Source organism: Steroidobacter sp. (assembly GCF_036402275.1).
Classification (GTDB): domain Bacteria; phylum Pseudomonadota; class Gammaproteobacteria; order Steroidobacterales; family Steroidobacteraceae; genus Steroidobacter.
On sequence record NZ_DASWTF010000017.1, the window covers coordinates 114,099 to 171,769 of the forward strand.

51 protein-coding genes (1 of these 51 only partly in view) are annotated in these 57,671 nt (G+C 62.9%); 33 read left to right on the forward strand and 18 right to left on the reverse strand.

From position 1 onward, the window contains the following. Window positions 1–47 precede the first annotated feature (47 nt). Genes VGD45_RS09300 through VGD45_RS09315 form a run of 4 tightly spaced genes read left to right on the forward strand, consistent with a single transcriptional unit; the run spans window position 48 to window position 2,960 of the window. Complete coding sequence (locus VGD45_RS09300) at window positions 48–542, forward strand: TlpA disulfide reductase family protein (protein WP_331155013.1); 495 nt, start codon at window positions 48–50, stop codon at window positions 540–542. A 12-nt stretch (window positions 543–554) separates the two neighbouring features. Continuing rightward, window positions 555–791, forward strand: coding sequence for a DUF4266 domain-containing protein (locus tag VGD45_RS09305; RefSeq protein WP_331155014.1), 237 nt, complete (start codon window positions 555–557; stop codon window positions 789–791). An 8-nt stretch (window positions 792–799) separates the two neighbouring features. After that, on the forward strand, window positions 800–1,981 hold the full coding sequence (locus VGD45_RS09310) for a DUF3570 domain-containing protein (RefSeq protein ID WP_331155015.1): 1,182 nt from the start codon (window positions 800–802) through the stop codon (window positions 1,979–1,981). A gap of 7 nt (window positions 1,982–1,988) precedes the next feature. Beyond that, on the forward strand, window positions 1,989–2,960 hold the full coding sequence (locus VGD45_RS09315; protein WP_331155016.1) for a DUF3187 family protein: 972 nt from the start codon (window positions 1,989–1,991) through the stop codon (window positions 2,958–2,960). 13 nt (window positions 2,961–2,973) lie between these two features. On the opposite strand, the gene pap is transcribed toward VGD45_RS09315, so the two are convergent. From pap to glnE, 4 genes are read right to left on the reverse strand one after another with little or no spacing between them, the layout of a single operon-like run. Next, the gene (gene pap / locus VGD45_RS09320; protein WP_331155017.1) at window positions 2,974–4,422 is read right to left on the reverse strand and encodes a polyphosphate:AMP phosphotransferase; all 1,449 of its coding nucleotides are present in this window, start codon (window positions 4,420–4,422) and stop codon (window positions 2,974–2,976) included. A gap of 2 nt (window positions 4,423–4,424) precedes the next feature. After that, window positions 4,425–5,558: an agmatine deiminase gene (gene aguA / locus VGD45_RS09325; RefSeq protein ID WP_331155018.1), complete on the reverse strand. Its 1,134-nt coding sequence runs from the start codon at window positions 5,556–5,558 to the stop codon at window positions 4,425–4,427. A gap of 42 nt (window positions 5,559–5,600) precedes the next feature. Continuing rightward, window positions 5,601–5,801, reverse strand: a complete 201-nt coding sequence (locus VGD45_RS09330) for a zinc-finger domain-containing protein (RefSeq protein ID WP_116809467.1) — start codon at window positions 5,799–5,801, stop codon at window positions 5,601–5,603. Window positions 5,802–5,833: 32 nt separating this feature from the next. Continuing rightward, window positions 5,834–8,737, reverse strand: coding sequence for a bifunctional [glutamate--ammonia ligase]-adenylyl-L-tyrosine phosphorylase/[glutamate--ammonia-ligase] adenylyltransferase (glnE, locus tag VGD45_RS09335; RefSeq protein ID WP_331155019.1), 2,904 nt, complete (start codon window positions 8,735–8,737; stop codon window positions 5,834–5,836). A gap of 171 nt (window positions 8,738–8,908) precedes the next feature. Between glnE and VGD45_RS09340 the strand changes: the two genes are divergently transcribed. The 4 genes from VGD45_RS09340 to VGD45_RS09355 all read left to right on the forward strand — a co-directional run bounded on the left by VGD45_RS09340 (window position 8,909) and on the right by VGD45_RS09355 (window position 12,282). Next, window positions 8,909–9,496 carry an energy transducer TonB gene (locus VGD45_RS09340; RefSeq protein ID WP_331155020.1) on the forward strand — a complete coding sequence of 196 codons (588 nt, stop codon included), beginning with the start codon at window positions 8,909–8,911 and terminating at the stop codon, window positions 9,494–9,496. 286 nt (window positions 9,497–9,782) lie between these two features. Then, window positions 9,783–10,715, forward strand: a complete 933-nt coding sequence (locus VGD45_RS09345; RefSeq protein ID WP_331155021.1) for a hypothetical protein — start codon at window positions 9,783–9,785, stop codon at window positions 10,713–10,715. 177 nt (window positions 10,716–10,892) lie between these two features. Beyond that, window positions 10,893–11,426: a glycine zipper 2TM domain-containing protein gene (locus VGD45_RS09350; protein WP_331155022.1), complete on the forward strand. Its 534-nt coding sequence runs from the start codon at window positions 10,893–10,895 to the stop codon at window positions 11,424–11,426. 115 nt (window positions 11,427–11,541) lie between these two features. Continuing rightward, window positions 11,542–12,282 (forward strand): Sir2 family NAD-dependent protein deacetylase, encoded by a 741-nt coding sequence (locus tag VGD45_RS09355; protein ID WP_331155023.1) that lies wholly within the window; start codon window positions 11,542–11,544, stop codon window positions 12,280–12,282. Between the two features lie 3 nt (window positions 12,283–12,285). Here VGD45_RS09355 and VGD45_RS09360 read toward each other — a convergent pair whose 3' ends face one another. Beyond that, on the reverse strand, window positions 12,286–13,584 hold the full coding sequence (locus VGD45_RS09360; RefSeq protein ID WP_414717569.1) for an amidohydrolase: 1,299 nt from the start codon (window positions 13,582–13,584) through the stop codon (window positions 12,286–12,288). 49 nt (window positions 13,585–13,633) lie between these two features. Continuing rightward, entirely contained in the window at window positions 13,634–14,653 is a 1,020-nt protein-coding gene (locus tag VGD45_RS09365; RefSeq protein ID WP_331155025.1) for an FAD:protein FMN transferase, read from the reverse strand. A 773-nt stretch (window positions 14,654–15,426) separates the two neighbouring features. On the opposite strand from VGD45_RS09365, the gene VGD45_RS09370 reads away from it, so the two are divergent. Continuing rightward, window positions 15,427–16,317 (forward strand): DUF4382 domain-containing protein, encoded by an 891-nt coding sequence (locus VGD45_RS09370; protein WP_331155026.1) that lies wholly within the window; start codon window positions 15,427–15,429, stop codon window positions 16,315–16,317. Here VGD45_RS09370 and VGD45_RS09375 read toward each other — a convergent pair. The 6 genes from VGD45_RS09375 to VGD45_RS09400 form a co-directional block, all read right to left on the reverse strand. Beyond that, the gene (locus tag VGD45_RS09375; protein WP_331155027.1) at window positions 16,298–17,164 is read right to left on the reverse strand and encodes a YihY/virulence factor BrkB family protein; all 867 of its coding nucleotides are present in this window, start codon (window positions 17,162–17,164) and stop codon (window positions 16,298–16,300) included. The two genes, VGD45_RS09370 and VGD45_RS09375, sit on opposite strands and share 20 nt — an antisense overlap. Window positions 17,165–17,238: 74 nt before the next feature. Next, on the reverse strand, window positions 17,239–17,718 hold the full coding sequence (locus tag VGD45_RS09380; protein WP_331155028.1) for a pyridoxamine 5'-phosphate oxidase family protein: 480 nt from the start codon (window positions 17,716–17,718) through the stop codon (window positions 17,239–17,241). Between the two features lie 143 nt (window positions 17,719–17,861). Then, window positions 17,862–18,230, reverse strand: coding sequence for a hypothetical protein (locus tag VGD45_RS09385; protein ID WP_331155029.1), 369 nt, complete (start codon window positions 18,228–18,230; stop codon window positions 17,862–17,864). Between the two features lie 131 nt (window positions 18,231–18,361). Then, the gene (treY, locus tag VGD45_RS09390; protein WP_331155030.1) at window positions 18,362–21,235 is read right to left on the reverse strand and encodes a malto-oligosyltrehalose synthase; all 2,874 of its coding nucleotides are present in this window, start codon (window positions 21,233–21,235) and stop codon (window positions 18,362–18,364) included. Then, on the reverse strand, window positions 21,232–23,025 hold the full coding sequence (treZ, locus tag VGD45_RS09395; RefSeq protein WP_331155031.1) for a malto-oligosyltrehalose trehalohydrolase: 1,794 nt from the start codon (window positions 23,023–23,025) through the stop codon (window positions 21,232–21,234). Before treZ ends, treY begins: the two co-directional genes overlap by 4 nt. A gap of 54 nt (window positions 23,026–23,079) precedes the next feature. Then, complete coding sequence (locus tag VGD45_RS09400) at window positions 23,080–24,087, reverse strand: sugar phosphate nucleotidyltransferase (RefSeq protein ID WP_331155032.1); 1,008 nt, start codon at window positions 24,085–24,087, stop codon at window positions 23,080–23,082. 366 nt (window positions 24,088–24,453) lie between these two features. On the opposite strand from VGD45_RS09400, the gene VGD45_RS09405 reads away from it, so the two are divergent. From VGD45_RS09405 to VGD45_RS09485, 17 genes are all read left to right on the forward strand, one after another. Beyond that, window positions 24,454–25,974 (forward strand): glucan biosynthesis protein G, encoded by a 1,521-nt coding sequence (locus VGD45_RS09405; RefSeq protein WP_331155033.1) that lies wholly within the window; start codon window positions 24,454–24,456, stop codon window positions 25,972–25,974. Continuing rightward, the gene (gene mdoH / locus VGD45_RS09410) at window positions 25,959–28,094 is read left to right on the forward strand and encodes a glucans biosynthesis glucosyltransferase MdoH (protein ID WP_331155034.1); all 2,136 of its coding nucleotides are present in this window, start codon (window positions 25,959–25,961) and stop codon (window positions 28,092–28,094) included. The genes VGD45_RS09405 and mdoH overlap by 16 nt, the downstream gene beginning before the upstream one ends. 83 nt (window positions 28,095–28,177) lie before the next feature. Then, window positions 28,178–28,801, forward strand: coding sequence for a hemerythrin domain-containing protein (locus VGD45_RS09415; protein WP_331155035.1), 624 nt, complete (start codon window positions 28,178–28,180; stop codon window positions 28,799–28,801). 177 nt (window positions 28,802–28,978) lie between these two features. After that, the gene (locus VGD45_RS09420; protein ID WP_331155036.1) at window positions 28,979–29,335 is read left to right on the forward strand and encodes a DUF2934 domain-containing protein; all 357 of its coding nucleotides are present in this window, start codon (window positions 28,979–28,981) and stop codon (window positions 29,333–29,335) included. A gap of 55 nt (window positions 29,336–29,390) precedes the next feature. Then, a complete protein-coding gene (locus tag VGD45_RS09425; protein ID WP_331155037.1) occupies window positions 29,391–29,861 on the forward strand; it encodes a GNAT family N-acetyltransferase in 471 nt (156 codons plus the stop codon). 96 nt (window positions 29,862–29,957) lie between these two features. Continuing rightward, window positions 29,958–32,189 (forward strand): ATP-binding protein, encoded by a 2,232-nt coding sequence (locus VGD45_RS09430; RefSeq protein WP_331155038.1) that lies wholly within the window; start codon window positions 29,958–29,960, stop codon window positions 32,187–32,189. Then, window positions 32,182–32,649, forward strand: coding sequence for a response regulator (locus VGD45_RS09435; RefSeq protein ID WP_331155039.1), 468 nt, complete (start codon window positions 32,182–32,184; stop codon window positions 32,647–32,649). The genes VGD45_RS09430 and VGD45_RS09435 overlap by 8 nt, the downstream gene beginning before the upstream one ends. Before the next feature lie 2 nt (window positions 32,650–32,651). Next, window positions 32,652–35,054 carry a response regulator gene (locus tag VGD45_RS09440; protein ID WP_331155040.1) on the forward strand — a complete coding sequence of 801 codons (2,403 nt, stop codon included), beginning with the start codon at window positions 32,652–32,654 and terminating at the stop codon, window positions 35,052–35,054. Further along, on the forward strand, window positions 35,044–35,685 hold the full coding sequence (locus tag VGD45_RS09445) for a biliverdin-producing heme oxygenase (protein ID WP_331155041.1): 642 nt from the start codon (window positions 35,044–35,046) through the stop codon (window positions 35,683–35,685). Before VGD45_RS09440 ends, VGD45_RS09445 begins: the two co-directional genes overlap by 11 nt. 136 nt (window positions 35,686–35,821) lie before the next feature. Then, window positions 35,822–37,366: a putative bifunctional diguanylate cyclase/phosphodiesterase gene (locus VGD45_RS09450; protein ID WP_331155042.1), complete on the forward strand. Its 1,545-nt coding sequence runs from the start codon at window positions 35,822–35,824 to the stop codon at window positions 37,364–37,366. Between the two features lie 188 nt (window positions 37,367–37,554). Further along, a complete protein-coding gene (locus tag VGD45_RS09455) occupies window positions 37,555–38,427 on the forward strand; it encodes an STAS domain-containing protein (protein ID WP_331155043.1) in 873 nt (290 codons plus the stop codon). 5 nt (window positions 38,428–38,432) lie between these two features. After that, complete coding sequence (locus VGD45_RS09460) at window positions 38,433–38,816, forward strand: STAS domain-containing protein (RefSeq protein WP_331155044.1); 384 nt, start codon at window positions 38,433–38,435, stop codon at window positions 38,814–38,816. Further along, complete coding sequence (locus VGD45_RS09465; protein ID WP_331155045.1) at window positions 38,806–39,210, forward strand: ATP-binding protein; 405 nt, start codon at window positions 38,806–38,808, stop codon at window positions 39,208–39,210. Before VGD45_RS09460 ends, VGD45_RS09465 begins: the two co-directional genes overlap by 11 nt. Further along, window positions 39,211–40,203 carry an ATP-binding SpoIIE family protein phosphatase gene (locus VGD45_RS09470; RefSeq protein ID WP_331155046.1) on the forward strand — a complete coding sequence of 331 codons (993 nt, stop codon included), beginning with the start codon at window positions 39,211–39,213 and terminating at the stop codon, window positions 40,201–40,203. Next, window positions 40,200–41,981, forward strand: a complete 1,782-nt coding sequence (locus tag VGD45_RS09475) for an ATP-binding protein (RefSeq protein WP_331155047.1) — start codon at window positions 40,200–40,202, stop codon at window positions 41,979–41,981. The genes VGD45_RS09470 and VGD45_RS09475 overlap by 4 nt, the downstream gene beginning before the upstream one ends. Continuing rightward, entirely contained in the window at window positions 41,968–43,020 is a 1,053-nt protein-coding gene (locus tag VGD45_RS09480) for a histidine kinase dimerization/phosphoacceptor domain -containing protein (protein WP_331155048.1), read from the forward strand. Before VGD45_RS09475 ends, VGD45_RS09480 begins: the two co-directional genes overlap by 14 nt. Next, window positions 43,002–43,385 carry a response regulator gene (locus VGD45_RS09485; RefSeq protein ID WP_331155049.1) on the forward strand — a complete coding sequence of 128 codons (384 nt, stop codon included), beginning with the start codon at window positions 43,002–43,004 and terminating at the stop codon, window positions 43,383–43,385. Before VGD45_RS09480 ends, VGD45_RS09485 begins: the two co-directional genes overlap by 19 nt. On the opposite strand, the gene hutG is transcribed toward VGD45_RS09485, so the two are convergent. Continuing rightward, complete coding sequence (hutG, locus tag VGD45_RS09490; RefSeq protein ID WP_331155050.1) at window positions 43,382–44,170, reverse strand: N-formylglutamate deformylase; 789 nt, start codon at window positions 44,168–44,170, stop codon at window positions 43,382–43,384. The genes VGD45_RS09485 and hutG overlap by 4 nt on opposite strands. Window positions 44,171–44,177: 7 nt before the next feature. After that, complete coding sequence (locus tag VGD45_RS09495) at window positions 44,178–45,557, reverse strand: formimidoylglutamate deiminase (RefSeq protein WP_331155051.1); 1,380 nt, start codon at window positions 45,555–45,557, stop codon at window positions 44,178–44,180. Window positions 45,558–45,583: 26 nt separating this feature from the next. Here VGD45_RS09495 and hutI point away from each other — a divergent pair, with 26 nt between their 5' ends. Continuing rightward, complete coding sequence (hutI, locus tag VGD45_RS09500; protein ID WP_331155052.1) at window positions 45,584–46,840, forward strand: imidazolonepropionase; 1,257 nt, start codon at window positions 45,584–45,586, stop codon at window positions 46,838–46,840. On the opposite strand, the gene VGD45_RS09505 is transcribed toward hutI, so the two are convergent. Both VGD45_RS09505 and VGD45_RS09510 read right to left on the reverse strand, forming a co-directional pair. Then, on the reverse strand, window positions 46,837–47,529 hold the full coding sequence (locus VGD45_RS09505) for an outer membrane beta-barrel protein (protein ID WP_331155053.1): 693 nt from the start codon (window positions 47,527–47,529) through the stop codon (window positions 46,837–46,839). The two genes, hutI and VGD45_RS09505, sit on opposite strands and share 4 nt — an antisense overlap. Window positions 47,530–47,764: 235 nt before the next feature. Further along, entirely contained in the window at window positions 47,765–48,214 is a 450-nt protein-coding gene (locus VGD45_RS09510; RefSeq protein WP_331155054.1) for a hypothetical protein, read from the reverse strand. Between the two features lie 76 nt (window positions 48,215–48,290). Between VGD45_RS09510 and VGD45_RS09515 the strand changes: the two genes are divergently transcribed. Continuing rightward, entirely contained in the window at window positions 48,291–49,088 is a 798-nt protein-coding gene (locus tag VGD45_RS09515) for a helix-turn-helix transcriptional regulator (protein WP_331155055.1), read from the forward strand. Continuing rightward, window positions 49,085–49,867 carry a thioesterase family protein gene (locus VGD45_RS09520; RefSeq protein WP_331155056.1) on the forward strand — a complete coding sequence of 261 codons (783 nt, stop codon included), beginning with the start codon at window positions 49,085–49,087 and terminating at the stop codon, window positions 49,865–49,867. The genes VGD45_RS09515 and VGD45_RS09520 overlap by 4 nt, the downstream gene beginning before the upstream one ends. Before the next feature lie 4 nt (window positions 49,868–49,871). On the opposite strand, the gene VGD45_RS09525 is transcribed toward VGD45_RS09520, so the two are convergent. After that, window positions 49,872–50,099 carry a hypothetical protein gene (locus tag VGD45_RS09525; RefSeq protein ID WP_331155057.1) on the reverse strand — a complete coding sequence of 76 codons (228 nt, stop codon included), beginning with the start codon at window positions 50,097–50,099 and terminating at the stop codon, window positions 49,872–49,874. 91 nt (window positions 50,100–50,190) lie between these two features. Here VGD45_RS09525 and VGD45_RS09530 point away from each other — a divergent pair, with 91 nt between their 5' ends. From VGD45_RS09530 to VGD45_RS09540, 3 genes are all read left to right on the forward strand, one after another. Further along, window positions 50,191–51,999, forward strand: coding sequence for an ATP-binding cassette domain-containing protein (locus tag VGD45_RS09530; RefSeq protein ID WP_331155058.1), 1,809 nt, complete (start codon window positions 50,191–50,193; stop codon window positions 51,997–51,999). 84 nt (window positions 52,000–52,083) lie between these two features. After that, window positions 52,084–52,638 (forward strand): ECF-type sigma factor, encoded by a 555-nt coding sequence (locus VGD45_RS09535; protein ID WP_331155059.1) that lies wholly within the window; start codon window positions 52,084–52,086, stop codon window positions 52,636–52,638. Between the two features lie 6 nt (window positions 52,639–52,644). Then, window positions 52,645–55,359 (forward strand): serine/threonine-protein kinase, encoded by a 2,715-nt coding sequence (locus tag VGD45_RS09540; RefSeq protein ID WP_331155060.1) that lies wholly within the window; start codon window positions 52,645–52,647, stop codon window positions 55,357–55,359. Between the two features lie 423 nt (window positions 55,360–55,782). Here VGD45_RS09540 and VGD45_RS09545 read toward each other — a convergent pair whose 3' ends face one another. Beyond that, window positions 55,783–57,039 carry an MFS transporter gene (locus tag VGD45_RS09545; RefSeq protein WP_331155061.1) on the reverse strand — a complete coding sequence of 419 codons (1,257 nt, stop codon included), beginning with the start codon at window positions 57,037–57,039 and terminating at the stop codon, window positions 55,783–55,785. Window positions 57,040–57,241: 202 nt separating this feature from the next. Here VGD45_RS09545 and VGD45_RS09550 point away from each other — a divergent pair, with 202 nt between their 5' ends. Next, a protein-coding gene (locus tag VGD45_RS09550) for an MFS transporter (RefSeq protein WP_331155062.1) crosses the window boundary here: on the forward strand, window positions 57,242–57,671 show its 5' portion. 953 nt of this gene lie beyond the right edge of the window; the window shows 430 of its 1,383 coding nt (coding positions 1–430); its start codon is at window positions 57,242–57,244; its stop codon lies beyond the right edge, outside the window.

The window sequence follows — 57,671 nt, forward strand, 5'->3', positions numbered from 1 at the left end:
TTTCGACCAGAGAAACAGGACACTTGTGTCATAGAGGATCGTCACTCATGTCGATGGGCAAATGGATGCGCGCGGCGGCGCTGTGCGGCGCGTTGGTTGTTTCTTCCCTGGTGAGCGCGAGCTCCACGGTCGCGCCGTCGTTCACGCTGCCGTCGCGAGCTGGCGACAATGTGTCGCTGGAGCAGCTCAAGGGCAAAGTGGTGATGCTGAACTTCTGGGCCAGCTGGTGCGGCCCGTGCCGCACCGAGATGCCGCTTCTCGAACAGATGCACAAGCGCTACAGTGCGCTCGGCTTCACCCTGGTGGGCGTGAACGTGGAAGCGAACACCGCGGATGCCGAACGCTGGTTGAAAGACACGCCGGTGTCGTTCCCGGTGCTGTTCGATCGCGACAGCAAGGTCAGCAAGCTGTACGACGTGAACGCCATGCCGAGCACGGTGTTCATCGATCGCAAGGGCAACATCCGTTACCTGCACAAGGGCTACAAGGCAGGCGACGAAGGCGAGTATCTGAACCAGATCCGCGCGCTGCTAAAAGAGTAGTAGAGGTCGAACGTGACTAATGGAATCGCGGTCAAGGTAGTACTGGCTCTCGGGCTGGTCTCGGGCCTCTCCGCCTGCGGCAACATCGAGCCGTGGGTGAAGCCCTACGAGCGCCAGCAGCTGGCCGATCCCATCATGGCCGCGAATCCTCATCCCATTTCGGCTTCTTATATGGACCACGTGTTCGAGGCTCGTGAGGGCGCGCGAGGCGCGCTCGGCGGCGGCGGTGGCGGTTGCGGTTGTAACTGAGACGACGCATGACCTCGCTGTTCGCAAAGTCCTGGATGCGGCCCCTCGCCGCGGCAACGGTGCTCGCGCTGCCGCTGTGCGCTTCGGCTGGCGTATTGCCTGACGATCGCGCCGACGCGCTGTATCACCGCTACGAAGGCGGCGGCGTGACCATTCAGGGTCCGTCCGTGCTGGTGCGCAAGAAGATGGCGGAGAAGTACGCCGTCAGCGCCAACTACTATCAGGACATGATCACCAGCGCGTCCATCGACGTCGAGGTGAGCGGCGCGAGCGAATACAAAGAAGAGCGCGACCAATACAGCCTGGGGTTCGAATATCTGCGTGGCAAGACCACGTACAACCTCGGCTACACCAACAGCGAAGAAAACGATTACGAAGCCAACACCGCGAGCTTCGGCCTCAGCCAGGATCTGTTCGGCGACCTGACCACCATCACGATGGGCTTCTCGCGTGGCTCGGACAAGGTGCGCAACTCCACCGATCCGAGCTTCGAGGAAGAAATCGATCGCATGAGCTATCGCGTCGGCGTGTCGCAGATCCTCACCAAGTCGCTGATCAGCTCGGTGAACTTCGAAGTGATCACCGACGAAGGCTTCCTGAACAACCCGTACCGCTCGTATCGCTACGTCAATCCCAGCGACGCCCGTCAGTTCGTGCTCGAGCAGGAAATCTATCCCCGCACGCGCACCAGTAACGCGGTGGCGCTCAACGCCCGTTACTTCCTGCCCTATCGGGCGGCGGTGTATGGCGGCTACCGTTTCTTCACGGATACGTGGGGCATCCGGGCGGATACGTTCGAGCTCGGCTACGTTCATCCGATCAAGCCGCAGTGGACGTTCGAAACCCGCGTGCGCTACTACCAGCAAGGCAACGCCGACTTTTATTCCGATCTGTTCGATCGGGTGAACCAGCAAAACTTCCTGGCGCGCGACAAGGAGCTGTCCACGTTCAACAGCATGGCGTTCCGGATCGGCGCGAGTTATGAGTTTGCTCAGAGCGGCTGGCGCTTCGTCAAGAAAGGCTCGCTGAATCTGTTCTACGACCGCATCGAGTTCAAGTACGACGATTTCCGCGACGCGCGTTTCTCGCGCCTGCCTTCGGACAATCCCAACTTCCGCCCCGCTGGCAGCGAGCCGCTCTACGAGTTCGGCGCCAACGTGATTCAGGCGTTCGTGTCGATCTGGTTCTAGGCCCGAAGTGAGGTTCGTCGCCCTCACGTTGCTGCTTGGATCGGGCAGCGTCCTTGCCGATCCCCATCCCGGCGCCGGGGGCGCGCCCTTCACGGTACGCGATGAGAATCCTCTGCTCGCCGGTTTCGGCTTGCCGACAGCCATGCCGTCGCATGTTGCCGAGGGCTGGGCGGCTGGCATGGACATTTTTTGGGGCAGCACGGCGCTGCTGCAGGATCGTGACGGCGAGGTGCTGCTCGTCGATGCCGAAACGCGCGAGGCGCGAGTCACCCTGCAACGCCCGATCTCGGATCGCTTCGCCTGGCAAGTGCAGCTTCCTTATCGCTACACAGGCGGCGGCAACCTCGATAGTTTCATCGACAGCTGGCACGATTTCTTCGGCCTCGCCGAAGGCGTGCGCCCGTTATTACCAGACGACCAGCTGAACATCATCTACGTACGCGATGGCGCGCGACGTCTGGATATCAGATCCTCGGCGAATGGCCTGGCGGACATCCAGGCGGCGCTCGGCTATCGAATGCACGCGTCAGCCGAATCGGCGTTGATGGCGTGGCTGAGCGTCAAACTTCCCACCGGCGATGCGGACAAGCTCACCGGCAGCGGCGCTACGGATGTTTCCTTGCTGCTCTCCGGCCTGCATCGACTGAACGAACGGTGGTCCGTATTCGGCCAGGGCGCGGCAACCTGGTTGGGCGACGGCGACCTGCTCGCGGATCAGCAACGCAGCGTCGTTTGGAGCGGCATGGCGGGCGTGAGCGTGCAGACGTGGCGCGGCCTGTCTTTGAAGGCGCAGATCGACGCGCACACCGCAGCCTACGACAGCGATCTGGACTTCTTGAACGAAGCCGTGGTGCTCACAGTGGGCGGCGACTACCGCTTCGCTTCCGGCTGGCGGCTGGACCTCGGCGTCAGCGAGGACCTCGCGGTGGAGCATTCACCCGACGTCGTCTTCCTGCTGAGCCTGAAACAAAGCTGGTAAAGCGAATTACTTTTCAACGTTCGAGCGTTTCGCACACCGCCTTCAGAACTGTCAGCCGCGCTTGTTTCTTATCGTCGGCGGCCACCAGGGTCCATTTGGCGTGTTCTGTGTCCGTGCGGCGGATCATCTCGGCAGCGGCGGCCTGATACGCGTCGTAATAGCGCCGGTTGGCCCAATCTTCCCTGTCCACCTTGAAGCGCTTCAACGGATCTTCGTCGCGCGCCTTGAAGCGTTTCAACTGCTCGTCCTTGCTCACCGCCAGCCAGAACTTCGCAACGAACAAGCCGTGCTCGGTGAGCTGACGCTCGAACTCGACGATCTCCGCATAGGCGCGTTTCCAGTCCGCGTCGGGCGTGAGATCGCGAACCCGCTCCACCAGCACCCGGCCGTACCAGGAGCGGTCGAAGATCGCAATCGAGCCCTTGGCGGGGATATGTCGCCAGAAGCGCCACAGATAGGGATACAACATTTCTTCGGGCGTCGGCGCCGACACCGGCACGACCTGATACATCCTCGCATCCAACGCATGCGTGACGCGCCTGATCGCGCCGCCCTTGCCCGCCGCGTCCATGCCTTCGAACGCCAGCACCAATCCGTGCTTGCAGAACCGCGACTTGCGCACCAGTCGTGCGAGGCGGCCCTGCAACGTTTCCAGCTGATGCTCGTAATCGTCGTCATCGATCGGCCGCTGCGGCTGTAGCACGCTGATCGTCGTGACTTTGGCCGGCTTCTCGCTCGGCCAGTCGACGGGCTTCTGCTCGCGGGCTTTCAAGCCCGCGGCAATCTCGTCTCGCAGGATCTTGCCCACAGTGAGCAACCGATATTCCTCGTCCGTGCCATCGACGCGATGCCAAGGCGTGGTCTCATGATCGGTCGCTTCCAAACAAGCATGCACGACGTCGTTGACTCGATGAAAGTGTTTCGCCTGCCAGCGATCTTCCTTGGTCACGCGCCAGCGCGTGAGTTTGCTCGCGCGCAGCTGCTCGATCCTTCGCTTCTGCGTCTCATGGTCAGTGTGCAGATAGATCTTCACGACACGGACGCCATCGCGCACGAGCATGTTTTCTAGCTGCAGAATGCGCTCGACCGAGCGCTGATCGTGATGCCTGGACTTGCTGTCCTGCTTGATGAGCCCGCTGAGATACTCACTGTACCAGCCGGCAAAGAAGAATGTCATGCGGCCGCGGGCCGGCAGCTTGCGCCAATAACGCCAGAGCGCCGGATACCTGCGATCTTCGCTGTTGGGAGCACCCAGCGCATGCACGCCGATGTGCTTGGGATCGAGCCATTCGAGCAGCTCGTTCACGGTCTCGCTGCGACCCGCCGCCGCCGTGCCTGCGACGATGACGGCGACCGCGCAGGACTTCGAAGTGTGCAACTTCAGTTGCAGGTCCAGCAGCTCGTCCCGCAGTTTCGGCAGAGTTCGCTCGAACGCGGCCTTGCTGATGCGGGGAGCTGCCATGGTTATTTCCTCGCCCGGGCCTTGCCGCCATCCGATGCTTTACGTGCCGGTACTTGCTGCGTGATGCAATGAATGTTGCCGCCGCCGAGCAGGATCTCGCGCGCCTGCACGCCGATGATGCGCCGATCCGGAAATATCTTTTGCAACGTGCGCGTCGCGGCGCCATCCTGCTTCGGATCGAGCAGCGGCATCACGATGGTGGAATTCCCCATGTAGAAGTTGACGTACGATGCCGCCAGCCGCTCGCCCGTCTTTCGGGTGGCCCCGCCGCTCTCGGCGACATCGACATCGAGGGACTCTTCATGCGTGCGCTTGAGGGGACCCGGCTGATGCAGCTTGTGCACTTTCAAACGGCGGCCCTGCGCGTCTCGCGCGTCCATCAAACGCTCGTAAGCATCCTGCGAGACCTGATACTGCGGATCGCGCTTGTTATCGGTCCAAGTGAGCACCACTTCGCCGGGGCGCGCGAAACAACACAGGTTGTCGACGTGGCCGGTGGTCTCGTCGTCGATCACGCCCTTGCCCAGCCAGATGACGCTGGTGATGCCCAGATATTCGTGCAGCAGGATTTCCAGCTGTCCCTTGTCCAGCTGCGGATTGCGATGTGGGCTGAGCAGGCATTCTTCGGTGGTGATCAACGTGCCTTCGCCATCGACGTGGATGGCGCCGCCCTCGAGCACCAGCGGCGCGCGATAACGATCGCAGCCTTCGATCTCCAGCACTTTGCGGGCGACCAGATCGTCCTGGTCCCAAGGGAAATACAAGCCGCCGCTGATGCCGCCCCAAGCGTTGAACACCCAGTCCACGCCGCGCATCTCGCCGCGCTTGTTGACTACGAACGTGGGCCCCACGTCGCGCATCCAGGAGTCGTCGCTGGATAGCTCCACGACGCGGATCGCATCGGGGAGCATCGCCCGAGCCTGTAGATACTGCGCACGAGATGCGCCGACCGTGACGGGCTCGCCGGTCGCGATTGCCGTGGCAACGGCGGCGAAAGCCTTTTGCGCCGGCTTGGCGCCCAGTCGCCAGTTGCTCGGCCGCTCCGGCCAGAGCATCCAGCAACCGTCATGCGCCTCGAACTCGGCCGGCATATGAAAGCCGTCGGCCGCCGGCGTGGTGTCCAGTGTTTTTGTCATCCGGCCATGGTAACCAAACCACTCACGCGGGGGCGTGAGGTGTTACCGACTTAATGTGTACTCGGCCGAGCAGTAGGGGCACTTGGCCCAGCCGGTCTTCTCGATCGGAAGAAAGACCTTCGGATGCGAGTTCCACAGATGCATGCCCGGCATCGGGCACGACAGGGGCAGGTCGGCCGCGGTCACGGTGTACTGGTTCTGGGCGTTGGGCTGGATGAGCTTGGCGGCAGGTTCAGTCGTCATGGCTGGCATCGGCATAAGCAGGAGGGGACGGATTATCGCAGATCGCCCGCCCCGCGCATGACCTCTTGCCAAACTTCCACGACGCCGCGCCGCTCTTCGACGAATTCCGTGTCGCTGACCACGTTCTTGGCGCCGTCCAGGGCCAGCCGATGCAGCCGCTGACGGTACTTGCGGTAGGTGTCCACCAGGAAGTCCACCCTCGACTGCGGCACTAGGTTGCCCGAGCCCAGGCTCTCCAGCTGCCGGATGTTGTCCGAGAACGTGACGATCTCCGGATAGCGGTCCGCCCATTCGAGCATCCAGAACTGCACCAGGAATTCCAGGTCGGCGACCCCGCCGGCGTCCTGCTTCAGATCGACCTGACCCGGCCGGGCCTTGGACAGATTGTCACGCATGCGTTGTCGCATCTTGCGCACTTCGTCCTTCAGACCCTCGCGACGGACGGCCTTGCGCAGCACATCGATGCGGGCCTGCTCGAACTCTTCGCAGACTCGCGGATCACCGGCGACCGCGCGGGCGCGCAGCAGCGATTGGTGCTCCCAGGTCCAGGCCTCGTGAAACTCATATTCGCGGAATGCGGCGAGAGACTGCACCAGCAAGCCGCGATTGCCGCCGGGGCGAAGTCGAGTATCCACTTCGTATAAGCGCCCTGACGCGGTGTGCACGGTCAACAAATGCACGAGGCGTTGCCCGAGGCGCTGGAAGAACACGGTGTTCTCCACCGATTGCGGGCCATCGGTCTTCTGCGACTCGCCGCTCGAATCGTGCAGGAACACCAGGTCCAGATCGGACCCGTAACCCAGCTCCAGCCCGCCGAGCTTGCCGTAAGCGACCACGATCATGCTCGCCGCGTGCGACTCACCTCGCTCATCCGTGTAACGAGGCACGCCATGCTTCTGCGTGATCTGCGCCCACGCCAGCGACAGCGTCTCCTGGACGATGAGCTCGGCAATGTCGGTCAAGCGATCGCTCACTTTCATCAACGGCAGGCCGGCCGTGAGATCCGCCACGGCGACTCGGAACGTCGCCGCGCCCTGGAAATGCCGGAGTATCTCGACTTGCCGTTCCGGATCTTCGTGCTGCATCCGGCCGCGCGAGGCTGCCAGATCGACCGCGAACTGCGCTCGCGAGGGCGCTTCTTCGATGAAGCGCTCGTCGATCAGCTCGTCCAGCAACAACGGTTGAGCCGCGATCTGGTCGGCGAGGAACTGACTGCGGGCGCAGAGCTCCACCAAGCGACGCAAGGCTGCGGCATTTTCGGTCAGCAAGGCGAGATAAACGGTGCGTCCGCCGATCATCTCGAAGATGCGCAGGATTCGAGCCAGCGTCGTCGTCGCTGTCGCGCTCGATGCAAGCATCGGCAGAATGCGAGCCAGCAACTCCCGCAGTCGCCGGCGGCCGGTTTCATCCAGTCGACGGTAGTACGTGCCGGTGCGCAAATCCTCGAGGCGGGCGTTGATGGGCTCCAGATCCGTCACGCCGCAGTTCGTGAGCATGCGAGCTCGCTCCACCGCGTCAGCATCCAGATCGAACGTTTCTGCAACGGTGGTGATGCCATCCGTGCGTTCGCCGGGCCCAAACACTGTTTGAGTGAAATAGCGCTCGACGCGTTGCCGGTGAGCATTGGTGGTGGCTGCAAGCTCGTCCCAGCTGGCGGCATTCATCGAGAACGCCAACCGCTCCCGCGCCACCGCGTCCTCGGGAAGTTGATGGGTCTGCTCGTCATTCCACTGTTGCAGCCGGTTCTCCAGCACGCGCAAGTATTCGTACGCGGCCTGCAGTTCCTGGACTGCTCCTTCGCGTAGCAGCCGCTGGCCCACCAGCTGCGGCAGAATCACGCGCAGCTCGCGGCTCTGCAGACGTCGATCGCTGCCGCCCCGGATCAACTGGAACGCCTGCACGATGAATTCGATCTCGCGAATGCCGCCCGGGCCGAGCTTGATGTTGTCTTTCAGCTCGCGACGCTCCACCTCGCGCGCGATCATCGCCTTCATGTCGCGGAGGGATTCGAACACGCTGAAGTCGAGATAACGCCGATACACGAACGGTCGCAGCACTTCATCGTAGAGCGAATGGAACTGCTCCTTGGCCGTGAGCGCGCGTGCTTTGACGTAGGCGTAACGTTCCCAATCGCGCCCGTGCTGTTGCAGATAGTGTTCGAACGACGTGAAGCTCAACGCTACCCGACCGCTGTCGCCAAACGGCCGGAGGCGCAGGTCGACGCGATAGACGAATCCTTCCACGGTCGGCGTGGCCAGCTGCTGCACGATCTTCTGCCCGAGGCGCAGGAAGAACTCGGCGTTGTCGATGCCGCGAGCCCCGTCGGTCTCGCCATCTTCCGGATACAGCAGGATCAGGTCGATGTCGGAAGAAAAGTTCAGCTCGCGGCCGCCGAGCTTGCCCATGCCGAGAATCATCAGCGATTGCGCTTCACCGCTCTCGACGCCTCGCGGCGTCCCGTATCGGGCAACCAGCGCGGCGTACATGCGCCGATAAACCAGATCGATGCAAACATCGGCGAGCTTGGACAGGTCGTGCAGCGTTTCGTCGAGCGTGGCCCAGCCGGCGATGTCTCGCCACGCGATGCGGACCATGTTTCGTCTGCGGAAGCGGCGCAGGAACTCCATGAGCTCGGCTTCCGAATCGGTGGTGACTTCCTTCCGCACGCGAGCTTCGATTTCTTCCGCGAGCCAATCGGCGGGTGCGCGTGCAAACAGATTTCCGTCGGCAAGCAGATCGGCCAGCAGCGACGGCGAGCGGATGCAACTGGTGGCGACGAACTCGCTGCACGTCCACACGCGTGGCAACGACTCTGCAACGCGCGAGTCCTTGAGGATCGAGGCCCAGATCTCGGGGTTGTCCTCGCGCGCGGTTGCCAGTCGCCCTTCGGTCTTGGCGAGCAGCTCACGTGCGGTGGCGGAAATCGTCGTTGTCATAGCGTGCAGTGTACGGAACTTTTTCCCTTTGCCGCCAATCGCCGACAACCCCTCGGCGAGGGTCCTTGAACCTTGGCGTGATTCCGTCCGTTTATAAGCAAGTTCGCAGGCCATGCCTGTGTAGAAGTGGAGGTAAGAATGTACGCACCAGGAACTCCGAGGAACGAGGGCATGCTGTCTCGTGGCGGCCCGGCGCTGGCCGTCATCGGTATTCACATTCTGATCATCTACGGTCTGGCCGCGACCATGGGCGTGGTGAAGGTGCCGCGGTTCGCCGCGCCGATCGAGGCCGTGTTCATTCCGGAGCAGACTCAGAGTGAGCCCGAGCCGCCTGCGCCGGTGAAGCCGGAGATCGATCAGGTGATGCCGACCGAGCAGCCGATGCCGGAGATCCAGTTCGACGAGCCCGTTGTGCCTCCAGCCGAGACCGCGGTGCCGGCTTCCGAGAATGCGATCGCCGCGACCACGGCGTCCGGTGCAGTGGCTCAGGATCTGAAGGCCAGCAATCGAGTCGAGCCCGCCTATCCTCCGGCTGCGCGACGCGCGGGTGAGGAAGGCACGGTTCGGTTGAAGGTGCTGGTCGATGAGAAAGGTCGTCCGCGCGATGTGACCGTCGCCAATAGCAGTGGCTTTGCGCGACTCGACCAGGCCGCGATCGAGGCCGTGCGTAAGTGGCGTTTCGTGGCTGCCACCGACGGCGCCAATCCGATCAGCGCCTGGACTCAGGTGGCCATCACCTTCCGTCTGACCACCGGATAATCCGCGCTCTCATTCAGCAAGCCGAGCTGCAGGCCGGGCCCATGCCGGCCTGCTTTTTTGTGTGCAAACCTTCGGGCAGTGTCTCAGTTTCCTACGCCAGAATTTGATCCTCGTCACGCCCGCGCCGAACTCATCCCCCTAGTCTCGGTCGCAAGGAGGGCTGCAAGCAGCTGTCCCCGTCCGCAGACAGCGGACAGGCCAAGGCGATCGAGTGCTTCAGGCTTCGCCCTAAAGCCTCTCCCGCTCAGGCATGCGACCTTCTCTAGCATCGAAGCCGGTGGTGACCATGCGCGTGCAACTAGCCTCTCTGCCCTCTGCCAGCAACTCTCGAAAGAGCGCCGTGAAGCTGGCGCTGCTGGCGGGCGCGATGGCGGCGGCTGCACTGATCGGCAGTCAACGCGCCGAGGCCGATACGGCCCTGTGTGGCACTGGCTCCGAATGCCGCCCGCATCTCTCCTCCCCTGCTTCGGATCAGCATTTCTTTCGCTTTTCCATCGCGCACGATCAAGCCGCCCAACACGAAGTGTCGTTGCGGCGAAGTGAAGTGACGGCTAAGGACTATCCTTCGTTCAGCGGTGTCGGCGTGATCTCCTGCAGCGTCGATGGCAAGCAGCGCACCTCGACCGCCTTCCTTGTTGGCGCGTTCGATCTCGGCGTGACGGTGGCCCACACTTTCCAGAAGGCAGCCAACGGGGCGGGGCCCATCGACTGCACCTATAACAGTCTCGATTCGCTCGGCCAGGTGCGCGAACGCATCCCGGTTTCGTATGTGAAGTCGCAGTGGGACGAGGCCGGCGCCGCCGGTCAGCTCAGCAAGGACTTCGCCGTCGTGCGCCTGAGCAAGCCTTCGCGTTACGCACAGAAGACTCTGCCGCTCGGCCGCTTCTCCGGCGCTGCCGTTTCGGCGGTCATGGTGGGTTACAAGAGCGACATCGACTCCGACAGCATCAAGCGCAAAGCGCGCGGCATGGTGTATGAGCGGCAAGCGAACGGCATTGTTTCTTCCAGCTCCGGCGGCTTCACGCACGACATGGACTCCCGGGGCATCGCGCCCGGCGCGCCCGTGATCGACGAGTCCACCGGCGTGATCATCGGCATCCACGCGCACTCCGCACGCAACACCATGATCACCATGAACGACTGGCTGGAGTCGACTCTGCGCAGCGAGATGAAGCAGCAGAGCGAGCCTGAACAGCAGCGAGAAGCGCGCGCAAACTAATTACCGCTTCGATCGTTTCCCGGGGCGCCCTTCGTGGCGCCCCTTTTTATTTGCGCGGGGATGTGTTCCGCCGGGGTGACGCCAGATGGCGACGGAACCCTCCGTGTAGCTCTTTCGTTTAATCTTTGTCCTACATACTGCGCGTAATTGTATGCGCAGGGACGACAGGAGAGGTGGATGAACAAATCGTTGGTGACGGGCTTGGTGATCGGCGCGGCGGTCGTGACGACCGGCGCGGCAGTTGCCAATCTGGATATCTTCGATCGAAGCCCCAAGTTTGCCGAAGTGCTCAAGGTCGACGCCGTGAAAGAGACCACGCGTACGCCACGCGAGGTTTGCAGCGATCACGTCGTGACGCATACCCAGCCAGTGAAGGACGAAAAGCGCATCGCTGGCACGGTGATCGGTGCGGTCGTGGGCGGCGTGCTCGGCAATCAAATCGGCGATGGCAGCGGTCGAAAGATCGCCACGGCCGCGGGCGCCGCCGCGGGCGGCTATGCTGGGAACAAAGTCCAGCAACGCATGCAGAACGGCAATACATACACGACGACGGAACAGCGTTGTGAAACTGTGTACGACAGCGACGAGAAAATCGTCGGCTACGATGTGCGCTATCGCTTAGGTGAGAAGGAAGACACCATCCGTATGGACCGCGATCCGGGGCCGCGCATCCCGGTGCAGGACGGGCAGTTGCAACTCACGGCGAACTAAATCCGATTCACGGACGTTTATCGGTTGGCGGTAGGCGGAATGAATGGCAGGTGAGAGTATAAAGAGGAGACCCATTCCTCCCACCTCTTAACCTGTCATTCACCGCCGACCCCTCATGACCGCACTTACCGAGTTGTTCCGCGCCAGCCAGCGCATTCTCGTATTCAGCGGCGCCGGCATCAGCACCGAATCCGGCATTCCCGATTTCCGCAGCCCTGGCGGGGTGTGGAGCAAGATGCAGCCGATTTATTTCCAGGACTTCGTCGCCTCCGAACACGTGCGACGCGAAGCCTGGCGACGTCGGTTCAGTAATGAAGACGGCTGGGTCGGCGCCAAACCCAATCGCGGCCACTATGCCGTCGCGGAGCTGGTTCGTTCGGGTCGGACCCCGGCGGTGGTCACGCAGAACGTCGACAACCTGCATCAGGAATCGGGCGTTCCCGACGACAAAGTCATCGAGCTGCACGGCAACTCGACTTACGCCAAATGCCTCAAATGCCACGAGCGTGTCGAGCTCGTCGATCTCGAACGCGAGTTCCAGGAGTCGGGGACCGTGGGCCCTTGCAAACGCTGCGGCGGCATCATCAAAACAGCGACGATTTCTTTCGGCCAGCAGATGCCTGAGCTGCCGATGCGTCGCGCCCAGCAGGAAACATTGGCCTGCGATTTGTTTCTGGTGCTGGGCTCTTCGTTATCCGTCTTCCCCGCCGCCGACTTCCCCCTCCGCGCCAAACAGCGCGGCGCCACCCTCGTCATCGTCAACCGCGACCCCACCCCACTTGACGACGCCGCCGACCTGGTCATTCACGAAGGCATCGGCGACACGATGGAAGCGGCGCTAGCCGGGCTGCGCTGACGCCTACTTAGCGCCCTGCAAATAATCCACCGCGACAGCCGCGAGCGCGCGGGTGGCGAAGGAAATGCCGGGTTCGTCGATGTAGAACAAAGGAGAGTGATTGCTCGGCGCGGCGAGGGCGTCCTGGCCGGGCGGGGTGACGCCGACGTAGAAGAAGACGCTGGGGATCATGTCGGCGTAATAAGCGAAATCTTCCGAGCCGGTGATCAGCGGCAGCACCACCACGCGATCGTCCCCGGCGACGCGCTTCAACGACGGCAGCACCCGCTGCGTCAGCTGAGGATTGTTCATGACGACGGGGTTGTTGCCGGGGCTGAACGCCACTTTGGCTTCAGCGCCAGTAGAAGTCGCGACGCTGCTGGCGGTGCGCTCGATGCGTTTCATGATGTCGGCGCGCATGTCTTTATCGAACGTGCGCAGCGTGCCCAGCATCTCGACCTTGTCCGGAATGATGTTGTGACGAACGCCGCCGTCGAACTTGCCGATGGTGACGACCGCCGGCAACTCGGTGATGTCGATCTGGCGGCTGACGATGGTCTGCAGTCCCATCACGATCTGTGACGCGGCGACGATGGGATCGACGCCCGACCACGGCCGCGAGCCATGCGATTGCCGGCCGAGCACTTCGATGCGGAACGAGTCGGAGGCCGCCATGAAAGGCCCGGAGCGATAGCCCAGCACACCGCTGTTCAGCGTCGAAGTGACATGCAGTCCGAACACCGCCTCGGGCTTCACGTCGCTGAACAAACCTTCCTTGATCATCAGCGAAGCACCGCCCTGCTCACCCTCCGGCGCGCCCTCTTCCGCCGGTTGGAAAATAAACAGCACCGTGCCCGGCAGATCTTGTTTCATACCGACCAGCATCTCGGCGACGCCCATCAGATTGGCGACGTGCGCATCATGTCCGCACGCATGCATGACGCCGACCTTCTTGCCCAGGAACTCCGTGGTCACCGTGGACTTGAAAGGAACATCGACCTGCTCCGTCACCGGCAGCGCGTCCATATCGGCGCGCAGCGCGATTACCGGTCCCGGCTTGCCACCCTTGAGAACGGCCGTCACGCCCGTGTGCGCGATGCCGGTACGAACCGGCAGGCCGAGCTTCTTCAGATGATCGGCGACCAGCTTCGAGGTGCGCGTCTCACGATTGCTGAGCTCCGGGTTTTTATGGATGTCCCGCCGCCAGGTAATCACTTTCGACTCCACCTTGCCCGCCGCGCCATCGAGCTGCGCGGAAGAAATCTGAGCGGTGGCCGTGGCGGCGCCGAACATGGCGGTGGCCGCGAGGCTGGTCGGGAACATCCACTTCATAGTTTGTTTCCTGTCGTGGGTAACGATGAATGTGCAGCGGTCAGGGACGCACCACATAGGGCTCGAACTGCGGCGTGGTAACCGATTGCAACTCGGTCCCGCGCGCCTCGATGAACATCACGGGCATGGCCAGCCTGGTGGCCAGTTCTCGACCGGCGGCGGTACCCAACACGTTGAGCGCCGTCGCCCACGCGTCGGTGTACATGGACGTCGGCCCGATGACGACGACCGACGCAAGAGTGTGCTCGACCGGCCGACCGGTGCGAGGATCGATAGTGTGCGAGTAGCGATGGCCATCGCGATCATAATAATGGCGATACTCGCCCGAGGTCGTCACCGACGCGTCGTCGAGTTGCACGATGGCGTAAGGCTCGGGCTCCGCGTCGACCGGTCGCTCCACCGCGATTCGCCACTGCTCGCCTCGGGCGTTGCGGCCCAGAGCGCGCACTTCGCCGCCGATGTCGATCATGAAATTGCTCAGGTGCATTTCGCGCAGACGCTGGGCCATCAGGTCGACCGCATAACCCGGAGCGATGCCGTTGAGATCCACGCTGAGCGTGCCGGTGGACTTCCGTAGCGCGGGCGGATGGAGTCGTGCCTGAAGTTTTTCATAGCCGACTTGCTCTTTCAGCTCGGCGAGCCGTGAGTCATCCGGAAGGTCGATAGGCTCCTCCGATGCGCCAAATCCCCAAGCGGCAACCAGCGGCGCGACTGTTATGTCGAATGTGCCGCCAGACTCACGACTGACCTCGAGCGCAAAGTCGACGACGGTCGCGAGGTCGGCGGACACTTCATACCAATCCCTCGAGCTCGAAGCGTTGAAGCGGGAGATTTCCGAATCGGCGCGATATCCCGACATGCTGCGATCGATGCGCGCGAGCACTTCGTCGACCGCGGCCCGCAGCGCATGGGCATCGACGTTATCGGGAGCGGACGCGACTTTGATGGAGTAAGTCGTGCCCATGGTCGGGCCCGAAATCGCCAGCTCTCGAGGAGCGCGGGCGCATCCGGCCGCAACCAGCGCCAGCACGGCTATGAATGCCCGATTCGCTCCGACCACACGCCGCCCCGCAAATGAACAGGCGCGCATGGTAACAGCAGGCAGGAGAAGCCGCGGCCGGCGGCGACGTGCGTCCGAGCGGGAGGAGAACGGAGCGCGCGCATATGCGGTGGCATGCCGCCGGCCGCGGCTTCTAAGCAATTCACAAGGGCGGAGTCGGGAGGCGGATCGATTGTCAGCGCGGACAGCGCTCGTTCCCATTGACCATAAGGTCAGAACCCGCGCTCTGCCCCGGCGCGGACGCGGCACTCGTAGCCGCTGGCGCTTCCTCATTCGCGCAATCGTCGGACGCTTTCGGGAGAGGCGCCGGCGCGACAACCGGCGAGACCACGGCGGATGGGGTGGATGCCGGGGTGGGGGCTTCTTCCATTGCGGAACGGTTGAGCAGCGCCGCGAGCAGAAAACTGCCGCAGATCATCAGCCCGCCGACGATGACGCCTCGCTCCACCATGATTCCTCGATGGCGGGTTTGTGATGACCGCCGCTGGTCCGTGCGCAGAGTAGGGGCGGGTTACCCGGCTGTGATGTGTCCTTTAGGGCAGGCGCGCCCTCCGCGGCCAGGGCATTACGGGAACCCACAATCAACGGTCGCGGCGCGTTGCCCGGCGGCGACAAGCCCTGGCCCGCGCACGCGAGTGGAGATGGCGAGGCTCGCGATTCATGAGAATATTACGGAGGAACTTTACTCTACGCGCCCGTGCCCAAGCTCGGGACGCTTCGATGTCGTTCTCCAGGATATTTTCTCAGGGATCGCGGTGCCTTCCATGTCTTTCATGCAACGTTCAGCTTGGTCGCAATTCATGTTCGGCCGCGGCGCCCTGGCCCGCTTGGCGCTGGTGGTCGTGGTGGGCCTGCTCGCCGGTTGCGAAGGCGAAGTCACCATGGACCTGGGCACCGAGCTGCCGTCCGATCCGGCCATCTCTCAAGTGGTCGCCAACGTCCGCGGACTGGAATTCACCAAGAGCGACGGCGGCACCGAGACGCTGGAGTTCACCGATAGCGAGGCGATCGACTTCATCGATCTTGCGGACGACAACGGCGTGCTGCGCCTGTTCACCAGCGAGGAACTGGGCGAAGGCAACTACACCGGCGTGCGCCTGCTGTTCGACGAGGATCGGGCCGACGACGCGTTCGTCACCCGCTCGAACGGCACCGAGTTTCCGCTGAACCTGGTCCAGGGCGAGTCGGCGTCGTTGAGCTTCAACGTCGACGACAACGAGAGCAGCAGCGAGTCGTTCACGTTGTTGCTGGACCTGCGCAAGTCCTTGCGCTTCGACGACGGCAACAACGAATACACGCTCACGCCCGTGATGCGCGCCGTGAATACGGAAGACATGAGTCGCATCGAAGGCAATGTGAGCGTCACCTGCCCGGCGGGCGACGATCTGGCTGAAGGCGCGATCTATCTGTTCAGCGGTCGGGACATCGTCCCGGACGATATCGACGGCGCGGGCGTCGAGCCATTCGCCACCAGTCCCGTCTTCACCCCCTCGGGCGGCTCGTTGTTCTATGCGCTGCGGTACTTGCCCGCGGGTGATTACACCCTGGCGGTCACCTGCATCGGCAACGACGAGGAACCGAACGAGGATGAGGACCTGGAATTCCGCAATGTCGAAAATGTCGAGCTGGATGAGAGCGAAACCATCACGCTCGACCTGCCCTAGCGCTACGCGCGTCGCTCGAGCGCTTCCCTGAGGTGTCGCGACCGCGCTCGTCGCTGTCTTTGACGCCACCGGCGCACGCCGTGAACTCCGCGCCCAACAGGAAGATCTGCGCCGAGTAGTACAGCCATAACAACATGGCGGCGAACGACGCTGCCGCACCGAATGCCGACGGTTGCGTGGCGTCGGCAAGATACAACCCGATGAGCCAGCGCCCCAGATGAAACAACAACGCTGTGACCACCGCGCCGATCAGCACCGGCCGCCACGGCAATCGCTTCGACGGCAGATAGCGATAGATGAGCGCGATCAGCCCCGCGATCAGGCCGAGTGAGATCAGCAGATCCAGCACGGTCGCCACCACCACCAGCTCGGTAAATCGGGCAGCGATGATCTTTCGCAACGCCGCCAGCGCCGACGTGATGGACAACGACACCAACAACAGGAACCCGACCGCCAGAATCACGCCGAAGGAAAGAATCCGAACCCGGAACCAGCCCCAGACTCCCGTGGGCGCGAGCGCCTGGGCCCGCCAGATATTATCCAACGCCTCTTCGAGCGCCGCGAACACGGTGGTCGCACCCACGACCAGACTGACGATGCTGATTGCGGCAGCGGCGAGACCTTCGGATTCCTGAGACTGCTTCATCGCCTCGAGCAGGACTTCGGCGGTGGCGCTCCCGAACAGCTGAGTCAGCGTGTCGCTGAGCTGCCCATACGCGGTCTCGACCCCGACCACCCAACCGGCGATGGTGAGCAGGATGATCAACAACGGCGCCAGCGAGAAGGCGCAGTAAAAAGCGAGCGCGGCCGCCGCGGCGGAAGATCGGTCAGCGATCCAACTCGACACCGCGCATTTTGTGAGAGTCCAGACTTTTACCGGCATCGTCGCCGGAGCCTCGCTGGTTCGCCGGGTCCCTTGGGTTACATCGTCAGCTTCCGGTTCTCGCCCATGGGCGTTCGTTTGCCGGTCATCGCGGCCTTGGCCACACCGAACAGATAAGCCGCCTTGCCCGGCGACGTCCAATACTCGCCACGCTCCACGTGCACCCTGAGCAGGGCCAGATTCGGATCGTCCGGGCCATTCGGGAACCAGGGTTTGGCGAACGGCGTCCACAGCTCGTGGATCCGCTGCCGATCGTTGACGATGTCTGCGGTGCCGGAGACGGCGACGTATGCATCCTTGCCGGTATCGGAAAACGCCACGCTGGTGCGCACGTCGTGCATGACCTCGCTCACTTTGGCGGAGTCGATGGCGGTGTAGAACCACAACTGGCCATCGTTCTCATAGGCGAGCATCGCCAGCGGCCGCGTGTGCAACGTCCCATCGGCCTCGACCGTGGTCACCATCGCGACGCGAATATCTTTGATCAGCTCTCCTAATTTTTCGAACTCGGCTTGCATGAGTGCTCTCCTGTGCGCGCAACATTCAAGCAATCGCGCGTGCTTGGCCAATGTTCCGAGACAGCGCGCGTCCGCTCCGCGACATTGTTACTGTCGGCTGGAGTCGTACGCGCGTCGTCGAGTTGCGGACAGTGAATCGACACTCAGCACAGATACGTTCCGCGCGTCTCTCGCACCTGATGAGGTGGGGGCGACGCCGATTCGTGCGCACGCACTTCGTACGCCGCCTCCAACTGTGCAACGCGCATTCGCACGGCCTCCAGCCTGGCGACCGATTCATCCAACAGCCGCGCGACCACTAGCGCTACATCGGCATGCAGCGGGGAGTCATCGTCATCGGCATAGAGCAGCACGTCGTACAGGCATCGGAGCATGGCGTGAATCTGCATGAGCTCGAGACGCTCGTACTCGATGAGCTCAGCCAACGTTGCTGCAGGTCCCGGTGTCGCGCTGGACGGCGCGGGCGAGGAACGGCGGCGGCGGCGTGACGCGGATGATTCGTCTGGGGCCATGACATTCTCCTGCGGTGGATCGGGCTTGATTCGAGCGAGCCCCATCCTACGCAGAGACTTCGCAGCTGTATATATAAACAGGCCCGATCGCACATTTTTATTTTGACTGCACTTCGCGGCCGACGCGCGCGTCAGCTCTCGCGCGGAGTTGCCGCGGAGCGAAGCACGGCAAGAGGAAACTTCGACAAGACCACGGAGACACGCACTGAAGAGTCTTCCCCTTGAATGCGCGCGGGCTGATCCGTGAGCACGTCACGCAGTTCCGCCTCGTTTGCCGAACCGAGCAGTACTTTGGTATCGCCCCAAACATCGCCCAATGGCATTTCGGCGACGCCTGCCATGAGCCTCGCCGACCATCGCGGCACAATGACCACGCAATTGCGCCCTTCATGGCTTCGCGCGAAGGCAAACACGTGATCTTTCTTATCGCCCTCCACTTGCAGCGGCTGATAGCTGCCCGAGGCAAACAACGGCGCATCGGCAGCGCGCATCTGCAGAAGCTTGGTCGTCACATACAACTTGGCCTGCGCACCGCTGGGGTCCGTTAACAGGTCGGCCGCGTTGGCAACACCCTCTAGCGATTCGAGTTGCACGGCGGCGGCCTCGAAATTCACGGGTGAGCGATTGTCCGGATCGACCAGCGTGAACGTCGGCAGCTCCGTGCCTTGATAGAAATCCGGCACGCCCGGCGCAGTGATCTTCAACGCCGTGGTCACCAAGGAATTGATGCGCCCGAAGAACGCGATCGTGACGGCGAACGAGGAAAAGTCCCGCAGGAATGCGTTGCGCTCCGGATTGCTCAGCAACTGCGCGACGAACTCGCTGACCGCGGTCTCGTAATCGGCATTGGGATTGATCCAGGACGTCGAGCGTTTGGCCTCGCGCCCCGCCTTGACCATGTACGCTTGCAGGCGTTCGATCAGTGGCTCCGTTGCAAGCTCCGGCGACCACAGCCCGGCCAATGTCTGATACAGCAGATACTCGTCTTCGCGATCCGGCGCGGGCGCATCGTCGACCTGCCGCCGTTTGTTGCGATTGAGCTGAGACCAGCGTGACAGATGCTGCTTCCAAAGCTCTGGCAACTCGCTCAGCACCGCGATTCGCGCGCGCACATCTTCACTGCGCTTGGTATCGTGCGTCGACGTAGCGAGCATGGAGTGCGGCCACAGCTTGGCCCGCTCCAGATTCGCCTGGTGCAGGGCCGTGGACGACACTGCGAAACGATTCGGATCGCCGCCCACCTCGTTCAAACAGATCAAGCGGTTGTAACGATAGAACGCCGTATCTTCCACGCCCTTCGCCGTGACCGGCGCGGTCACCTGCTGGAACTTCATGGCGAACTCCAGCATGGCCTGGCGATGCGACGGCGAGCGGCCCTCGGCCGCCGTACCAAGCAACACATCGCGCAGGAAATCGAACACGCTCACCTCGGCGCCCGTGCTACGTCGTCGCGCGAGCCCCGTCGCCCAATGAATGATCCTGCGATCCTCGTCGCCGATGCCACGCGGCGATATATAGGTGCGATAAACAGGGAAACACGCGATCACTTCCCTGATGGCTTCACGCAGCGCCGCCCGAGTGAAATCGGCGGTATGCCTGTCGAGGTGCGCGATGCGGTCCAGCTGCGTCGCCAGCACTTCGACCTCGGCGGCTAGCGACGAGCGCATCACCAGTCGCTTGCTTTCGTAGGCGAGCGTTTCGAACGACGCCTCGTTCTCGGTGAAATTTCGATAGCGACGCGTCACGCGTGACTCTTCATCGCCGCACACGAGCCAGGTCGTCTGCAACGCCGCGTAGTCATAACCGGTGGTGCCATGAACCAACCAGCTCTCGGGCAACCGCTCGTGCGCGGCCAGAATCTTTTCCGTCACTACATACAGCGGACGCTTCCCTGGCCCGCCGCCAAAGCGTTCCTGCAGCCATTGGAAATATTCTTCCGGATCGTACAGACCGTCGGAGTGATCGATGCGCAGTCCGTCGATGCTGCCTGCGTCGATCAACTCGAAAATGAGCTGGTGAGTCACATCGAACACGCTGCGCTCGTTCATGCGCAGCGCCGCCAGATCGTTCACATCGAAGAAGCGTCGGTAGTTGATCTCGTCGACCGCCACGCGCCAGTAAGACAGCCGGTAAGCCTGCGCTTCCAGCAATGCATCGAGCGCATCGAAGCTCTCGGACTGTCCGGCCGTGCCATTGATCTTCGTGACACTCTCGTTGATGTGGCGCAGAACCTCCGGGCTGCGCTCGATCAATCGCGCCAGGCGGCGTTTGTGAGCTTCCTTGTCGCGATAGCGAACGGTCACCGCGTCGGCCGAAGTATCGTCACGGGGCGGAAGAGTGCTGAAACTGTTGAGCAGGCTTTCGAAATCGGCGCGGTGCGCGTCATCCATCGGCAGCAGATCTTCGGCGATGGGCTCCGGAAAAATGCGCGGATATTCGCGCGGATCGATGGGCATGCGATGGTCGTGATAGCGCACCGAGAAACTGCCGGCTGCGGCATCGAACTCCAACTGCAACTCGCCGCGCTCCAGTACCACGCCATAGGAATCGCCCAGCACCGGCACCAGGATGCGATCGCGCATCGAACCGCGATTCGGCCGCCAGTCGATGTCGAAATGAAACGCGCACCGCGCCGCCGGCCCGTTCTCCAGCACGTCCAGCCACCAGACGTTATCGTTGCCCATCACGCCGAGGTGATTGGGCACGATGTCGACAATCAGCCCCAGCCCATGCTCATGGAGTGTCTGCACGAAGCGATCGAAGTCCTCGCGGCTGCCCAGCTCCGGATTGAGCTGAGAGTGATCGACCACGTCGTAACCATGCATGCTGCCAGGTCGCGCCTTCAGGATGGGCGACGCATACACGTGACTGATGCCGAGCCGGGCAAGATAAGGAACGACGCGCGCGGCGTCGTTGAATGTGAATTCGCGATTGAACTGCAGCCGGTAAGTGGCGCGAGGCAGGTTGAATTTCGAGCCTTCTTCCGTCGGAACCCGCGAGCTCATGCGACGTCCAGGGACCAGCGGACTTCCCAAGCGTCCAGCCGTTCGCCTCGCGCCTCGGCGCCCGCCGTGGAATACCAGATCTCCCCTGCTGGTGGCGCTGCATTCGATCGATCGCCCAGATTGGCTTGCAGCACCAGGGTTCTGCCGCCTTTGAGCGGCCACTTCACGGTGAGCAGACGATGGTCGGTCTGGTAGCTGGCGGCATCGGTACCGATGTCATCCAGCAGAGGCACGACCATCCGTGCACGCAAGCTCAATAGCTCGCGCGTATAAGCCAACCACTCCGAATGCGGGGAACGCTTGCGATCCGAGTCGTTCAGTTGACTGGCCCGATAGGTTTCCGCCGCATTGGGATCGGGAATCTGCTCCCGCTGCTCCCCAGTGAAAGCGCCGAAAGAGGCGAACTCGTTGCGACGCCCTTCGCGGATCGCCCTCGCCAGGTCGCCCTGGTAGTCGCAGAAATAGAGGAATGGCTGGACCGCGCCGTATTCCTCACCCATGAAAAGCATCGGGATCTGTGGCGCAAGCAGCAGCACTGCGAACCCGGCTCGCAGCCGCTCCGGAGACGCAAGCCGGGTCAGTCGATCGCCGAAGGCGCGGTTACCGATCTGATCGTGATTCTGCAGAAAACTCACGAACGCGGTGGATGGCAAGTGCGCGCTCCGCTCGCCACGCCTGCGATCGTCCGTGGGATAGATTTCGCCCTGAAATGCGAAACCTTCCGCGAGCACACGGCCGAGGTGCTGCAAGGCTCGCTCACCGTAGTTCCGGTAGTAACCGTCCCCTTCATCGGTCAGCAGCACATGCATTGGATGATGGAAGTCATCGTTCCATTGCGCCACCATGGTCCGGCCGCTGTAGCCGAGCCGCCGCGCCTCGTTGTGATGATTCTCCAGGATCACGTGCACGTGTCGCTGGCTGCCGGGCCCGCGCTGCACGTGATCGACCAGCTCGTCGATGAAGTGAGTGGCGGGGTCGTCGAACATCGCGTGCACGGCGTCGATGCGCAACCCATCGAAGCGGTATTCGTTCAACCAGTACAACGCATTCTGGATAAAGAACTGGCGCACCACCGGATGCGCGAAGTTGATGGCGCTGCCCCAAGGCGTGTGATGCGCCGAGGTGAAAAAGTCGCCGGCGTAGCGGTGCAGATAATTTCCTTCCGGACCGAAGTGGTTGTAGACCACGTCGAGCAGCACCATCAGGCCGCGCTCATGCGCGGCATGCACGAAACGTTTCAGCTCCTCGGGCCGGCCATAGGTGGGATGGGGCGCATACAGCAATACTCCGTCATAGCCCCAACCCCAGCGCCCGGAAAACGTGTTCAGCGGCAGCAGCTCGATGGCGGTGATGCCGGTGTCGGCCAGCTCGTCCAGCCGCGAGATCGCGGCCGCATAAGTGCCTTCCCGCGTGAACGCGCCGACGTGCAATTCATACAGCACCGCTTCGCGCCATTCGCGGCCACGCCAGTCGGAATGTGGCCAGGAGAAGCCGCGGCGATCCAGCACCTCGCACGGACCGGCCACGCCCTTCGGTTGAAAGCGCGAAGCGGGATCGGGCACCTCGAGCTCGTCGTCGATGCGAAATCTATATCTCGCACCGGGGCCGACGCCGCGGGCGAATGTTTCGTACCAGCCTTCGCGCGTCGCCGTGCAATCCTGACGGAGCGACTCGCCGCCTTTGGTGACGACGTGCAATTCGACACGCCGCGCGTCCGGCGCCCAGAAACGAAACTTCGTACCGTCGGCGGTGAGCTGCGGGCCGAACTGCAACGAGACGTCATTGCTCACAGCGGCTCACCCTCGGGCGTACCTGCCCTCCTCCAGCGATGATTCCAATAACCTTTAGAGACTCGCGCCCGACATGGACCGCTCGAAATGCGCATGCTGGGCAGCCAGGTTGATGTAACCGGACAGCGCGGCGCGAGACGCCCCCCGCTCGCCGGGCAATTTACGCAAGGTTTCGCCGACCCGATGCGGCGTCCCCAGATCGCTCCAGCCACAGGCCGGCACCGGCAGCACGCTCAGCATGGACTCCCGGCCTTCCAGGACGTCGCGTGAAAAATCCAGATCGGGCAGCCGCGTATACATATCCACGATGGCCGGCCAGCCGCTCGCCGTGCGCTGCTGAAGCGCGTTGCCGACGATGACCTGCATCTCCATGACGATGGACGAGAAGCGCGGCAGGAACAGATTCAGCAACGCGCGGGCCGACGCGGCGATGATAAATGTGTTCCACAGACCGCCGGCCCGTACGATCTGGGCTGCCATAGTGAGCTCGGGCTTTTCCACGAACCGCGCCACAGTCCGACCGCCGAAATTGTCGGCCGCCCCGGGAATGACGTAACCCAGCTCGCTGTCCGGCTCTTCCGGATGCAGACCCAGCAGCACCGGCCGATCAGGACAGCGCACGACATGCTCCATCGCAGCCGCCAGCGAGCGCTGCAGGACGGCTTCCTGGGCCACGTAGTGGTCGGAAGGCAACATCAACACCTGCGCGTCGGGATCCTGGCTTAAAATATGCACCAGCGAATACAGGATGCCGACGGCGGTACCCCGATTGCGCGGCTGAACGATCAGATTGGGCTGAGGCAGCGAGGTCAGCGTATCCACGTTCGACCACCAGCGATGATGCTGTTGGGCGACGATGGCGCAGACCCGGTCGCCGGCGACCTGCGATCGGGCGCGCGTCAGGGCGTCTTCGAGCAACGACGGACCGCCGTTCAACGAACAGTATTGCTTCGGGACCGGAGTGCCGCACGGCTGGGTGGTCAACGCGCGTAGTCGACTGCCGTCGCCTGCCGCCAGAACCAATGCCCATCGATGAGGCTGGCTACGCGACACGTCGATCATGCGAGTCTCCGACAGAATGCAGTGGGAACGGTGTAGGCTGGTAGAGTGGCGATGTTGTGGTGATGCCACCAATCAACATCGCAGCGTGTAATCCGCGGCGAAGCGACGCGGTTCCGCGACAGTGATGAAATCTGGAACTGTGGCGTTGTGACATGCGTAGACCTGAGACCTGAAAGCTTCCCGGCGCGATGATGCGCAGCGAATCGGGTCCCTTCCGCTACGCACGAGCACCCGCAGCGGCTTTTGAACCAGGAACGATCGATTCGGATGAATTCAGGCGAGTCAGCAAATACTCGGGGCGTCGACGCCTCGTCTCCTCCCCGCGCCAGATCACCCCTGCCACCGCAGCGGGCGTCACAGAAAATCATGCGTCGTTACTGGCTATCGATGCTGGCCATCACTTTTTCCTGCGTGGCCGGCGCCGCATCGACCAAGCCCGCACCGGACGGTATACGCGCGGCACGTTACAAATTCACACCGGCCACCGTGGTCGAGCTCGCCAAGCGGACCGCCGCCGCGGCGTATGTGCCGCGCCGGCTGGACGGCAACACCGCGCTCCAGCAGCTCAGCTACGATCAATATCGCGACATTCGTTTCAAACCCGAAGCCGCGCTCTGGCGTAACGAGCAGGTGCCGTTCCGGGTCGAGCTGCTGCCCGCCGGCTTTTTGTTTCAAACACCCGTCAAGGTGTCGATGGTCGAGAGCGGCATGGCTAGCGACCTGACCGGCGCGCCGAATCTGTTCACGCTCGGCCCGCACGTGGCCAAACTGCTCGCCAACCAGACGCTGCCGCTGTCGGGCTTTCGCGTGCGCAACCTGCTCAATTCGCGCTCGGTGTGGGACGAATTCACAGTCTTCCAGGGCGCGACCTACTTTCGCGCCGTGCCTCGCGGCGGACAGTACGGATTGTCTGCGCGCGGACTGGCGATCCGGACGGCACATCCGTCTGGCGAAGAATTCCCGGCTTTCACGCAGTTCTGGGTAGAGCGCCCCGGCGCCAATGCCTCGGGCATCGTCGTGCATGCCTTGCTGGATAGCCCGTCGGTCGCGGGCGCTTATCGCTTTTCGATCCAGCCGGGCACCGAGACCGTCATGGACGTGGAGATGACGCTGTTCCCGCGCGTTGACCTGGACAACATCGGTGTCGGACCGCTCACGTCGATGTTTCTGTTCGATGAATCCGAGCGCACGCGGATCGACGACTTCCGCGACGAGGTGCATGACTCGGATGGTTTGCAAGTGGTCACGGCCTCGGGCGAGCGCCTATGGCGGCCGCTGCGCAATCCCACCGATCTGCAGGTCTCGGCCTTCACCGCCGAAGCGCCTCGGGGGTTCGGTCTGGTGCAGCGGTCCCGCCGCATCAGCGACTATCGTGACTTCGAAGCCAAGTACGAGTTGCGCCCGAGCGCCTGGATCGAACCGACCAGCGACTGGGGCAAAGGCTCCGTGGATCTGGTCGAGATCCCCACCGAGAACGAGACCAACGACAACATCGTCGCGTTCTTCCGACCGCACTACACGATCCAGGCCGGCAAACCGTGGCACGGTTCGTATCGCATGCGTTGGAACAGCACGCCGCGCCTGACACCGTCGTTGGGCCGCGTCACCGCCACTCGCAGCGGTCCGACCATCGACGGCAAACGACGCATCTTCGTGATCGACTTCTTCGGCGCCGGGCGTACCATCGAAGGGCTCAAGCTCGACGTCGGCTCCTCGGCCGGCAAGGTCTCGCACCCCATGCTACAGATCAATCCGCTGACCAAAGGCGTCCGCGCGAGCTTCGAGCTGGATCCCGCGGGCACCAATCTCGCCGAGCTGAGATTGCGTCTGTTGCGAGCCAATCGTCCCATTACCGAAACCTGGCTTTATCGATGGACGGCCAGCTGAAATCTCCGACGACTTCGTCCCCCGAAGGCCGCGACGTGGTTCGCGGCGCCATGCCGTTCGAGCGTCCGATCGACATGCCGGTGCAGGATCTGCGCAACGCGCCGCAGGTGGTGCGTGCGCTCGGTCCGGCGCCAGCCAGGGCAATCTTTGCACGCTCGATCGTGATTCTGGGCACGCTGGGCATCACCGGCTACGCCTTGTTCGAGATGCTGGGCATCGTCGAGTTCTCGAAGATGACGGTGTTGCAAGGCGTGATGATTTTCTTCTTCACCATCACCTTCGCGTGGATCGCATTTTCCGCGGCCTCGGCGGTCGCCGGATTGCTCGTGCCGCTCCACAAGCCCAAGACCAAGGCGACGCTGGCCGGCTCGCGGACCGCGCTGTTGATGCCTATATATAACGAGGATCCGACGCACACGACCTCGGCGCTGCAGGCCATGGCTGAAGCGTTGAAGCAGGCCGGGGCCGCGCAACACTTCGAGATCGTCATCATCTCGGACTCGACCCAGGTCGACCCGTGGATCAACGAATCGCTGGCCATCGACCGATTGCGTCGCGAGCTCCGGGAAGTGATGCCGGTGTGGTATCGCCGGCGCTGGCACAACACCGGCCGCAAGGCGGGCAACGTCGAAGAATTCGTCAAGCGCTGGGGCGGCCGTTACGACTATATGATCGTGCTGGACGCCGACAGCCTGATGTCGGCTGAAACATTGATCGAGCTGGTCCGCCGCATGCAGGGCGACGCGCACCTGGGCATCCTGCAGACCGTGCCCATGTTGCACGGTCATTACAGTTTGTTTTCACGCATCCAGCAATTCGCCGGCCGCGTCTACGGCGGCATCATCGCGCGGGGCGTCTCCGCCTGGTCCGGCAACGAAGGCAATTACTGGGGCCACAACGCGATCATTCGCGTCGCGGCGTTCGCCGAAGCCTGCGGCATGCCGCAGCTGCCGGGTCGCAAGCCGTTCGGCGGTCACGTGATGTCGCACGATTTCGTCGAAGCCGCGTTGATGCGCCGGGCCGGCTGGAAAGTCCGCATGGCTCCGGATCTCGACGGTTCGTGGGAAGAAAGTCCGCCGTCGCTGATCGACGTGGCGGTGCGCGACCGGCGCTGGGCGCAGGGCAATCTGCAGCACTCCAAGATCATCGGCGCCGACGGCTTGTCGACCGTGAGCCGTGGGCATTTTTTCATCGGCATCATGAGCTACCTGTCCTCGCCGCTGTGGCTGATGCTGCTGATGGTCGGCTTTGCGCTGACACTGCAGGCGACGTTGATCCGGCCCGAATATTTCAGCCGCAGCTTCCAGCTGTTCCCGGACTGGCCGAAGTTCGACGCCGAGCGCATGACCGCGCTGTTCATTTTCACCATGGCGGTGCTATTCGTCCCCAAGGTGCTGGGCATGTTGCGCTCCTTATTCAATAACAAGATTCGCAAGGGCTGCGGCGGCTTCCTCGGCGTGATCTGCAGCACCGTGGTGGAGACAGTACTGTCCGCCCTCTATGCGCCCATCATGATGCTGGTGCAGACCCAGCACGTGATTGAAATTTTCACCGGCCGCGATTCGGGCTGGAATGCGCAACGCCGCCGCAGCGACGCCACGGCCTGGAGCGAAGCCTTCCGCATCCATTGGGTACATACGGTCATCGGCGTGCTCACCGGCGTCATCGCGTATCTGATATCTCCTACCCTGCTGGCCTGGCTCACCCCGACGCTGGCCGGCCTGCTGCTGGCCATCCCCTTGTCGAAGATGAGCGGCAGCGTGCTGGTTGGGCGCGTCATGCACGCGCTCGGCCTGTTGCGCACGCCGGAAGAAAAGCACGCGCCGGACGTGATCCGCCGCCGGGATGAGTTGCTCGCGCAAGCCAAGCAGCCGGCGCACGATGCCTTGCGATTGCTCGCCGCGGATCGACAGGCGCGTTACGCGCATATCACCGGCAACCTGCCGAGACCGGCCGAGTCGCGTGGCCATCCGGACCCGCATCGCCTCACGGCGGAACAAAAGGTGCGCGACGCCGCCTCGCTCAACGAAGCGATGTCGTGGCTCGGGCCCGCGGAGAAAGTTCACGTCGCGGGCGACCCTCGCCTGCTCGAACGACTGGCCGAGCTGCCAGAAAGCTGAAACTCAGGAACTTCGTTTCTTCGCAGCTCATTTGCTTCGAGAGCCAGCCACTCGCGCTGACGAAAAACTCGAGGAGCAAGCCCATGGCAAGAGCCACACATACACGTTCGACGGACGCGCCGCAGGATGCGATCGCGTTGCTCAAACAGGACCATCGCACAGTGGAAGCGCTGTTCGCTGAGTTCGAGGAAGCGGATGAGAGCGAGCAGTCCGAGCTCGCCACTCGCATCTGTCAGCTGCTGACGGTGCACACGCAGATCGAAGAAGAACTGCTGTATCCACAAGCCAAGGAAGCTTTTGGCGAGGAAGACGACGAGATGGTGTACGAGGCCGAGATCGAGCACGGCTCCGCCAAGGAGCTGATCGCCAAGATCGAAGCCGGCACGCCCGAGGACGAACACTTCAAGCCGCTGGTCAAAGTACTCAGCGAGTACGTGAAGCATCACGTCAAGGAGGAAGAGAAGCAGCTGTTCCCTTCGCTCAAGGAAACCGAGCTCGACCTGAAGGAGCTGGGCAGCCAGCTGGCGCATCGGAAGATGGAGCTGATGGAGCAGATGGGCATCGAGGCCGAGGAACCGCCGACGCCTCAGCGCAAGCGTGCTTCGAGTTCGCGCTCGACGCGCACTTCGGCGAGCAAGCGTCGTCAGGCGCGCGCGGGAAGCCGAAGCAAATCGGCGCGAGCCTCGCACACCCGCGCACGTCACTAACATTTGTAAATGACATGCCCGGACACGGCGGCGACTCTGATCGAGTCGTCGCCGTTTTTATTTCAGCCGTCAGTAAATTGCCGAGAGCCATAACGCGGAGCATGTAGTTCTTGGAACATTTCACGGCGTCGTCTATTTGAATCGAGCACTGAACATAACCGCCGATCGGAGATCACCATGGCGAGCCGCCCCTCAGGTACGACCCCGCGTTCCAAGAAGTCATCGACCCGCACCTTGCCGCCAGTGACGACAGTCAGTAATGAGGAGCAGAAACACGCCGACCCCGAAGCTGTGGACGATCGCGCCGCCGACGGTGTCGTAGGCGAAGCGTCCACGCACGACGTGGAAATCACCGGGAGCACGCTCCAGCAGCGCGAGCTGCCGTCGTTGTCCGAAAGCCGTGAAGCGCGAATTGCTGAAGCAGCCTACTGGCGCGCCGAGCGCCGCGGCTTCGAGCCCGGCCACGAACTGGACGACTGGCTGAATGCCGAACGCGAGATCGACAACCCGCAAGACCAACAACGACGCGAGTAGTCCGAATCCGCCACACCTTATACTTCCCGCTCGGATGGGAAGTATGGGGAGTGGCATGACCGCCGATTCGATTTCGCTTGCGCGCACTCGCGCGTTACAACCCGAGGACAGGCAGCGTTGGGACGAGCTCTGGCCTCAATACCTCGCGTTCTATCAACAGACGCTGCCGCAATCGACCACCGACCTCACCTGGCGTCGCCTGATGGAAGGTCGCGAGCTGTGGGGCTTTGCCGGACTGGACGACGCCGGTCGCATGGTCGGATTCGTGCACTATCACTTTCATCTCTCGACGTGGTCGCCCAAGGGCTATTGTTATCTGGAGGATTTGTTCGTCGATCCTCACAGTCGCGGCCGGCAAGTGGGCCGTGCCTTGATCGAAGCGGTCTACCGGGCTGCTGACGAGCGCGGCGTGACGCGCGTGTACTGGCACACCGAAAACACCAATGCGCGCGCGCAGATTCTGTACAACCAGGTCGGGTATCTCACGGAATTTGTACAATTCCGCCGCCGCCCGAGCGCACCTTGAATAAAGCGGCACAAACGTCAAGGCCGCCTTGCCCGGAACTTTTTACGGCCGCGAGGCATTGGGTCGCGCACAAAATCAAAGCTCGACGAGCTGCGGATGGTGTCAGCGGTCTCAACATCCGATCTCGACCTCGACTTATGCGCGCAAGAACCTATCCGGATCCCGGGCAGCATTCAGCCGCATGGCACGCTCGTGGTTGTGGATCCCGAAAGCCGGCGAATCGTGCAGGCAAGCGCCAACGCAAAGGCGCTGCTTGGCGATGCCGCCGGCTCGACCGTGCTCGGCCTGTCTTTGACGCAGCTGGTTGGCGAAGCGGCCGAACGTCAAATCCACGGCTGGTTCGCGAATCCTGACAGCAGCTATCTCCGCACGCTCGATATCAATGGCCAGCGCCTCCAAGTGCTGGGTCACCAGACCGCGCAAGGAATCATTCTCGAGTTCGAGCAGCCGCCCGCATCCGAAGGCGAGACGCTCGAAGCTTATTACCCGCGCGTCGGCCGCTTCATGGAGGATCTGCCGGCGTACGAGAACATCGCCGAGCTGTGCTCGGCGGCCGCACGTGAGTTCCGCCAGATCAGCGGATTCAACCGCGTTCTGATCTATCGCTTCGACGCGGAGTGGAACGGCGAAGTGCTGGCCGAGGACGGCGACGGCGTGCTGCCCTCTTATGCCGGCCTGCGCTTTCCGGCCACTGACATTCCTGCTCAGGCGCGAGAGCTGTATCGACTGAACCGGCTGCGGGTCATTCCAGATGCGAACTACACGCCAGTGCCTCTCGGTCCACCGTTGCATCCGGCGGATGGGATGCAGTTGGACTTGAGCTTCGCCGCGCTTCGCAGCGTGTCGCCAGTTCATCTGCAATACATGCGAAACATGGGCACGCTCGCGTCCATGTCGATCTCGGTGCTGGTGGACGACCGGCTGTGGGGCTTGGTGTCCTGTCACAACGCCACGCCGCGCCGGGTCAACGCGCAAGCGCGCACCGCGTGCGATTTACTGGGCAAAGTTCTGTCACAACACATCGGCGCGCGTGAGCGCGGAGCGTACGCGGCCAAACGCATCGAGCTGAAACGCATCGAAAGCGAGCTGCTCGCCAAGATTGCCGCGAACGATTCGTTTCAAAGCGGACTGGCGGCCAACGCGAGCGCGTGGTTGAAAATCGCCAACGCCAGCGGCGCCGCCGTCCTGGATGACGACGCGGTCTTCACGGCCGGAGCTGCGCCCTCGCCCGAGCGCCTGCGAGCGCTGGCCGAGAAACTGCAGCAGCAGAATGCAGACTCCTTTGTCACAGACAGCCTGGCGCTGCAATGGCCCGAGTTCGCCGACATCGTCGATGTGGCGAGCGGCGTGCTGGCCATCTCCATCTCACAACTGCATCCCAGTTATATCTTCTGGTTTCGGCCCGAAGTGCAGCGGACGGTGTCGTGGGCCGGCGATCCGCATGAAGCCAAGCAGGTCGAGCACGAACGCCTGACGCCGCGCAACTCGTTCGCGTGCTGGAAAGAACAGGTCAAGAATCGCGCGCTGACCTGGTCTCAGGCGGAGATCGACGGCGCGCTCGACTTTCGTAGCGCCATCATCAATTTCGTGCTTCGTCGTGCTGAGGAGCGCGCCGAGCTCACCAGCCAGCTGCAACGCTCGAACCGCGAGCTGGAATCCTTTTCTTACTCGGTGAGCCACGACCTGCGCGCGCCGTTTCGTCACATCGTCGGCTACACGCAGCTGCTGCGCGATCGCGAGCGGTCGTTGAGCCAACAGTCGCAGCACTATCTGGACAGCATCAACGAGGCCGCCGCCTCGGCCGGCCAGCTGGTCGACGATTTGCTCAGCTTCTCGCAACTCGGCCGCACGGCTTTGTCTGTGTCGCCGGTGGACATGCAGAAGGTCGTCCAGGAAATCGTGCGTTCGGTCGAGCCGGACGTGCGCGACCGCCACATCGAATGGCGCATCCAGCCGCTGCCGAGCACTACTGGCGATGCGGGGCTGCTGCGCCAGGCGCTATTCAACATCATCGACAACGCGCTCAAGTACAGCCGCGACCGCTCACCCGCCGTGATCGAGATCCGGGGTGAACAACGGCCCTCGGAAAGCGTTTACATCGTGCGCGACAACGGCGTCGGCTTCGACATGGCCTACGCGCACAAACTGTTCGGAGTGTTCCAACGGCTGCATCGCATGGAGGATTTCGCCGGCACCGGGATCGGATTGGCGTTGACTCAGCGAATCGTCGAACGGCATGGCGGCTGGATCGAGGCGCGCGGCGCCGTCGACGAAGGCGCCGAATTCCGTTTTGGCATCCCGCGCAAAGGAGACGATGTCGATGGCTAATCTGCGGCCGATTCTGCTGGTCGAAGACAATTTGAAAGATATCGAGCTCACGCTGGCGGCGCTCGCCAAGTGTCAGCTCGCCAACGACATCGTGGTGGCGCGCGACGGCGCCGAGGCGCTGGATTATCTGTATTGCCGCGGCCAGTACCAGGATCGTCTGCCGGGCGATCCGGCGGTGGTGCTGCTGGACTTGAAGCTGCCGAAAGTCGACGGCCTCGAAGTGCTCGCCACGATCAAGTCGGACGCCGCCACTCGCGCAGTGCCGGTGGTCATGCTCACGTCCTCGCGCGAAGAAAGGGACCTGATCCGCAGCTACGAGCTCGGCGTCAACGCCTTCGTAGTCAAGCCGGTGGATTTCACAGCCTTTTTCGAAGCCATCCAGGATCTGGGAATGTTCTGGGGTGTCCTCAACGAAACCCCGCCGCGCAGCCCGGCGACCCGCAAAGAGAGGAAAACGTAGCCATGGTCGCCGAGTTTGCCTCTCGCCTGAACCCGCACACCCGCATCCTGCTGCTCGAGGACAGCGAGATCGACGCCGAGCTCGCCATCACGCACCTGTCGAAGGCCGAGACCCAGAGCACCATCCAGCGCGTTGCCACTCGCGACGATTTCATGCGCGAGATCGGCGATGGCGACTACGACGTGGTGCTGGCGGATTATTCGCTCCCCGACTTCGACGGGCTGGCGGCGCTGGACGTGGTGCGCGAGCGCCGTCCGGAGATGCCTTTCATTTTCGTGTCCGGCGTGGTCGGCGAGGAATTCGCCATCAATGCATTGCGCCGGGGCGCCACCGACTATGTGATGAAGCGCGGCCTGAGCCGGCTGCCCGCGGCCGTCGATCGCGCGGTCGCCGAAGCTCGCGAGCGACAGGATCGCGTGCGGGCCGAGCAGGCGCTTCGTATCAGCGAAACGAGCGCGCAACTCGCCATCGAAACCGCGGGACTCGGCCGTTGGGAGCTCGACCCCGCCACCGGCATCTTCGATATCGATGCGCGCTGCCGGGAATTGTTCGACCTCGCGCCGCAGGCCAGCGCCAACCAGGAAGCGTTCCTGAAGAGTTGTCACAGCGGCGATCGCCAGCGCATCGAGAATTTGTTGCAAACAGCGCTGCACGCGCCCAACGCCGGCAACTTCTCGACTGAATTCCGCATCGTTCGAGTGGGCGATGCGCAGGAGCGCTGGGTCTCCCTGTCCGGCCGCGCGTTTCACGACCGCGGCGCCTGCACCCGCCTGATCGGCATCGTCAACGACATCACCGAGCGCAAGCAGGCCGAAACCGCCTTACAGGATCTGAACCAGACCCTGACCTTACGAGTCGCGCACAAGACCGCCGAGCGCGATCATTTGTGGCAACTCTCGAAAGACCTGATGGCTGTCATGACGCCGGTGGGCGCGCTCATCGAAGTCAACCCGGCGTGGCAAGCTTCCCTCGGCCTGTGCACCAGCGAAGTCGTCGGCGAGCATCTGGCGAAGTTCGCTCATCCCGACGACGCCTCGCTCGTCCAGCACGCCGTGACGCAGGCAGCGCAAGAAAGCCAGCGGCCGTTCGAATGCAGATTCCTGTGCCGCGACGGCCAGACGCGCTGGATCTCCTGGTCGGTGGCGCTCGGCCACGGCTGTATCTACGCCGTTGGCCGCGACATCACCGAAGACAAAGTCGCGCAGGCGCAGTTGGAACAAGCGCAGGAAGCTCTGCGCCAGGCGCAGAAGATGGAAGCCGTCGGCCAGCTGACCGGCGGCCTGGCGCATGATTTCAACAATCTGCTGCAGATCGTCGTCGGCAATATAGAAACATTACAACGCAAGCTGCCGCCCAACCTCGAACGGTTGCGGCGCGCCGCGGACCACGCAATGGCGGGCGCGCAGCGTGCGACAAATCTGACTCAACATCTGCTCGCGTTCTCACGCAAGCAGCCGTTGAACCCGCGGCCGGTGGCGGTCAATCGTCTGGTGGCCGGCACGTCGGAAATGTTGCAAAGGACGCTCGGAGAGTTGATCGAAGTCGAGACTGTGTTGTCGCCCGACTTGCGCCATGTGGAGATCGACAGCAACCAGCTCGAGATCGCGCTGCTGAACCTCGCGGTCAACGCCCGCGACGCCATGCCCCGCGGCGGTAAGTTACGAATCGAAACATTCAATCTCGATCTGCGCGACAGCACGCTCGCCGACGCGGAGAACCTGCCACGCAGCGAATTTGTCGTGATCGATGTTCGCGACACTGGCACAGGCATGCCTCCCGAGGTCCTCGCCCGTGCCTTCGAACCTTTCTTCACCACCAAGAACGTCGGCCAGGGCACGGGTCTGGGCCTTTCGCAAGTTTACGGATTCGTCCGCCAAAGCGGCGGACAAGTGCGCATCACCTCGGCCGCTGGCGCAGGCACGGCCATTCGTATCTATCTCCCCGCCGCGCGACCGGATGCGCAAGTTCCCGAAGACGACGGCGAACGCGAAGCGCCGCTGGCCGCGGAACGACGAACCATCCTGGTGGTGGAAGACGATCCCGATGTACGCGCTTTTACCGTCGAGACCGTGCGTGAGCTTGGCTACGATGTCCTCGAAGCGCGCGATGGCGTCAACGCATTGAACCTGCTGCGCCAGACGCCTGCCGGCAACATCGATCTGTTGTTCAGCGACGTGGTGCTGCCGGGAGGCATGAATGGCCAGCAGCTGGCCCAGCAGGCCGTGCTGCTCCATCCCCGCTTGAAAGTGCTGTTCGCGACCGGTTATGCGCGTGATGTGATCGTGCATCATGGAAGGCTCGATCCGGGCGTGCAGCTGATCACCAAACCTTTCGCCTTCGATGACCTGGCGGCGCGCATTCGCAGCGTGCTGGACGGTCAGGATTCAGCACGACATGCAACTTGAAGATTCACCCACCGCCAGCCTCACGAGCCATCGCCGGAATTCCTTGCGCGGCGCCACCGATCATCTGCACCGCGACCTCGATCGGATAGCGGCCGCATTCAACCTGGCCGATGTCACGCACTACCGGCGCTTTCTCCAGGCCAACGCCGCCGCGTTGATTGCGATCGAACAATTGCTGGAGAACGCAGGTGTCGCGCAGCTCGTGCCGGACTGGCCGCAGCGCTCGCGGAGTTCGGCAATCGTGGCAGATCTGCGCAGCCTCGACTCCGATGTGCAACCTCTCGCGTTGCGCCGGGCCGCGCCGACGCCGCCCGAGGTGTTCGGCATTTTGTATGTATTGGAAGGCTCACGACTCGGAGCGCGCGTGCTGCTGGATCAGGTCATCGCCAGCACCGACGAGAATGTTCGTAACGCATCGTCATATCTGCGCCATGGCCAGCCGGCTGTGGATCAAGAAGGCAACCAGAGCCTCGGCTTGTGGAGGAGCTTTCTGGAGCAGCTCGAAACCAACGACGCCGCGGACGATCAGACGCAAAGCGTTTCGGGCGCGGTGTATGCCTTCACCATGTTTATTCGCTCGTTCGGTCAGGCGGCGAGCGACCTGCGTTTGCGCACTGCACCAGCGGCTTGACTGTTAACTCGCACCGGTCCTGCGTCGCAGGTTCGGCGCGCCAGCTCGTTCTGCGCACCGAAACTGTGCGCCAGATCGCGCGGCCAGTGACGGCAGTTGGCGACACTTTCGCCGTCCTGGTGTGGCGCGTGGATCCATGTTGTATCTCGTCGTTTGCATCTCCGTCGCCCTGTGCGCAGTCGCAGGCTGGGCCATTTCACTTCAGCGACGGATGCGCGAACTGGGCACGCGGGTGGTGGAAGCCGAAGCGCGGCATCAGCAGTTCATCGAGCAGGTGGAACATGGCGGCATGGTCCGGCGCAAGATCGAAGCGCAGCTGCTGGAGAAACAGCAGCGCCTCGACCGGCTCGCGCATCACGATCAGCTGACCGGTCTGCCGAACCGTTTGTTTCTCGCCGCCCACCTGCCGGCGGCCATCGAAGAGGCGCGCCACAAGAAAGTGGCGCTGGCGGTGTTGTTCATCGACCTGGACCGCTTCAAGCACGTCAACGACACGCACGGCCACGAGGTCGGCGACAAATTGTTACAAGCGGTGTCACAAAGAATCACCGAGGCCGTGCGCAGTGAGGACGTGGTGGTGCGCATGGGCGGCGATGAGTTCGTGGTCGTGCTCAACATCGTCAAGAGCACCAGTCAGGTTCATGAGACCGCCGCACGCATCACCGCCGCGCTCGGCGCGCCATTGCAGATCGACGGCAAGCCGCTCGTCACGACGGCCAGCGTGGGCGTGAGTATGTTTCCGCGCGATGGCGAAGACGTAGGCGCTTTGCTGCGTCATTCGGACACGGCGATGTATCAGGCCAAGGATCGCGGCCGTAACAATTTCCAGGTGTTCAGCCCCGTGATGGACCAGCAATTGAAGGAGCGCCTGGCCATCGAAGCCAGCCTGCGCGCCGCGCTGGAATCGCAAACCCAGCTGGACGTGCATTATCAGCCACTGGTCGACATCGAGACCCGCCGCGTAGTCACGTTGGAAGCGCTAGTCCGCTGGAAACATCCGACCGACGGCTATGTCTCGCCGCTGCGTTTCATTCCCATTGCCGAGGAGACCGGTCTGATCGCCGGGATCGGCGACTTCGTGCTCCAGCGCGTCGTCGCCGACATGGCCCGCTGGCGCAAGGCCGGCCATACCGCGCTCGCGCCGGTGTCGATCAATGTTTCGCCTGGACAGCTGGCTCGCTGCGACCTGCGCCAGCGCATCGCCGAGCTGACCCAAACCCACTCGCTCAGCCCGGCCATGCTGCAGATCGAGCTCACCGAAGGCGCCATGTTCGATCAGGTCGGCGTCGACGCCATCGACGATCTGCGCGCGCTCGGTGTGCGGGTGGCCATCGACGACTTCGGCACCGGCTACTCGTCGCTGAGTTACCTGAAGCGCTGGCGCGTGGACGCTCTGAAGATCGATCGCGGCTTCATCCGGGATCTGGACACCGACGCCAACGACCACGCCATCGTCGGCGCCATCGTCGCGATGGCCCAGCACCTGGACATCAAGGTGGTCGCCGAAGGCGTGGAGAGCTGGTCGCAGCTGGAGCTGCTGCGCAAACTGGGCTGCCGCTACGCGCAGGGCTACCTGTTCGCCGAGCCGGCCCCGGCCGACAAATGCCGGGAATTCTTAAATGGCCGCCCGCTCGGCCTGAGCGACGTCGACACCGACGTATTGAAAGTCGTCGGCGCCTGACGCCAGAGAAATTTTTTCAAAGAATCGGGAACCGCCCGAACGCTCCACGCGTATCGCCTCGGTCGGGCGTCCAGAGCGGGTCGACGTCCCAAGCACCCCCGTTAGCAAGCGAAGGCTCCGTCAGCGAGAGCCATTCTTAGAGCTACTTACGATCGGGCCCCGCGCGGGCCACACACTAGGAGTCGCGGATGAATCGACTGGCAAGTCGTCTGCCGGCCATTGTCGAGCAGCATCAACAAGAAATTCTCGCCGAATGGGTCAGACTGCAGTTGGAATCGGGCGCGTGGCGCGCCGGCCGCTTACAGGAATCGCAGCTCCGGGACGAGTCGCAGAGGTTCATGGCCCTGCTGACGAGCAACGTTCAAAACGGCCTCCAGTTCGATACCCGCAACGCTCAGTGGGCCGAGATTCGCGAGTTCCTGGGCGAGCTGTCCCGCAGCCGGGCGACCCAGGGGTTCTCGCCGTCGCAGGTCGCGACCTTCGTGTTCTCGCTGAAACAGCCGATCTTCAGTCGTCTGCGCGCCAGCCTGCTCAAAGAGCCGGAGGCGCTGGTCGACACCCTGTGGGAGGCCACCACCCTGCTCGACGCGCTGGGGCTGTACACCACCGAGGTTTATCAGCAGGCGCGTGAATCCGTCATTGCCCGCCAGCAGGAAGAACTGATCGAGCTGTCCACGCCGGTCGTCGAGCTGTGGCCTGGCATCCTGGCGCTGCCGTTGATCGGCACGCTCGACAGCGAGCGCACGCAGGTGGTGATGGAAACATTACTGCAGCGGCTGGTGGCCACCGGTTCGAGCATCGCGGTCATCGACATTACCGGCGTGCCGACCGTCGATACGCTGGTCGCGCAGCATTTGCTCAAGACCGTGTCGGCGGCGCAGCTGATGGGCGCGGACTGCATCATCAGCGGCATCCGTCCGCAGATCGCACAGACCATCGTGCACCTCGGCATCGACCTCTCCGCCGTCGCCACCAAGGCCAGCCTCTCGGACGCGTTCGCGCTCGCGCTGAAGCGGCGCGGCCTGACGGTCGCCCCCAACGCGGCGACGGGCCGAGGGTAGAGCCGGTGGACCGCGTCCCGATTCTGCGTCTGGGCGATTGTCTGCTGGTCACCGTTCAAGTCGACATGCACGACGAACTGGCGATGAGCCTGCAGGACGATCTCACCAACAAAATTGTCGCGACCAAGGCCCGCGGCGTGCTGATCGATATTTCCGCCCTGGAAATGGTGGACTCGTTCATCGGCCGCATGCTGGGCAACATTGCCGCAATGTCGCGCATCCTCGATGCGCAAACCGTCGTTGTGGGCATGCAGCCCGCGGTCGCCATCACTCTGGTCGAGCTTGGATTGTCGCTGCCTGGCATCCGCACCGCTCTGAATGTCGATGCTGGGCTGGCCTTGCTACGCCGCGCGCTCGACCGGAGCGATGAAGGCGGCCATGTCGATTGAACCAACGACGCTGCCCGTGCGTTCCGGCGAAGACGTCGTGAAGGTCCGTCAAGCCGTACGCACAATGGCCATGGATCTCGGCTTCAGCCTCGTTGACCAGACCAAAGTCATCACCGCGGCGAGCGAACTGGCCCGCAACACCGTGACATACGGCGGTGGCGGCGAAGTCCGCATCGAACGTCTGAACGAAGGGCCGAAGCGCGCCGGCGTGCGCCTCACCTTCGAGGATCGCGGTCCTGGCATTGCCAACATCGAGCTGGCCCTGACGGATGGCTACACCACTGGCACGGGCCTCGGCCTGGGACTCAACGGCGCACGGAAGCTCTCACATGAATTCGATATCTGGTCGCAGCCCGGCGTAGGTACGCGTGTGACCATCACGCGTTGGAAGTAGATGCAGCAGTTTCTCATCGGCGATTCGAGCGAAGTCGCGCCCGCCAGGCGCGGCATCAATACGCTCGCCGCCGCGCTCGGTTTCGATTCCGAGGATGCCGGCCGCGCCGCGCTGGTCGCGACCGAGATCGGCACCAATCTGGTCAAGCACGGCGGCGGCGGCGAGCTGATCGCTCAAGAGATATCGCACGATGGCCGCACGGGCCTCGAGTTGCTTGGGCTGGACAAAGGGCCGGGCATCGCCGACGTGGCCAAGTGTCTGCGCGATGGTTATTCCACCAGCGGCAGTCCGGGCACCGGCCTCGGCGCGATCGAGCGCATATCACAACTGTTCGAGATTTATTCGCGCCCTGGTCGAGGCACCGCGGTACTCGCGCAACTGTGGCCCGACTCACGTGCGCCGACGACGCGCATGCAGATCGGCTCGCTGGTCGTGCCGAAGCCCGGCGAAACATCGTGCGGCGATTCGTGGTGCTATCACGAGCGCGTCGAAGGAGTTCTGGTCGCCGGCATCGACGGGCTGGGTCACGGATTCTCCGCCCAGCAAGCGGCTGCTGAGGTCTGTCGGGTGTTCGATGCCGAGAAACATCGCTCCCCGTTGCGGCTCATGCAGATCCTGCACGAGGCGTTGCGGCCGACGCGCGGCGCCGCCGTCACGTTGCTGGAAGTGGACTGGGACGCCGGCCGCGCCACCAGTGTCGCCGTGGGCAATGTGACTGCCGCCCTGATCAACGGCGGCGAGATCAAGCGCATCGCCTCCGACAACGGCATCGTCGGTCACGTGATGGCCCGGCCACGCGAGCTGCCGCACGCCTGCAAGCCCGATTCGACACTGCTATTGCATTCGGACGGCCTCACCTCGAGCTGGCATCTCGATCGCTATCCCGGCCTCACCCAACATCACCCGGCGCTGATCGCAGGGGTGTTGTATCGGGACTGCCGGCGTGGCCGCGACGATTGTCTGGTCGTTGTCATGCGACGCACACCCTCATGAACCGTTCTCTGCTACGTCTGGAGCTCGAGCAGGATCGTGACATCGTCGCGGCTCGTCAGCGCGCGCGCCAGGTCAGCGCCTTGCTCGGTTTCGACTCACAGGATCAAGTTCGCATCGCCACCGCAGTATCGGAGCTGGCGCGCAACGCCATGCGCCACGCAGGCGGCGGCGCCATCGAATTCATCGTGGCTCAGACGCCGGCGCACGGCCCTCTTCAGCCCGGCAACACTCAGCTGCAAATCGTCATCAGCGATCACGGCCCTGGCATCGCCAATCTCGACGACGCGATCGCCGAGTCCAGCACCGGCGAAATGAAGCTGGGCCTGGTCGCGGCCCGGCGGCTGATGGATACGTTCGATGTTTATTCCGGCAAGGGTCGCGGCACGACCATCACTCTGGGCAAGTTTCTACCCCGCCGCACCGAGAGCTTCACGGCGGCGCGCGCCGCCGCGATCGTCGCTCAACTGTCGGCGGACAGCACCGAAGATCCCACCGCAGAAATTCAACAACAGAACCGGGAGCTGTTGCGCAGTCTGGAAGAGCTGCGCTTGCGCAAGGAAGAACTGGCGCGGCTCAACGCCGAGTTGGAAGACACCAATCGCGGCGTGATGGCGTTGTATGCCGAGCTCGAAGAACGCGCCGCCCATCTGCGACTGGCGGATGAAACCAAGACGCGCTTCCTCTCGGCGGCCAGCCACGAGTTTAGAACGCCGGTCAATTCCGTCCTGGCGCTGTCCAAAATCCTGTTGCATCGGCTGGACGGCGATCTCACGCCCGAGCAGGAAAAACAGGTGACCTACATCCGCCAGGCCGCGGAGCAGCTCTCGACCATGGTCGACGATCTGCTCGACCTGCGCAAAGTCGAGTCGGGCAAGCTGCAGATCCGCGTCGAATCGTTCAACGTCACCGATCTGTTCGGCGCGCTGCGCGGCATGTTCAAGCCGCTCAGCATCAAGGACACCGTCTCGCTCAGCTTCGAAGAAATCGGCGCGCTGCCCGAGCTGCGCACCGATCAGGGCAAGGTCTCGCAGATCCTGCGCAATCTCATTTCGAACGCGCTGAAGTTCACCGAAGCCGGTTCGGTGCGCGTCACGGCCCGGTTGGCCGCCGACACCGACATGATCGTGTTCTCGGTGGCGGATACCGGCATCGGTATCGCGCCGGAGAATCATCGCCGGGTTTTCGACGAGTTCACCCAGGTGGAGAACCCGCTGCAGAAAAATGTGAAAGGGACCGGTCTGGGACTGCCGCTGTCGCAACGCCTGGCGGGGCTGCTCGGCGGCAGCATCGATATTGCCAGCGCGCTCGGCAAAGGGGCGGTGTTCTCGCTCGCCATTCCCGTGCGCCTGACCACTTCCGCGCCGTTGGGAGCGCCGGCGGCGCCCGAGACGCGTCACGCGCAGCGAGTGCTCATCGTCGACGACAGCGAGATCGAGCGCTATGCCCTGCGCCAGTTCCTGCCGAGCAGCACCTTCGAAGTCATCGAGGCAAACGGCGGTTACGACGGCCTGCGGCTGGCCCGGCAGTCGCACCCCGATCTGATCTTCCTCGACCTGGCCATGCCCGACGTGCACGGCCTGGAAGTGCTTAAAATGCTCAAAGCGATCGATGAGACCCGGAACATTCCGGTAATCCTGTTCACCTCGCAACGTCCCGACGATATCGGCGCGGACCGGGCTGCCGCGGCCAGCGCCTTGCTGTTGAAAAGCGAAATGTCACGCGAGTCGGTCGCGGCCGTGATCCGTCGCGTGGGAGAGATCCATCATGCCAGCGTCTGAAATCATATTGAACGTCGACGACAACGAGCCGGGGCGTTACGCGACCACGCGCATTCTGAACCGCGCCGGCTTTCAGGTCATCGAAGCCGGCACCGGCAAGGAAGCCTTGCGCCTGGCGCGCAGCGCCTCGCCGCAACTGGTCGTGCTGGATGTGAATCTTCCCGACATGAGCGGGATCGAAGTCTGCCGGCAGCTGAAGACGGATCCGCAGACTGCGAGCATCATGGTGTTGCAAGTCTCCGCCACCAACATCGCCGTGCTCGATCGTGTGCAATCGCTCGGCGCCGGCGCCGACAGCTTCCTGGTCGAGCCCGTCGAACCCGAAGAATTGGAAGCCGTCGCTCGCGCCCTGCTTCGTCTGCACCGCACCGAGGCGGAGCTGCGACGCTCGCTTGCGGAACGCGAGTTGTTACTGCGCGAAGTCAACCATCGGGTGAAGAACAGCCTGCAGCTGGTGCTCAGCATGTTGAGTCTGCAAGGCAACGAATTTCGCGAGGCCGGCGCGAGAGAGTTATTCGCCAAGGCCATCGCACGAGTCACAGCTATCGCCTCGATCCATGAGCGGCTGTATCAGGACAGCGATCCACTCAGCATCGATATGCAAACGTATCTAAGCGGGCTATGCGCAGAGCTGGCGCGCGCCGGCATCGGCGAAGAGCGCCCTGCCGATCTGCGCACCGACATCGAGCCGCTGCGATTGCCTACGGAGAATGGCGTGTCGCTGGCTTTGATCGTCAACGAGCTCGTGATGAATGCCTTGAAGCACGGGCGTGCGACGGATCGACAGGCCATCGTCCGCGTCAGCCTGCGCCGCCTCGACTCCGGTCAGGCGCAACTCACCGTCGCCGATAACGGGCCCGGGCTGGCGGCCGGCGCGGTGGACAAACCGGCAACGTCGCCCAGCGGATTGGGATCGCGTCTCGTCAGCATGCTGGTGCGGCAACTGAACGGACAACTACGCATCGAGGATACCGACGGGTACGCCGCTCACATCGCTTTCCCCTTGCAGGCTCCGCCGCCGTGGGGATCGAAGTCTTAGTCGTCGAAGACCAGGCGCTCATCGCCATCCACCTGCAAGATCTGGTGGAAGAGGCGGGACACCGGGTCGGGGCCATGGTGCACGATGCCGCCGGAGCGCTGGCGGCGGTGGCGCGTCGGCGCCCCGCGTTCGCGATCATGGATATCCGACTCGCGAATGGCGCGAACGGCGTCGATGTGGCGCGCCAGCTGTATCAAGAGCACGGGGTCCGCTGCCTGTTCATCAGCGCCAATATCGACGAGGAAGTGCGCAGGCGAGTCTCCGGGCTGCAGCCCCTCGGATTTATCGGCAAACCCTTCCTGTCCGCCGAAGTCATCGCCGCCGTGCAAGCCGCGGCGCTCGCCACAACCTCCAACGATTGCTAGCTGCGCGCCTTCAAGTAACGCGTCAGCAACTGACTGATCAACGCCTGCGCCGACTGAGCGCGCTGCGGATTCCAGCCCGTGCCAGCAGCTTCGTCCATGTACACGCGCCGCGAAAGCTCCAACTGCACGGCGTAAACATTCTCGTTGGGCTGACCGTACTTCATCGTGATGTAGCCGCCTTTGAAGCGACCGTTCAACACCGCGCCGAACTTGCCATCGGACGTCACCAGGTCCAGCAACTGATCTGCGATGGCGCGCGGACAACTCGCGTCGTCGCGCGTGCCGAAGTTGAATTCGGGCAGAACGCCGATGAACAACGCCGGAACTTCGCTCGCGATCGAATGCGCGTCCCAGAGCAATGCGTAGCCGTGTCGTTGGCGCATGGCCTTCAGTTCGGCGATCAATCGCTCGTGGTACGGCTGCCAGTACTGCTCGATTCGTGCCTGGATCTCGGTCGCGGTGATCTCGCGGCCCGGCAAGTAGATCGGCTCGTCTTCGAAGGTCAAGGTCGGACAAACCGGCGACGTGGGATTGCCCACGTACAGCGACGCCGAATCCGGCGAGCGATTCAGATCGACCACGTAACGCGAATAGTTGGCCTTCAGAATGGAAGCGCCCAGCTCGCGCGCGAAGTCATATAACTTGTCGACGTGCCAATCCGTATCCGCGAGATGGCCGCCCGCCAGGGTGAATCGCTGCGCGATGGCTTCCGGCACGAAGGTGCCCGCGTGCGGAATGCTGATCAGCAGCGGCAGCGAGCCTTGATGAAAATCGAAAATGTTCATTCGACACTCACTTCAACATTTTTTGCAGGGCTCGCTTGTAGCCCGCCGCCACCGCGGTCTCGGCGAAATGGCGGCGGTCCTGCACCAGCCAGCGCCCGCCCACCATCACGTCGCGCACCGACTCACTGGTGCCGGAGAAAACGAACGTATCGATGATGGAATGATCGCTGCGCGCGGCAAACAATGGCGAACCGAGATCCAACACCAGAACGTCGGCGCGTTTACCGACCGCCAGCTCACCGACGGCGCGACCCGTGACGCGCGCCCCGGCCGTACAAGCTCTTTGCCACAGCAGCGCCCCGCCCGACGCACCTTCTTGTGTGAGCACGTTGCGCTGTCGTCGAGCCAGTCGCGCCTGATACTCAAGCCATCGCAGCTCCTCGATGGGCGACAGCAAAATGTGACTATCCGAGCCGATGCCGAACGCTCCGCCAGCGGCGAGCAACTCCTCCATCGGGAAGATTCCGTCACCGAGGTTCGCCTCAGTCGTGGGACACAGCCCGACCACCGCGCGACTCGCGGCAATTCCCTGCAATTCGGCCGTGGTCGCGTGCGTGGCGTGCACCAGGCACCAGTTCCTGTCGACTGGAGCATTCTCCAGCAACCATTCGATAGGCCGCTTGCCGAAGTGCTGCTGACACGCCTGCACTTCGCGCTCCTGCTCGGCGATGTGGATGTGAACCACCTGCCCGTCCCGCTGCGAGTCGAGCACCATCTGCATCGATTCCGGCGGCACCGCGCGCAGACTGTGCAGCGCTATACCGACTTCCAGTTGCTGGGAGCGTTGTGACGAGCGACGGAGCTCGTCCAGCAGATCGATGTACTCGCGCGTCTCCATCGAGAACTGTCGCTGGCGCTCGGTCGGCGGTGCGCCCCCGAAATCGGATGTCTGATAGAGCGTGGGCAGCACGGTGAGACCGATGCCGGCGGTCGTGGCCGCGTCCATCAATGCCTGACTCATCGCCAATTGCACATCGCGCGAACGCTGCTCGCCCGAAGCGCCATAGCTATGCAAATAGTGAAACTCGCAGACGGACGTGTAGCCGGCCTTGACCATGTCTGCATACAACTGCGCCGCCACGGCATTGAGACACTCGGGCGTGATGCGACTGGCCACGTCGTACATGGTCTCGCGCCACGTCCAGAAACTGTCGTCCTGACCGCTGCGCTGCTCGGCCAGACCCGCCATGGCGCGCTGGAAGGCATGACTGTGCACGTTGGGCATGCCGGGGATGGCCGCGCCGTTGATCATTCGCGCCGTCGTGACGGTGTCGTCGGCCGAAATATCGACGATATCGCCGCCCGGATCGACCGAAATGACCACGTTGCGATGCCAGCCGTCGGGCAGCCACGCGCAGGTGAAGCGATAGCGGGATTGCATGGACATGCGCTTGAGTATAAGACTGCGGCGCGATGAAAGCTTCGATCTCGAATGACGCGCCGGTCTGGGACCGGGTGTGGCTGGGTGCTCACCTGGCCACCCTGCCCGTGGGTGATTCAGTCAACGAATTGGGTGAACTCGAGGACGCCGCGCTGGCCATCAAGGACGGCCGGATCGCCTGGCTCGGCAGCCGCCAGCAGCTCGACGGTATGCAATGGACCGCCCGCGTCGTCACCGAAGCGCATGGCTTGTGGATTACCCCCGGACTGGTCGAATGCCATACCCATCTCGTGTACGGCGGCGACCGCAGCAACGAGTTCGCCGCACGACTGCGCGGCGCGACGTATGAAGAAATATCACGCGCCGGCGGCGGCATCGTCTCGACGATGAAGGCGACTCGCGCCGCCAGCGAAGATGAGTTGCTCGAACAATCGCTGCCTCGCGCTCGGGCGCTCGCCGCCGAAGGCGTGACCACCGTCGAGATCAAATCCGGTTACGGACTCGACCTGGAGAACGAGCTGAAGATGCTGCGGGTCGCGCAACGTATCGGCGAGGTCACGGGCCTCACCATCGTGAAAACGTTTCTCGGCGCGCATGCCTTACCGCCGGAGTTCGCGGGCAGGCAGGAGGACTATGTGCGTCACGTCTGCGAGGAAATGTTGCCCGCCGTGGCGAGCGCGAAGCTGGCTGACGCCGTGGACGTCTTCTGCGAGCGCATCGCCTTCTCTCAAGAACAAACGCGACGGATCTTCGCTCGCGCCGGTGAGCTCGGCTTACCGTTGCGACTGCATGCGGATCAGTTGAGCGATGGCAACGGCGGAGAAATCGCAGCGGACTTCGGTGCGCTCTCGGCGGATCATCTGGAACATACTTCCGAGCGCTCCCTGCAACGCATGGCCGAGCGTGGCGTCGTCGCTGGCTTATTGCCCGGCGCGTTCTATTACCTGCGCGAGACCAAGCTGCCGCCCATCGAGAAGCTGCGTCAGCTGAAAATTCCGATGGCCGTTTCCACGGACTGCAATCCGGGCACGTCGCCGATCGCATCCATTCTCACGGCGATGAACATGGCCTGCGTGATGTTTCGCTTGACTGCAGCCGAAGCACTGAGGGGTGTAACGGTCAACGCCGCACGCGCGCTCGGACTATCGAACGATCGCGGCACGCTGCAAGTGGGATCGCGCGCGGATCTCGCGATCTGGCGATTACGTCATCCCGAACAACTGTGCGCGGAAGTGGGCGTGCATCGGCCAGTGGAGATCGTGCTCGCGGGACGGAGCACGACCGCTTAGAACACGACGGTGATCCCGAGCGAAATAAAATCGTTGTCGCCTTCGCCGGTGGTCTTGTCGCCGGAGTCGAAGATGCGCTGATACTCCACGCGCACGTCGTAGATCTCGAAAAAGCTGAAGCTGGTGCCGACGCCCGCCAGCAGGTCGACATCGCTTTCGGAGAACTGATCGCGCCGCGGGTTCTGCTCGATGTCGTCGTAGAACAGCCGGAAATCGTTGCTGGAGAACAGCGCGCCGGCCCGGCCATACACTTCCCAACGATAGCTCAGCGGCCAGACGCCCAGCGCCGACACGCTGATGCCCGCGCTCTCGGTATCGACGTTGGTCACGGCGGTGGTGGGAATGCCGGTGATGTTGCCGGTGAGATTGGCCCGATACGTCACGTTGCCGAGATCGACGTAGCCGCCTTCCACGGCGAGGTGCGTGTTGAAGCGATAACCCGCGAAAAAACCATAACCGCTGTCGCTCGTGTCCAGCGACGCAGTCATCGACTCGACGGTCAGTTGCACGACCGGGTTGGGATAGACCACCGTGGCCGCGTAGGTGTTGAAGCCATCGATGTCGATCTGCTTGTCGGCCTGGCCATACAGGCCGCCGATGTAGAAGCCCGGCTGCGCGGCCTGCGCGGTCGGCATCATGCCGGCCAGCGCGGCCAAAGCCGTGGCCACGAAAAGTTGCTTATGGTTCATGCCGAGCGATCACCCATGCTGCGACGTCTGCCCAGTACCAGACTGTACCGAAAATGGCGGCTCGCCGCCTCAAGCCCCGGAAACGAAAACGGCGTATTGGGGCATATCGCAGCATACGGCGGATCAGATGCAAAGCGGCCGCGGTCGGAGCCTGCCGCCCCGAGTAGCAAACAATGATTTTTTAGGGACGGCAGGCGACTAATCTCATATTCCGACGGCCGTATTCAGCGCCAGTTCACGCGCGTGTAGGTGCGACGGCGGCCGACTTGCGCAGGCCGACGTACTCCAGCTCCACGATCACCGCGACGAAAGCGGCTTGGCCCGCGACGAACAGGTGACCCAGGAGATTCGGCTGCACCCAACCGGTGAACAACAGCACGATGCTGTCGATCGCCCAGATGGCGTTGGCAACGATCACCGCCCAGACCGCCGCGGGCGGCAGCCGCGAGCGCGTGCTGAGAAATGCCAGCAACGCCGCGAATGGCAGCAGCACCTTGGCAGCCTCGGAAAGCAACCCAGCCGGCAAGCTCAGCAGCCCGGATAACGAGCCGCTGAATGCCAGCATCAGCAACCCCATCCCGGCGCAGCTCACCGCGTCCACCACCAGCACCCGGCGCAGAAAAGTCGATGTTTGAATGAAGCTCATGACGATGTCCTCGTGACGTTGTGTGACGGGACACAGCATGGCCGTCCCGCGGCGGAGCGTCGATTACCACGGAGGTAATGGAGCATGGCCCGAGGGCTGCGTTATCGTCGCTGCCATGAACGCCACCGATACCCGCCCCGTCGGACACCTGCTGCGCGAATGGCGCCAGCGCCGGCGCCTGAGCCAGCTCGATTTCGCCGTCGAAGCCGAGATTTCTTCCAAACATCTGAGCTTTCTCGAGACCGGCCGCTCGCGGCCGAGCCGCGAAATGCTGCTGAAACTGAGCGAGCTGCTGGAGGTGCCGTTGCGAGAACGCAATACCCTGCTGGTCGCCGCGGGATTCGCACCCATGTTTACCGAGCGCACACTCGATGACCCGACACTGCAAGCCGCGCGCGACGCCATGGAAATGGTGCTGAAAGGCCATGAGCCGTACCCGGCCGTCGCCGTGGACCGACATTGGACCTTGCTCGCAGCCAATCGCGCCGTCGCGCCGATGCTCACCGGCATCAGTGAGAAGTTGCTGGCGCCGCCCTTGAATGTATTGCGATTGAGCCTTCATCCCGACGGCCTCGCGCCTCGCATCGTGAATCTCGGTCAATGGCGTACGCATCTGCTCGCTCGCCTGCGGCGACAAATAGAAATATCCGCGGACAAGGTGCTGATTGCCTTGCTGGAAGAGCTGAGCGCCTATCCCGCGCCACAAACTCCGACCCGCAGTGCGGACGGCGACGGCGCCAACGCCTTCGTGGTGCCCATGCGGCTGGCCACCCCCATGGGCGTGCTCAGTTTCATCAGCACCACGACCGTGTTTGGCACCCCGATCGACGTGACTCTGTCAGAATTGGCGCTGGAAGCGTTTTTCCCCGCCGATGCGGCCACCGCCGCCGCGCTACGACAGATGCCGTTATGAGTTACGTCTACCGAGTCGAAGGTTCAATCGCCCACACCCAGCCTTGCGCCGCCGGCCCTTGGGATCCCAATCTGCAGCACGGCGGCGCGCCGGCCTCGCTGGTGGCTTGGGCGGTGGAGCGCATGCCCATGCGCGAGCCCATGCAGGTCGCGCGCATGACTTTCGATTTCCTGCGTCCGATGCCGGTTGCGCCGCTCGAAATAAAAATCGACGTGCAGCGCGAGGGCCGCAAGATCCAGGTGTGCAATGTGACTTTGTCACATGAAGGCCAGGCATGCGTGCGCGCGACGGTGCTCAAGATCCGGCAGGCGCAGACCGAGCTGCCCGAGCATGTGGTGGACGAACAGGTGATATTGCCGGGCCCGGAGCAGGGTCGCGATCAGAAAATTCGCTTCACGGATTATGAGCAATTCGCGTCCGGCGTGACGCTGCGTTCGGTGCGCGGCTCGTTCGGTGAGCTGGGCCCGGGCGCGGTCTGGTTTCGCGCTCATCGCACCATCGTGGAAGGTGAAGCCATCACACCGCTGATGCGCGCGGCTATGACGGGAGATTTTTGTAACGGCGTGTCCGCGGAGCTCGACTTCGGCAAGTGGACCTTCATCAACGCCGACTTGACCATCAGCCTCGCGCGCATGCCGGTCGGCGAGTGGATTCTGCTGGATGCGCAGACCTGGCTGGGTGACCAGGGCGCGGGTCTCGCGTTCGCGAAGCTCGGCGATGAGCGGGGCTACTTTGGACGCGCCATCCAAAGCCTGGTGATCGAGCCTCGCGCGAAATGAGTCGTTAGCCGTTCGCTGTCGGCGGCTGCTCCGCCGCCGCGGCTTTCTTGCGTTCTTCTTCGGCGCGCTCGCGCCGGATGGTCCAGACCACCGAGCCAAACGCGGCGGCAATGACCAGCATCAGCGCGGCCATGATGAAAACCAACCCGCCGGCCAGTCGCCAGCCCTCGTACAGACCGATGGCCAGGCCGATGGGTGTGGTGACCAGAAGGATGGGTTTGGCGATGCGCATGGTCTTATTGTAAGGCCGGCCCCGCGATTTCCAGCCCCGGAACGGCCGACGCCGCTATCATTCGGGCCCCGACTCGCTCCGCTTTACCGACATGCCCCTGCTCACGCTGCGCAACGCCGAACTCGCCTATGGGCTGCATCCCCTGCTGGATCGCGCCAACTTTTCCATCGACGAGCGCGAGCGCGTCGGCCTGATCGGCCGCAACGGCACCGGCAAGTCCTCGCTACTGAAAGTCATCACGGACCTTGCGCCTTTGGACGACGGCGAGCTGGCGCGCCAGGACGGAGTCAAGGTCGTATTGGTGGAGCAAGAGCCTTTGCTGCCGCCGGCCGAGACGGTGCGTGACAGTCTCGTCGAGCGTGGCAAGCTCGAACAAATTCACGACGAGCGTGAGCGCTGGCGGCTCGATGCGCGGCTCAGCGAATTCTTACAGCGTCTTGGCGTGGCCGCCGAGCGCGCCCCCGAAACGACTTCCGGCGGCGAACGCAAACGAGCGGCTCTGGCTCTCGCGCTCGCGCTCGAACCCGATCTGCTGTTGCTCGACGAGCCGACCAACCATCTCGACATCGACGGCATCACCGCGCTGGAAGAGCTGCTGATCAAAGGCCCCGCGTCCATCGTCGTTACGCACGATCGTTCGTTCCTCGACCGCGTGGTCACTCGCATCGTCGAGCTCGACCGTGGCTTGCTTCGTTCCTATCCGGGCAACTTTGCCGCGTATGAAACACGCAAGAGCGAACAGCTTGCGGCCGAAGAAGTCATGAACCGCAAGTTCGACAAGTTCTGGGCGCAGGAAGAAGTCTGGATCCGCAAAGGCGTCGAAGCCCGCCGCACTCGTAATGAAGGCCGTGTGCGCCGGCTCGAAGCGCTGCGCGAACAGCGCGCTGCCCGCCGCGAGCAAATGGGCAGCGTGAAACTCACTCTCGACTCAGGCGAACGCTCCGGCAAGCTGGTCGCCGAGTTGACGGACGTCGGCAAATCATTCGGCGACCGGCCCATCGTCCGTGATCTTTCCATGCGCGTCATGCGCGGCGATCGCGTCGGCCTGATCGGACCGAACGGCGCGGGTAAGTCGACGCTCATCAAGCTCATCCTCGGCAAGCTCGAACCGGACAGCGGAAGCGTACGGCTCGGCACCAACCTGGCGGTCGCCTACTTCGACCAGCTGCGCGAGCAGCTCGATCCGGAAAAGTCCGTCGCCGAGACCATCAGCCCCGGCTCGGACTGGATCGAGATCGGCAGCGAGCGCAAACATGTGATGACTTATCTCGGCGATTTTCTATTTCCGCCGCAGCGGGCCAATTCGCCGGTGAAGGCGCTGTCCGGCGGCGAGCGCAATCGACTGCTGCTGGCGCGATTGTTCGCCCGCCCCGCCAACGTATTGGTGATGGACGAGCCCACCAACGATCTGGACATCGATTCGCTGGAGCTGCTCGAAGACACATTGCAAAACTATGGCGGCACGCTGCTGCTGGTGAGCCACGACCGCACGTTTCTCGACAACGTGGTCACGCAGACATTGGTCGCTCAAGGCAACGGGCGCTGGCAAGAGTATGTCGGCGGTTACAGCGACTGGCTTGCGCAGCGGCCCGCGCCGCTTGCTCCCGCTCCCTCCAAGCCCAAGCAGGAAACCAAAGCGGCGCCGCGCGCGCCTGCTCCGGTCAAGCTCAGCTACAAGGAAACTCGCGAGCTGGCGCAACTGCCCGCCGAGATCGAAACGCTGGAACAACGTCAGCAAGAGCTGACGGAGCGCATGAGCTCCGCCGATTATCACAAGCAGGGCCCCGAACAGATGAAAGCCGATCGCAAGCTGGCCGAGGACCTCGAGCGCGAGATGTCGGAAAAGTTCGAGCGTTGGTCGACGCTGGAGGCGAAAGCCGAGGCTGCGGCCAAAGGCTGAACGGCAACTCTGTGTCTGGCGTCACGGCTGCGACAGCGCCGTGTGCTAGATTCTCGTCACAATCGGCGGCGACGACGGATTTGCATGTCGCAAGTGACCTTACTGCTCAATGCTTCCCGGCGGGGTGACGCCGGCGCCGTCGAGCAATTGTTCGATCTGCTTTACAACGACCTGCGTCAGCTGGCGCACGCCAGACTCCGTCGCAGCGGCCAGTTCACTTTGCTCGACACCACGGCGCTGGTGCACGAATCCTATCTGCGGCTGTTCAAGGCCGGCGCCATCGAAGCCAACGACCGCGGCCACTTCATGGGCTACGCCGCGCAGGTCATGCGGTCTATCGTGGTCGATTTTGTGCGTCGGCGTTCCGCCGATCGTCGCGGCGGAGACGCGATTCATGTCGATCTCGACGTAGCCGCCGCGCATATCGAAGATCCACGCGAGCGCGAAGTGTTACAAATCCACGAAGCCTTGCAGGAACTGGCGAAGATCGAGCCGCGTCTGGTCAAGGTCGTGGAAATGCGTTACTTCGCCGGCATGACGGAGGAAGAAGTCGCCGACGCACTGGACCGCAGCGTGCGCTCGATAGCGCGAGATTGGGAAAAGGCACGTTTGTTCCTGGCCACCACCCTGACCCCGTAGCGTCCCATGCAAAAGATCGGGCCGGAAGATTGGAAGCAGATGTTCGAGCTGCTCGACACCGCGCTCGATCTGCCGCCGCCCGAGCGCGATACCTGGCTGGAATCCCTCGGCGGCGAATACGAGCGGCTCAAGCCCGCGTTACGACAGCTGCTTGCCAAGCACGCCACTCGCGATACGGACACCTTCCTACGCGACATCCCACAATTCACGAGCCTCACCGGCATCAACACTTCGCCGTTGAGCATGCCCGAGCCGGGCAATCACGTCGGTCCGTATCGGTTGGTTCGGGAGCTGGGGCGCGGCGGCATGGGCAGCGTTTGGCTGGCCGAGCGAGCCGATGGCACATTCAAGCGGAAGGTCGCGCTCAAATTACCGCACGTCACCTGGATCGGCGGCCTCGCCGAAAGGATGGCGCGCGAGCGGGATATCCTCGCGACTCTCGAACATCCGAACATCGCGCGGCTCTACGACGCTGGCGTCGATGATTTCGGTCGTCCGTTCATGGCCATGGAATTCGTCGAAGGCCAGACCATCGATCAGTACTGCGGCCATCATGAGCTGACGGTCGAGCAGATACTGCAGCTGATTCTGCAGGTGGCGCGCGCCGTCGCGCATGCTCACGCACGGCTGGTGGTTCATCGCGATTTGAAGCCGAGCAATATTCTCGTCACGGCCGACGGATCGGTACGGCTGCTCGACTTCGGAGTCGCCAAGTTGCTGGAGAATCAGCCCGGCGAACAGACTCAGTTCGCTGTGCGCGCATTTACGCCGGAGTACGCGGCGCCGGAGCAAATCAATGGCGAGCCGGTCAGCACTGCGACTGACGTGTATTCACTCGGCGTTGTCAGCTATCGATTGCTCACGGGCTTGCTTCCCTACGAGGTCAAACAAACCAGCGTGGGTCAGCTCGAACGCGCGATCACCGAGATTGACGCAATCCCCGCCAGCGCGACGACGCAAAATCGACAGCACCGACGTCGGTTGCGTGGCGATGTGGATGCCATTCTGAATCGGGCATTGAAGAAAGATCCCTTGCAGCGCTATGCCAGCGCTGACGCCTTCGCGCTCGACATCGAGAACCATTTGCTTGGCCGGCCCATCCAAGCGCGCCCAGACAGCGCGTGGTATCGCTTCAGTAAATTCGTCAGTCGGAATCGGATCGCGACTGCGGCGGCGGCGGCTGTTTTGATTGCCATCCTCGGTGGCGCGAGCATCGCGCTCTGGCAAGCTAGCGAAGCGCGCGAGCAAGCCGCTCGCGCTGTGATTGAACGCGACAACGCGCGCCGGGCAGCGGCGCGTGAAGAAGCGGTTCGCATGTATCTCACTCGGATGTTTCGCACTTCGGTAGCGCAGGAGGACTCCGGCCCAACGACTGCGAAAGCGATGCTGGATCGAAGCGCCGAGCGCGTGTTGCAGGAATATCGGGACGATCCTTATCTCGCGGGCAAGGTGGTTGAGACACTCGCGGATTTGTATGGCGCGCTCGAGGATGTCGCCGGCCAGGCGCCGTTGCTCGAGGGCTACTTGAAACAAGCCGGGCCGGAGGCCGATCCCGAGACGGTTGCTTTGGTGAAGCAGAAGTTGGCGCATGCAGAGCTGTCGCGCGGGAACATTCAGCGCGCGGCTGAACTGATCCAGCCTGCGGAAGCGTTCTGGAATCGCGATCGCAAACGTTACGCCGAACAGCATTTGGAATGTCTTGTCGTTAAGGCGCGGATTCTGCGGGCGCAGGGCGATTTGGCAGGCTCCATCGCGACTAACGAGCAGGCGCTCGTCGAGCGTGTGGCGCTTTCTGGCGAGAATCACAGCGAGACGGCGATTCTCTATAACTCGTTGGGCATTGCTTTGATGAATGCCAACCGGCTGCAAGAAGCCACGGAGGCTTATCGGAAAGCGCTGTCCATCCATGACGCTCTGGGCACCGATGAAGATGTTCCCGCTCTAGTCATGCGAGCAAACGTCGGCACGCTCTCCTACCGCGTCGGCCGCATCGCCGACGCCGAGCGCGAGTTGAAGCATGCGTTCGAGGCCCAGCGCGCGCAGTCCGGAGACTCCGCGGCGGTCGCTGCGTCCATGGGTCAGTACGGCTCGTTGCAAACGGCTCTCGGCCGGCACGATCAAGCCATCCCCATCCTGGAACAAGCGTCGCTGATGGCCGAGAAATTCACCGCCCGTGGCAGCGCTCTGCACGTGCAGAATCGAACGTTTCTTGCCGAAGCGCACGCCGCCTCAGGACAGCAACAGCGCGCTGCTCAGACGCTCGATGAGACGCTGTCATTGGCCCGCAAACAATTCGGCGATAATCACTTCTTCACGCAGCGCGTGCAACTGGCCAAAGCAAAGCTCGCCGCCGCCCAGAAACCGAGTTCGCAGTCGCTCGACGAACTGGCCGAAGTCACAAACAAGCTGCGCACCTCTGGTCCGACCGCTCAGCTGGCTTTAGGTCAGGCGCTGGTAGCGCACGGCGAAACGCTGACCAAGCAAGGCCGCGCAGCCGAGGCTCTGCCCGTATTGGAAGAAGCCGTGAAGCTGCGCGAACAAGTCATGTGGCCTCAAAGCTGGGAACTCGCCGAGGCCCGCGCCCGCCTCGGCGAAGCCCAACTCGCCACCGGCAACCCCGCCGGCAAACAACTCCTGGAACAGTCGCTCGCCACGCTGGAATCACAACTCGGCCGCGATCACCCTCAGACCGCCCGCGCTCGCCGCGCAGTCGCGATGTGACAGTGTGACTCCGGCGACCTTTGAGCTGGTGCGGAAAGCGTTGAATTGAAAGCGCCGCTCGCACGCTGGGCGACCGCGGATTTCCGCAGAAACGCCGAATGTTAAATTCCGAACCGAAGATCTCAGGAACGTGTGCAAACTCAACCGTGGCAGCGGAAGAACCGGAATGTTTTGCATGGAAGAGGGATGCACGTTCTCGATGCGCCCGCGCGATTCTCAGCCAACGTTTCAGCGGTGATTGCCGGGGATGCCTTCCGGCTTGAAGGTTCCCACCAACGTTTCAGCGGTGATTGCCGGGGGGCCTTCCGGCAGATTGAGAAACAGGGAAGTTTCGCCAATCAGCCCTACAGGGACGTATTCACGCGGCGGTGCCGGAAGGCCCTCCCCCCGGCAAGCGCCGCGAGCCACCGAGCCCTCCGGCTCTTATTTGACGCTCTTAACTGGAAGAATCGTGATCGACGCCATCAACGCGATTGAGCCAGCGATAGCAAACAACCACGTGTAATTCCCCCCGCTAGTCGCAAGAATGATCGGCGCAACCGCCGGCGCTATCGCCTGAGGCAGCGCGTTGGCAACGTTGAAGATGCCCAAGTCCTTCGCAGCATCTCTCCACCGATTCGGCAGCACATCCGTCACCAACGCGAGATCCACGGCGAAGTAAATGCCGTGCCCGATGCCAGTGATGGTCATGCCGAGCAGGAAGGTCGCATATTCCGGCGCAGCAGCGATGACCCACAGTCCCATCGCGTACACCACGCCGCCGATCACCACGAATACCTTGCGTCGGCCGATCGCGTCTGACAGCCGACCGCCGAGCACACTCACCGCGACGATGGCGACCGTCTGCACCAGGATGCCCTGGAATATCAGCATCGGAATTTCCGCCGCCGTGTAGCCCAACTTATCGATCAGATAAAACGGTTGATAAGTGTTCAGGAACGCCGTGCCCAACACCAGCAACAACCGACTGAGCCAGGTCCACGCGAAATCGGGATATTGCCGCGGATTCACCCAGTAGATCGCGACAGTATCTCGCCAGCCCAACGGCTTCACCGTCCCCGGCGCGAGATGCCGATCCTGCAGCGACAATGCGAACAAAAGCACGACCACGATGCAGATCGACGCAGGCACCATGAACATGAGCAACGTGGATGTGCTCAGATGCTGCACGAGGAATGTGCCGCTCACCTGTCCCAACGGCAGACAGACACCCATGACGCCCGCGACCGTTCCACGCTGCTCGGCAGGAACCTGATCGGGCAACACGGCAATGATGGCCGCGAGCACCGCATTGAACGCAAGCTGCGCGAGACACCAGCCCACCAACACCATCGGAATCGTGGTGGCAGTCGCGATCAACAACAGCGCGACTGCTCCGCAGATCACGCCGCCGATCAACCACGGTCGCCGCATGCCGAAGCGCGACGTCGTCCTATCGCTCAACCTTCCGAACAGCGGATTGCCGACCAGCGCGAAGAACGCGCCGAACCCGAGCACGAGCGAGAGACTCGACGCCGCGGTCTCGGGCGCAAGGTGCCGCACCTTCAAGGCAATAGTCACGAGCACCGGCGTGAGCAACGCCAGCCACGTACCTGCATACGCCAGCGCGTGGAGCGTAATGAATCCCCAACCGACGCGTGGCTTATCCTCGACAGCTATCCGCTGCTCTTGTGACCGCATGGCGCGCAGGATGCCCGGAAGCTTGCACAACTCACAAGTGATTAGTTCCGCGCAACGAAATCAAAACGTGGAACTCGCCGTCGGCCTCGCCCGCGACTACACTGATTCGAATTCGCGGTACGCCGCCACCAGGAAACAAGGCGGCGACCGCACATGCTTGCGAAGCCTGAACTCAACTCGATCGCAGCACGGGGGAAGACCATTGAATACGGAGCAGTCCGCGGCGAATCCGCCTCTCTATTCCGCAGCCCTGCCGTACCCGGCGTCGGCGCAAGCCTGGTACATGGTGTTCGTGCTGCTGCTGTTCTACATTTTTTCGTTCATCGACCGGCAGATCATTTCGCTGCTGGTCGAGCCCATCAAACGCGACCTGCAAGTCACCGACACGCAGATCGGTCTGCTGCAAGGCTTCGCGTTCGCGTTGTTCTACACGTTCTTCGGTATTCCGATTGGCCGACTCGCAGATCGCATGAACCGCAAGAGCATCGTCGCGGCCGGTGTGATTGCGTGGTCGCTGATGGCAACCTGCTGCGGCCTCGCCAAGAACTGGCTGCAGTTACTCCTCGCACGCGCCGGCGTCGGTGTGGGTGAAGCGGCGCTATCGCCAGCAGCGTACTCGATGATCAGCGACG

Coding starts and splice junctions, on each gene's coding strand:
- VGD45_RS09525 (WP_331155057.1), bottom strand. CDS start 50,099: ATGCGCATCGCCAAACCCATCCTTCTGGTCACCACACCCATCGGCCTG.
- VGD45_RS09450 (WP_331155042.1), top strand. CDS start 35,822: ATGTTGTATCTCGTCGTTTGCATCTCCGTCGCCCTGTGCGCAGTCGCA.
- VGD45_RS09495 (WP_331155051.1), bottom strand. CDS start 45,557: ATGTCCATGCAATCCCGCTATCGCTTCACCTGCGCGTGGCTGCCCGAC.
- aguA (WP_331155018.1), bottom strand. CDS start 5,558: ATGACAAAAACACTGGACACCACGCCGGCGGCCGACGGCTTTCATATG.
- VGD45_RS09420 (WP_331155036.1), top strand. CDS start 28,979: ATGGCGAGCCGCCCCTCAGGTACGACCCCGCGTTCCAAGAAGTCATCG.
- VGD45_RS09470 (WP_331155046.1), top strand. CDS start 39,211: ATGCAGCAGTTTCTCATCGGCGATTCGAGCGAAGTCGCGCCCGCCAGG.
- VGD45_RS09340 (WP_331155020.1), top strand. CDS start 8,909: ATGCTGTCTCGTGGCGGCCCGGCGCTGGCCGTCATCGGTATTCACATT.
- VGD45_RS09400 (WP_331155032.1), bottom strand. CDS start 24,087: ATGATCGACGTGTCGCGTAGCCAGCCTCATCGATGGGCATTGGTTCTG.
- VGD45_RS09345 (WP_331155021.1), top strand. CDS start 9,783: ATGCGCGTGCAACTAGCCTCTCTGCCCTCTGCCAGCAACTCTCGAAAG.
- VGD45_RS09545 (WP_331155061.1), bottom strand. CDS start 57,039: ATGCGGTCACAAGAGCAGCGGATAGCTGTCGAGGATAAGCCACGCGTC.
- hutG (WP_331155050.1), bottom strand. CDS start 44,170: ATGAACATTTTCGATTTTCATCAAGGCTCGCTGCCGCTGCTGATCAGC.
- VGD45_RS09445 (WP_331155041.1), top strand. CDS start 35,044: ATGCAACTTGAAGATTCACCCACCGCCAGCCTCACGAGCCATCGCCGG.
- VGD45_RS09505 (WP_331155053.1), bottom strand. CDS start 47,529: ATGAACCATAAGCAACTTTTCGTGGCCACGGCTTTGGCCGCGCTGGCC.
- glnE (WP_331155019.1), bottom strand. CDS start 8,737: ATGACAACGACGATTTCCGCCACCGCACGTGAGCTGCTCGCCAAGACC.
- VGD45_RS09425 (WP_331155037.1), top strand. CDS start 29,391: ATGACCGCCGATTCGATTTCGCTTGCGCGCACTCGCGCGTTACAACCC.
- VGD45_RS09520 (WP_331155056.1), top strand. CDS start 49,085: ATGAGTTACGTCTACCGAGTCGAAGGTTCAATCGCCCACACCCAGCCT.
- VGD45_RS09350 (WP_331155022.1), top strand. CDS start 10,893: ATGAACAAATCGTTGGTGACGGGCTTGGTGATCGGCGCGGCGGTCGTG.
- VGD45_RS09440 (WP_331155040.1), top strand. CDS start 32,652: ATGGTCGCCGAGTTTGCCTCTCGCCTGAACCCGCACACCCGCATCCTG.
- VGD45_RS09380 (WP_331155028.1), bottom strand. CDS start 17,718: ATGCAAGCCGAGTTCGAAAAATTAGGAGAGCTGATCAAAGATATTCGC.
- VGD45_RS09510 (WP_331155054.1), bottom strand. CDS start 48,214: ATGCTGTGTCCCGTCACACAACGTCACGAGGACATCGTCATGAGCTTC.
- VGD45_RS09540 (WP_331155060.1), top strand. CDS start 52,645: ATGCAAAAGATCGGGCCGGAAGATTGGAAGCAGATGTTCGAGCTGCTC.
- VGD45_RS09455 (WP_331155043.1), top strand. CDS start 37,555: ATGAATCGACTGGCAAGTCGTCTGCCGGCCATTGTCGAGCAGCATCAA.
- treY (WP_331155030.1), bottom strand. CDS start 21,235: ATGAGCTCGCGGGTTCCGACGGAAGAAGGCTCGAAATTCAACCTGCCT.
- VGD45_RS09535 (WP_331155059.1), top strand. CDS start 52,084: ATGTCGCAAGTGACCTTACTGCTCAATGCTTCCCGGCGGGGTGACGCC.
- VGD45_RS09355 (WP_331155023.1), top strand. CDS start 11,542: ATGACCGCACTTACCGAGTTGTTCCGCGCCAGCCAGCGCATTCTCGTA.
- VGD45_RS09360 (WP_414717569.1), bottom strand. CDS start 13,584: ATGTTCCCGACCAGCCTCGCGGCCACCGCCATGTTCGGCGCCGCCACG.
- VGD45_RS09530 (WP_331155058.1), top strand. CDS start 50,191: ATGCCCCTGCTCACGCTGCGCAACGCCGAACTCGCCTATGGGCTGCAT.
- VGD45_RS09385 (WP_331155029.1), bottom strand. CDS start 18,230: ATGGCCCCAGACGAATCATCCGCGTCACGCCGCCGCCGCCGTTCCTCG.
- pap (WP_331155017.1), bottom strand. CDS start 4,422: ATGGCAGCTCCCCGCATCAGCAAGGCCGCGTTCGAGCGAACTCTGCCG.
- VGD45_RS09435 (WP_331155039.1), top strand. CDS start 32,182: ATGGCTAATCTGCGGCCGATTCTGCTGGTCGAAGACAATTTGAAAGAT.
- VGD45_RS09515 (WP_331155055.1), top strand. CDS start 48,291: ATGAACGCCACCGATACCCGCCCCGTCGGACACCTGCTGCGCGAATGG.
- VGD45_RS09405 (WP_331155033.1), top strand. CDS start 24,454: ATGCGTCGTTACTGGCTATCGATGCTGGCCATCACTTTTTCCTGCGTG.
- hutI (WP_331155052.1), top strand. CDS start 45,584: ATGAAAGCTTCGATCTCGAATGACGCGCCGGTCTGGGACCGGGTGTGG.
- VGD45_RS09300 (WP_331155013.1), top strand. CDS start 48: ATGTCGATGGGCAAATGGATGCGCGCGGCGGCGCTGTGCGGCGCGTTG.
- VGD45_RS09415 (WP_331155035.1), top strand. CDS start 28,178: ATGGCAAGAGCCACACATACACGTTCGACGGACGCGCCGCAGGATGCG.
- VGD45_RS09330 (WP_116809467.1), bottom strand. CDS start 5,801: ATGACGACTGAACCTGCCGCCAAGCTCATCCAGCCCAACGCCCAGAAC.
- VGD45_RS09310 (WP_331155015.1), top strand. CDS start 800: ATGACCTCGCTGTTCGCAAAGTCCTGGATGCGGCCCCTCGCCGCGGCA.
- VGD45_RS09465 (WP_331155045.1), top strand. CDS start 38,806: ATGTCGATTGAACCAACGACGCTGCCCGTGCGTTCCGGCGAAGACGTC.
- mdoH (WP_331155034.1), top strand. CDS start 25,959: ATGGACGGCCAGCTGAAATCTCCGACGACTTCGTCCCCCGAAGGCCGC.
- VGD45_RS09370 (WP_331155026.1), top strand. CDS start 15,427: ATGCAACGTTCAGCTTGGTCGCAATTCATGTTCGGCCGCGGCGCCCTG.
- VGD45_RS09480 (WP_331155048.1), top strand. CDS start 41,968: ATGCCAGCGTCTGAAATCATATTGAACGTCGACGACAACGAGCCGGGG.
- VGD45_RS09475 (WP_331155047.1), top strand. CDS start 40,200: ATGAACCGTTCTCTGCTACGTCTGGAGCTCGAGCAGGATCGTGACATC.
- VGD45_RS09430 (WP_331155038.1), top strand. CDS start 29,958: ATGGTGTCAGCGGTCTCAACATCCGATCTCGACCTCGACTTATGCGCG.